This window comes from Jannaschia aquimarina (assembly GCF_000877395.1).
Taxonomy (GTDB): Bacteria; Pseudomonadota; Alphaproteobacteria; order Rhodobacterales; family Rhodobacteraceae; genus Jannaschia; species Jannaschia aquimarina.
The window spans coordinates 1-55,657 of sequence record NZ_JYFE01000027.1 but is presented as its reverse complement, the minus strand read 5'-3'; the positions used below and the strand labels follow the sequence as shown (position 1 = coordinate 55,657).

General features: G+C 66.8%; 55 protein-coding genes (1 of these 55 cut by a window edge). 35 read left to right on the top strand and 20 right to left on the bottom strand.

The genetic code is table 11. From position 1 onward, the window contains the following. Positions 1-176, bottom strand: the 5' portion of a protein-coding gene (locus tag jaqu_RS07485) for a DUF3576 domain-containing protein (protein ID WP_043918338.1). Its footprint begins 331 nt before the window's first position; only the first 176 of its 507 coding nucleotides appear in the window; its start codon is at positions 174-176; its stop codon lies off the left edge, out of view. 261 nt (positions 177-437) lie between these two features. On the opposite strand from jaqu_RS07485, the gene jaqu_RS07480 reads away from it, so the two are divergent. The 4 genes from jaqu_RS07480 (at position 438) to jaqu_RS07465 (ending at position 5,473) form a co-directional block, all read left to right on the top strand. Continuing rightward, a complete protein-coding gene (locus jaqu_RS07480) occupies positions 438-1,514 on the top strand; it encodes a porin (RefSeq protein ID WP_043918337.1) in 1,077 nt (358 codons plus the stop codon). Between the two features lie 134 nt (positions 1,515-1,648). Beyond that, the gene (locus jaqu_RS07475) at positions 1,649-2,302 is read left to right on the top strand and encodes a YggS family pyridoxal phosphate-dependent enzyme (protein WP_043918336.1); all 654 of its coding nucleotides are present in this window, start codon (positions 1,649-1,651) and stop codon (positions 2,300-2,302) included. A 304-nt stretch (positions 2,303-2,606) separates the two neighbouring features. Next, entirely contained in the window at positions 2,607-3,560 is a 954-nt protein-coding gene (locus tag jaqu_RS07470) for a glycosyltransferase family 2 protein (protein WP_043918335.1), read from the top strand. Beyond that, entirely contained in the window at positions 3,557-5,473 is a 1,917-nt protein-coding gene (locus tag jaqu_RS07465) for a hypothetical protein (RefSeq protein ID WP_043918334.1), read from the top strand. Before jaqu_RS07470 ends, jaqu_RS07465 begins: the two co-directional genes overlap by 4 nt. Here the strand turns inward: jaqu_RS07465 and jaqu_RS07460 are convergent. Together jaqu_RS07460 and ribA are read right to left on the bottom strand one after the other, a co-directional pair. Then, the gene (locus jaqu_RS07460; RefSeq protein ID WP_043918333.1) at positions 5,449-5,940 is read right to left on the bottom strand and encodes a L,D-transpeptidase family protein; all 492 of its coding nucleotides are present in this window, start codon (positions 5,938-5,940) and stop codon (positions 5,449-5,451) included. The genes jaqu_RS07465 and jaqu_RS07460 overlap by 25 nt on opposite strands. Then, a complete protein-coding gene (ribA, locus tag jaqu_RS07455) occupies positions 5,937-6,986 on the bottom strand; it encodes a GTP cyclohydrolase II (protein ID WP_043918411.1) in 1,050 nt (349 codons plus the stop codon). The genes jaqu_RS07460 and ribA overlap by 4 nt, the downstream gene beginning before the upstream one ends. A gap of 159 nt (positions 6,987-7,145) precedes the next feature. Between ribA and jaqu_RS07450 the strand changes: the two genes are divergently transcribed. The 6 genes from jaqu_RS07450 to jaqu_RS07425 all read left to right on the top strand — a co-directional run bounded on the left by jaqu_RS07450 (position 7,146) and on the right by jaqu_RS07425 (position 11,495). Further along, entirely contained in the window at positions 7,146-7,832 is a 687-nt protein-coding gene (locus jaqu_RS07450) for a response regulator transcription factor (RefSeq protein WP_043918332.1), read from the top strand. Positions 7,833-8,097: 265 nt separating this feature from the next. Continuing rightward, complete coding sequence (locus jaqu_RS07445; RefSeq protein ID WP_052500837.1) at positions 8,098-8,751, top strand: DUF2461 domain-containing protein; 654 nt, start codon at positions 8,098-8,100, stop codon at positions 8,749-8,751. Between the two features lie 91 nt (positions 8,752-8,842). Next, complete coding sequence (locus tag jaqu_RS07440) at positions 8,843-9,631, top strand: exodeoxyribonuclease III (protein WP_043918331.1); 789 nt, start codon at positions 8,843-8,845, stop codon at positions 9,629-9,631. Between the two features lie 61 nt (positions 9,632-9,692). Then, positions 9,693-10,607, top strand: coding sequence for a tetratricopeptide repeat protein (locus jaqu_RS07435; protein ID WP_043918330.1), 915 nt, complete (start codon positions 9,693-9,695; stop codon positions 10,605-10,607). A gap of 37 nt (positions 10,608-10,644) precedes the next feature. Beyond that, on the top strand, positions 10,645-11,289 hold the full coding sequence (locus tag jaqu_RS07430) for an LON peptidase substrate-binding domain-containing protein (RefSeq protein WP_043918409.1): 645 nt from the start codon (positions 10,645-10,647) through the stop codon (positions 11,287-11,289). A 53-nt stretch (positions 11,290-11,342) separates the two neighbouring features. After that, entirely contained in the window at positions 11,343-11,495 is a 153-nt protein-coding gene (locus jaqu_RS07425; protein ID WP_084629551.1) for a Trm112 family protein, read from the top strand. Between the two features lie 35 nt (positions 11,496-11,530). On the opposite strand, the gene jaqu_RS07420 is transcribed toward jaqu_RS07425, so the two are convergent. Beyond that, positions 11,531-12,742: a UbiH/UbiF/VisC/COQ6 family ubiquinone biosynthesis hydroxylase gene (locus jaqu_RS07420; RefSeq protein WP_043918328.1), complete on the bottom strand. Its 1,212-nt coding sequence runs from the start codon at positions 12,740-12,742 to the stop codon at positions 11,531-11,533. A gap of 82 nt (positions 12,743-12,824) precedes the next feature. On the opposite strand from jaqu_RS07420, the gene jaqu_RS07415 reads away from it, so the two are divergent. The 3 genes from jaqu_RS07415 (at position 12,825) to jaqu_RS07405 (ending at position 18,150) form a co-directional block, all read left to right on the top strand. Beyond that, positions 12,825-14,150, top strand: a complete 1,326-nt coding sequence (locus jaqu_RS07415; RefSeq protein WP_043918327.1) for an amidase — start codon at positions 12,825-12,827, stop codon at positions 14,148-14,150. Positions 14,151-14,259: 109 nt separating this feature from the next. Then, positions 14,260-15,447, top strand: coding sequence for an aminotransferase class I/II-fold pyridoxal phosphate-dependent enzyme (locus tag jaqu_RS07410; RefSeq protein WP_043918326.1), 1,188 nt, complete (start codon positions 14,260-14,262; stop codon positions 15,445-15,447). A 9-nt stretch (positions 15,448-15,456) separates the two neighbouring features. Beyond that, positions 15,457-18,150, top strand: coding sequence for a DNA translocase FtsK (locus jaqu_RS07405; RefSeq protein ID WP_043918325.1), 2,694 nt, complete (start codon positions 15,457-15,459; stop codon positions 18,148-18,150). Positions 18,151-18,590: 440 nt separating this feature from the next. Here the strand turns inward: jaqu_RS07405 and jaqu_RS20575 are convergent, their stop codons facing one another. Continuing rightward, complete coding sequence (locus tag jaqu_RS20575; RefSeq protein ID WP_052500836.1) at positions 18,591-19,628, bottom strand: Hint domain-containing protein; 1,038 nt, start codon at positions 19,626-19,628, stop codon at positions 18,591-18,593. Between the two features lie 87 nt (positions 19,629-19,715). Here jaqu_RS20575 and ppk2 point away from each other — a divergent pair, with 87 nt between their 5' ends. Further along, positions 19,716-20,648, top strand: coding sequence for a polyphosphate kinase 2 (gene ppk2 / locus jaqu_RS07395; protein WP_084629536.1), 933 nt, complete (start codon positions 19,716-19,718; stop codon positions 20,646-20,648). Between the two features lie 149 nt (positions 20,649-20,797). Then, complete coding sequence (locus jaqu_RS07390; protein ID WP_043918323.1) at positions 20,798-21,394, top strand: LolA family protein; 597 nt, start codon at positions 20,798-20,800, stop codon at positions 21,392-21,394. Between the two features lie 25 nt (positions 21,395-21,419). On the opposite strand, the gene jaqu_RS07385 is transcribed toward jaqu_RS07390, so the two are convergent. Further along, positions 21,420-22,007: an enoyl-CoA hydratase/isomerase family protein gene (locus tag jaqu_RS07385; protein ID WP_043918322.1), complete on the bottom strand. Its 588-nt coding sequence runs from the start codon at positions 22,005-22,007 to the stop codon at positions 21,420-21,422. Continuing rightward, positions 22,004-22,738 (bottom strand): SDR family oxidoreductase, encoded by a 735-nt coding sequence (locus tag jaqu_RS07380; protein ID WP_043918321.1) that lies wholly within the window; start codon positions 22,736-22,738, stop codon positions 22,004-22,006. Before jaqu_RS07380 ends, jaqu_RS07385 begins: the two co-directional genes overlap by 4 nt. A gap of 77 nt (positions 22,739-22,815) precedes the next feature. On the opposite strand from jaqu_RS07380, the gene jaqu_RS07375 reads away from it, so the two are divergent. After that, positions 22,816-24,291 carry a DUF2125 domain-containing protein gene (locus tag jaqu_RS07375; RefSeq protein ID WP_043918320.1) on the top strand — a complete coding sequence of 492 codons (1,476 nt, stop codon included), beginning with the start codon at positions 22,816-22,818 and terminating at the stop codon, positions 24,289-24,291. Positions 24,292-24,491: 200 nt separating this feature from the next. On the opposite strand, the gene jaqu_RS07370 is transcribed toward jaqu_RS07375, so the two are convergent. After that, positions 24,492-24,710 (bottom strand): hypothetical protein, encoded by a 219-nt coding sequence (locus jaqu_RS07370; protein ID WP_043918319.1) that lies wholly within the window; start codon positions 24,708-24,710, stop codon positions 24,492-24,494. Between the two features lie 310 nt (positions 24,711-25,020). Here jaqu_RS07370 and jaqu_RS07365 point away from each other — a divergent pair, with 310 nt between their 5' ends. The 7 genes from jaqu_RS07365 to jaqu_RS20570 all read left to right on the top strand — a co-directional run bounded on the left by jaqu_RS07365 (position 25,021) and on the right by jaqu_RS20570 (position 31,687). Next, positions 25,021-26,379 (top strand): TldD/PmbA family protein, encoded by a 1,359-nt coding sequence (locus tag jaqu_RS07365; RefSeq protein ID WP_043918318.1) that lies wholly within the window; start codon positions 25,021-25,023, stop codon positions 26,377-26,379. Continuing rightward, complete coding sequence (locus jaqu_RS07360) at positions 26,366-27,139, top strand: inositol monophosphatase family protein (RefSeq protein ID WP_043918317.1); 774 nt, start codon at positions 26,366-26,368, stop codon at positions 27,137-27,139. Before jaqu_RS07365 ends, jaqu_RS07360 begins: the two co-directional genes overlap by 14 nt. 30 nt (positions 27,140-27,169) lie before the next feature. After that, on the top strand, positions 27,170-27,415 hold the full coding sequence (locus jaqu_RS07355) for a DUF4170 domain-containing protein (RefSeq protein WP_043918316.1): 246 nt from the start codon (positions 27,170-27,172) through the stop codon (positions 27,413-27,415). After that, positions 27,412-28,704, top strand: coding sequence for a 3-deoxy-D-manno-octulosonic acid transferase (locus tag jaqu_RS07350; RefSeq protein ID WP_052500845.1), 1,293 nt, complete (start codon positions 27,412-27,414; stop codon positions 28,702-28,704). Before jaqu_RS07355 ends, jaqu_RS07350 begins: the two co-directional genes overlap by 4 nt. Then, positions 28,704-29,645, top strand: coding sequence for a tetraacyldisaccharide 4'-kinase (gene lpxK, locus jaqu_RS07345; protein WP_043918315.1), 942 nt, complete (start codon positions 28,704-28,706; stop codon positions 29,643-29,645). Before jaqu_RS07350 ends, lpxK begins: the two co-directional genes overlap by 1 nt. Before the next feature lie 97 nt (positions 29,646-29,742). Then, positions 29,743-30,528, top strand: a complete 786-nt coding sequence (locus tag jaqu_RS07340) for a DUF998 domain-containing protein (RefSeq protein ID WP_161793841.1) — start codon at positions 29,743-29,745, stop codon at positions 30,526-30,528. Between the two features lie 100 nt (positions 30,529-30,628). After that, on the top strand, positions 30,629-31,687 hold the full coding sequence (locus jaqu_RS20570) for a Hint domain-containing protein (RefSeq protein WP_052500834.1): 1,059 nt from the start codon (positions 30,629-30,631) through the stop codon (positions 31,685-31,687). A gap of 74 nt (positions 31,688-31,761) precedes the next feature. Here the strand turns inward: jaqu_RS20570 and jaqu_RS07330 are convergent, their stop codons facing one another. Together jaqu_RS07330 and jaqu_RS07325 are read right to left on the bottom strand one after the other, a co-directional pair. Then, the gene (locus jaqu_RS07330; protein WP_043918314.1) at positions 31,762-32,424 is read right to left on the bottom strand and encodes a DsbA family protein; all 663 of its coding nucleotides are present in this window, start codon (positions 32,422-32,424) and stop codon (positions 31,762-31,764) included. Then, complete coding sequence (locus tag jaqu_RS07325; protein ID WP_043918313.1) at positions 32,421-32,963, bottom strand: DUF721 domain-containing protein; 543 nt, start codon at positions 32,961-32,963, stop codon at positions 32,421-32,423. The genes jaqu_RS07330 and jaqu_RS07325 overlap by 4 nt, the downstream gene beginning before the upstream one ends. A 52-nt stretch (positions 32,964-33,015) precedes the next feature. On the opposite strand from jaqu_RS07325, the gene jaqu_RS07320 reads away from it, so the two are divergent. Next, complete coding sequence (locus jaqu_RS07320) at positions 33,016-34,032, top strand: A/G-specific adenine glycosylase (protein WP_043918312.1); 1,017 nt, start codon at positions 33,016-33,018, stop codon at positions 34,030-34,032. Positions 34,033-34,090: 58 nt separating this feature from the next. Continuing rightward, positions 34,091-35,236: an alkane 1-monooxygenase gene (locus jaqu_RS07315; protein WP_043918311.1), complete on the top strand. Its 1,146-nt coding sequence runs from the start codon at positions 34,091-34,093 to the stop codon at positions 35,234-35,236. A 128-nt stretch (positions 35,237-35,364) separates the two neighbouring features. Here the strand turns inward: jaqu_RS07315 and jaqu_RS07310 are convergent, their stop codons facing one another. From jaqu_RS07310 to jaqu_RS07285, 6 genes are all read right to left on the bottom strand, one after another. After that, positions 35,365-35,964, bottom strand: a complete 600-nt coding sequence (locus tag jaqu_RS07310) for a DedA family protein (RefSeq protein WP_043918310.1) — start codon at positions 35,962-35,964, stop codon at positions 35,365-35,367. A gap of 385 nt (positions 35,965-36,349) precedes the next feature. Further along, positions 36,350-37,186 (bottom strand): 3-deoxy-8-phosphooctulonate synthase, encoded by an 837-nt coding sequence (gene kdsA, locus jaqu_RS07305; RefSeq protein WP_043918309.1) that lies wholly within the window; start codon positions 37,184-37,186, stop codon positions 36,350-36,352. After that, positions 37,186-37,962, bottom strand: coding sequence for a 3-deoxy-manno-octulosonate cytidylyltransferase (locus tag jaqu_RS07300; protein ID WP_043918308.1), 777 nt, complete (start codon positions 37,960-37,962; stop codon positions 37,186-37,188). The genes kdsA and jaqu_RS07300 overlap by 1 nt, the downstream gene beginning before the upstream one ends. An 88-nt stretch (positions 37,963-38,050) precedes the next feature. Continuing rightward, positions 38,051-39,295, bottom strand: a complete 1,245-nt coding sequence (locus jaqu_RS07295; protein ID WP_043918307.1) for a glycosyltransferase family 4 protein — start codon at positions 39,293-39,295, stop codon at positions 38,051-38,053. Further along, positions 39,292-40,611 (bottom strand): UDP-glucose dehydrogenase family protein, encoded by a 1,320-nt coding sequence (locus tag jaqu_RS07290; protein WP_043918306.1) that lies wholly within the window; start codon positions 40,609-40,611, stop codon positions 39,292-39,294. The genes jaqu_RS07295 and jaqu_RS07290 overlap by 4 nt, the downstream gene beginning before the upstream one ends. Positions 40,612-40,693: 82 nt before the next feature. After that, the gene (locus jaqu_RS07285) at positions 40,694-42,613 is read right to left on the bottom strand and encodes a polysaccharide biosynthesis protein (RefSeq protein WP_236687809.1); all 1,920 of its coding nucleotides are present in this window, start codon (positions 42,611-42,613) and stop codon (positions 40,694-40,696) included. Positions 42,614-42,824: 211 nt separating this feature from the next. On the opposite strand from jaqu_RS07285, the gene jaqu_RS07280 reads away from it, so the two are divergent. Beyond that, the gene (locus jaqu_RS07280; RefSeq protein ID WP_043918305.1) at positions 42,825-43,928 is read left to right on the top strand and encodes a polysaccharide biosynthesis/export family protein; all 1,104 of its coding nucleotides are present in this window, start codon (positions 42,825-42,827) and stop codon (positions 43,926-43,928) included. Positions 43,929-43,935: 7 nt separating this feature from the next. Here jaqu_RS07280 and pip read toward each other — a convergent pair whose 3' ends face one another. After that, positions 43,936-44,916, bottom strand: a complete 981-nt coding sequence (gene pip / locus jaqu_RS07275) for a prolyl aminopeptidase (RefSeq protein ID WP_043918304.1) — start codon at positions 44,914-44,916, stop codon at positions 43,936-43,938. 67 nt (positions 44,917-44,983) lie between these two features. Between pip and ubiG the strand changes: the two genes are divergently transcribed. Next, complete coding sequence (gene ubiG / locus jaqu_RS07270; RefSeq protein WP_043918303.1) at positions 44,984-45,721, top strand: bifunctional 2-polyprenyl-6-hydroxyphenol methylase/3-demethylubiquinol 3-O-methyltransferase UbiG; 738 nt, start codon at positions 44,984-44,986, stop codon at positions 45,719-45,721. A gap of 3 nt (positions 45,722-45,724) precedes the next feature. On the opposite strand, the gene jaqu_RS07265 is transcribed toward ubiG, so the two are convergent. Next, positions 45,725-46,354, bottom strand: a complete 630-nt coding sequence (locus tag jaqu_RS07265; protein WP_043918302.1) for a TetR/AcrR family transcriptional regulator — start codon at positions 46,352-46,354, stop codon at positions 45,725-45,727. A gap of 100 nt (positions 46,355-46,454) precedes the next feature. Next, entirely contained in the window at positions 46,455-46,763 is a 309-nt protein-coding gene (locus jaqu_RS07260; RefSeq protein ID WP_043918301.1) for a hypothetical protein, read from the bottom strand. A 272-nt stretch (positions 46,764-47,035) separates the two neighbouring features. Between jaqu_RS07260 and jaqu_RS07255 the strand changes: the two genes are divergently transcribed. Genes jaqu_RS07255 through jaqu_RS07240 form a run of 4 tightly spaced genes read left to right on the top strand, consistent with a single transcriptional unit; the run spans position 47,036 to position 49,857 of the window. Further along, entirely contained in the window at positions 47,036-47,272 is a 237-nt protein-coding gene (locus jaqu_RS07255) for an Lrp/AsnC family transcriptional regulator (protein ID WP_043918300.1), read from the top strand. 58 nt (positions 47,273-47,330) lie between these two features. Beyond that, entirely contained in the window at positions 47,331-48,263 is a 933-nt protein-coding gene (locus jaqu_RS07250; protein WP_043918299.1) for an AEC family transporter, read from the top strand. Between the two features lie 52 nt (positions 48,264-48,315). Then, positions 48,316-48,939: an HAD family hydrolase gene (locus jaqu_RS07245; RefSeq protein WP_043918298.1), complete on the top strand. Its 624-nt coding sequence runs from the start codon at positions 48,316-48,318 to the stop codon at positions 48,937-48,939. Positions 48,940-48,957: 18 nt separating this feature from the next. After that, positions 48,958-49,857, top strand: coding sequence for an ornithine cyclodeaminase family protein (locus tag jaqu_RS07240; protein ID WP_043918297.1), 900 nt, complete (start codon positions 48,958-48,960; stop codon positions 49,855-49,857). A 9-nt stretch (positions 49,858-49,866) separates the two neighbouring features. Here the strand turns inward: jaqu_RS07240 and jaqu_RS07235 are convergent, their stop codons facing one another. Then, positions 49,867-50,826, bottom strand: coding sequence for a DNA topoisomerase IB (locus jaqu_RS07235; RefSeq protein WP_043918296.1), 960 nt, complete (start codon positions 50,824-50,826; stop codon positions 49,867-49,869). Between the two features lie 57 nt (positions 50,827-50,883). Between jaqu_RS07235 and jaqu_RS07230 the strand changes: the two genes are divergently transcribed. The 4 genes from jaqu_RS07230 to jaqu_RS07215 all read left to right on the top strand — a co-directional run bounded on the left by jaqu_RS07230 (position 50,884) and on the right by jaqu_RS07215 (position 55,499). Beyond that, positions 50,884-52,677, top strand: coding sequence for an adenine deaminase (locus tag jaqu_RS07230; protein WP_043918295.1), 1,794 nt, complete (start codon positions 50,884-50,886; stop codon positions 52,675-52,677). Beyond that, complete coding sequence (locus tag jaqu_RS07225) at positions 52,674-54,161, top strand: AMP nucleosidase (protein WP_043918294.1); 1,488 nt, start codon at positions 52,674-52,676, stop codon at positions 54,159-54,161. Before jaqu_RS07230 ends, jaqu_RS07225 begins: the two co-directional genes overlap by 4 nt. Positions 54,162-54,274: 113 nt before the next feature. Continuing rightward, a complete protein-coding gene (locus jaqu_RS07220) occupies positions 54,275-54,565 on the top strand; it encodes an HU family DNA-binding protein (RefSeq protein WP_043918293.1) in 291 nt (96 codons plus the stop codon). Between the two features lie 70 nt (positions 54,566-54,635). Further along, positions 54,636-55,499, top strand: a complete 864-nt coding sequence (locus tag jaqu_RS07215; RefSeq protein WP_043918292.1) for a DMT family transporter — start codon at positions 54,636-54,638, stop codon at positions 55,497-55,499. Positions 55,500-55,657 lie beyond the last annotated feature (158 nt).

Sequence of the window (55,657 nt, the reverse complement as noted above, 5' to 3'; positions counted from 1 at the left end):
AACACCGAGGAGGTGCGCCGGTTCGCCCGTGCCTCGCGCGCGATCGTGCGCGGATTCTCCTGATTGGCGATCCGCTCCTCGTTGGTTTGCCCGAAGAGGTCGCCCCCGCCGCAACCGGCCAGCAGCGCCGCGGCCGCGACCCATCCCGTCACCCTGAACATCGCGCCTGCCCGCATTCCGCTATCCCTCTTGGCTCGCGCCTGCGTAGCGCGCGCGCGCGCCGCTGCCAAGGGCGCGCCTGTGGCCGACCGGACGCAGCGTGGCGGGAGTTGGGCGGGCTTCGGAGGCACTGTGGCAAGACTGCACCAAGGACCGGGCGAAAACCGGAACCGCCGGGGGGCCTTGCTTGCGGGGGCCGCGCCGATGGTCGAAACGACGATCACGCCCAACGCGATTCCCGTGGTGGGGACGATCCTTGAGAAACACGAGGGAACAAAATGAAGAACGTACTCTTCGCCTCGACCGCGCTCGTCGCCTTCGCTGGCGCCGCGTCTGCGGACATCACCCTGTCCGGCTCCGCCGAGATGGGCATTTCGCGCGTCGACAACGTGGAAGCTGTCATTGACGAAACCGATCCGCTGAACCCGTTCGTTTCGGACTTCGACACCAGCGACTCGACCAGCTTCCACACCGACATCGACGTCACCTTCACCATGTCCGGTGAAACCGACGGCGGCCTGACCTTCGGTGCGTCGATCGACCTCGATGAATCCGATGACGGCGACGCCTTCTCGTCGACCGACCAGGGCGGCGAAGTCATCTTCCTGTCGGGCGCCTTCGGCACCATCACGATGGGCGACACCGACGGCGCGCTGGACTGGGCCCTGACCGAGACGCTGTTCTCGAACGGCTCGATCCAGGACGACGAAGAGACGCTGGGCTACAACGGCAATGCCGGCCTCGACGGTCTGTATGACGGCCAGATCCTGCGCTACGACTACTCGTTCGGCGCCTTCGGCGTCGCGGTTTCGGCCGAGCTTGACGATGATGACGGCGACGACAACGACGACGTCCTGGGCATCGGCTTCAAGTACGACCTCGACCTGGGCGGCACCACGGTTGCTCTCGGCGCTGGTTACCAGGCAGCCGAACTGGCCGACGTCTCCGTCGACACCTGGGGTCTGTCGGTTGCCGGCTCCTTCGGCGACTTCTCGGCTGGCATCAGCTACATGCGCTTCGGCAACCACATCCCGTCGATCAACCTGGGCGCCGCTCAGGCCATCGCCGGCGATCCCGAAGCCCAGTCGGGCCGCTTCCTGACGGACGGCGACGACACCGACCACGTCGGCATCGGCATCGGCTACTCCTCGGGTGCCATCTCGGTCTCGGCCAACTACGGCCAGTACGACCACGATGACATCGAAGTCGACGGCATCGGCCTGACCGCCGGTTACGATCTGGGCGGTGGCGCCGAGATCCAGTTCGGCTACGGCCGCTCGGATGTTGATGTTGCCGGCACCGCGCTGGACTTCGAAATCGACACCGTGTCGCTCGGCGTCGCGATGAGCTTCTGATCCTTCCAAGGATCTTCGTTCAAGGGAGAGCGGGCCTTGCGCCCGCTCTCTTCTTTTTTTGACCCACAAACATACGCGGCGTCCCGGCCGCCTTTGCGATTCACCTTCCCGGTCCGGCACGCTAGACCCGCGCCATGAGCCTGTCCGACATCACCGAGCGCCTGACCCGGGCCTGCGACCGCGCCAGGCGCGATCCCGCTTCGGTCAAGCTGATCGCCGTCTCCAAGGTCCAGCCCCCCGAACGGGTGGAGGCCGTCCTCGGGGAAGGCCATCGCATCTTCGGAGAAAACCGCGTTCAGGAGGCCCAGGACAAGTGGCCCGCCTGGAAAGACCGGTTCCCCGACACGGAACTGCACCTGATCGGCCCGCTCCAATCCAACAAGGTCCGCCCGGCCGTTCGGTTGTTCGACGCGATCCACACCGTCGACAGCATCAAGCTGGCCCGCCGCATCGCCGACATCGCCGCACAGGAGGGGCGCCGCCCCCGACTCTTCGTCCAGGTGAATACCGGTGAGGAACCCCAGAAGGCCGGGGTAGCTCCGGACGAGGCGGACGCGCTTGTTGCCGAAGTCCGGGAACTTGACTTGTCGCTGGACGGACTGATGTGCATTCCGCCCGAGCATGAGGCCCCCAGCCTCCATTTCGCGCTACTCGCCAAGATCGCCGAGAGGAACGGCCTCGACGGGCTCTCGATGGGCATGTCCGCGGATTTCCAAGAGGCCATCGCCTTCGGCGCCACCCATATCCGCGTCGGCTCGGCGATCTTCGGCGCACGCGTCAAGGGCTGACCGTCCGTCCCGGCGGGGTCGGTGCCATTCCCGAGACCCCCGCCCGAAGCTCACCTTCCAGCTCGACCATCGGCGGTCAGGGTCTGACGAACCTCGAATGAAAGTCGCGTGCCATTAAGTCCTCCAGACGGCGGCACGACCCCCAAATCCGCGTCCGACACCGCTGGCACAGGATCCCGGCGGGCCGCATCGAGGCGTTCGAGCTTCGCCGGTTGTCCTCGTTTCGTCACTGTTCCAGAGCCATCGGCCCAAGTGTCGCCAGATTAGGGATCTATCGGGGGTCCGAACGCGATCCGGGGCGCCCATGAAACTGATCATCCAGATCCCTTGCTACAACGAGGAAGCGACCCTTCCCGGCACATTGGCCGACCTCCCGCGAGAGGTGCAGGGCTTCGATTCCGTCGAATGGCTGATCATCGACGATGGCTCGACCGACCGCACCATCGAGGTCGCACGGGAGAACGGCGTGGACCACATCGTCCGCCTGTCCCACAATCACGGGCTTGCCTCGGCCTTCATGGCCGGTCTCGAAGCGGCGCTCCGTGCCGGCGCGGACGTGATCGTGAACACCGACGGGGACAACCAGTACAAGGCGTCCTGCATCGCCGACCTGACCGCCCCGATCCTGAGGGGAAAGGCGCAGATCGTGATTGGAGCGCGCCCCATCACCACCATCGCGCATTTCTCGATCTTCAAACGCGCGCTTCAACGGCTCGGAAGCTGGGTCGTCCGCATGGCCAGCCAGACCGACGTACAGGACGCACCCAGCGGGTTCCGCGCGATCCACAAGAACGCTGCGATGCAGCTCTATGTCTTCGACCGCTACACCTATACGCTCGAGACGATCATCCAGGCCGGTCGGATGGGGATGCCGGTCATGTCCGTCCCGGTCGAGGTCAACGACCCCACCCGGGAGTCCCGTCTCATCCGGTCGATCCCGCAATACGTGATGCGGTCCATGCAGACGATCCTGCGGATCGCCGTGCTCTACAGCCCGCTCCGGTTCTTCACGGTGATGGCGGTCTTCCTGTCGACACCCGGCATCTTCGCCTTCGTGCGCTTTCTCTATCTCTACAGCATCGGAGAGGGCGACGGCCACGTGCAGTCGCTCGTGATCGGGACCGCTCTGATCGCGGCTGCCGCCGTCACCTTCGTCGGAGGTCTGATCGCGGACCTCGTCGCTGCGAACCGGGTCCTGTCCGCCGAGATCCGCGGCCGTCTTCTGAAGGCCGAACTGGCGCGGGGCGGCAACGGATGACCCTGCCCGAGCGGCTGACAGGCCAGACGCCCCTGCTAGTCCTTTCCGTCGCCATTCTCGCAATCTCAGTGCTGGCCTCCCCGGGCTTCTTCAATGTCGATGAAGTGGTCTACTTCATCGGCGCCGATGCGCTTTGGCGGCTCGGGAGCCTGACCGTCGAGAACGGCGTCGCGGGCGTCACTTCGCCGGATCTGCGCATCATGCTGCTGATCGACGGGCCAGCTGGCCTTGCTCCGCAATACCCTGCCGGGACGGCGATCTTCGGCGCCCTCCTGACGCCGATCTTCGGCCAGTCGAGCCTGATCGCCCTCAACGTCGCCGCCGGGATCGGGACGCTCTTCGCGACACGCAGCCTGGCCCTGCGCCTCTTCGGGAGCGAGCCCGTCGCGACCGGCGCGGTGCTGCTGCTGGTCTTCGCGACCTTCTGGGCGGAATATGTCGTCGGCCACTGGCCGCATTCGGTCAGCGTATTTATGACGACGCTCGCCTTGGTGCTGTATCTCGACTCCGCACGTGCAGAGCATGGAGCCTGGCGCCTCGCCTTGCTTTCGGGCCTCGCGATCGGCCTGGGAATGCTGTTTCGTCTGGATGGCATCCTGATCCTGCCGGTCATCGCCGCCGCCGCGATCCTCTGGGCCGCGCGCCCGGTTCAGGTGCTCGCGGGCGGCGCGGCGGGCCTCGCCGCCCCGATCGCGCTTCTGTCCTACACAAACGCGATCAAGTTCGGGACGTGGAACCCGCTATCCTACGGATCCAGCGGGGGAGGGGGCACGGATTTCACCACCCATCTGACCGCCGGATCGCTGGTCCTGCTGATCCTCGGCGGTCTCGTCGTCCTGCGCATCGCGCGCCCGCTCAGCCGGAGGGCGGTCCAAGGGACGGCGCTTCTAGGCGTCCTGGCCATCGCAGCGGCGGGTCTGGTGGCCCCCCAGACCGTGATGAAGTTCTGGGCCGGGATCGACGGCTTGTTTCTCGATGCGACGGCCATTCCCGACCGACGAGCGGGGATCGTCCCGCAGCCGGACGGGACCCTGTCGTTCTGGGGCTTTCACAAGAAGGCGTTGCTTCAGAGCTTGCCGTGGCTGGGATGCGCGGCCCTTCTGCTGGTGACCCATGACACGGCTCATCGACGCAGCCTGATCTTCGTCCTGCTTCTGCTCCTTGTCTGGCTGGCCCCGTTCGTGATGCGGACCTGGCATGGCGGCCTCGGCTCCAACATGCGGTACTTCCTCCCGACAGTGCCCGCGATGGCCGCTCTCGGCGCCTATGCGATTTCCCGGCTGGCGAGCCATGTCCCGGGACGTGCGATCCCGCTCCTCCTGACCGGGGTCGTGCTAGGCGTCACAATGACGATCCTGCTCGGCTCCGCCCTGCCCTCGGGCGACGCCCGGCTGCACCAGATCGCGTCGACCCGCATCTTCGGGCTCATCGCGATCTGCGCGCTCGTGGCGGCGCTGCTGCCACGACGGGCCACGGCGATGGTCGCTCTGGCGGCGACCGGCATCGGGATCGGTACGGCCGCAAAGCTCGCCTACGACGATTTCGACAAGGCGCAAGACCACCGGAGCTTCACCGCTCAAGCGTCGGCGCGGCTCGACGACCTTTCGGAGCCCGTTCTCTACTTCGGCGCGCCCGAGACCTTCACGGGCGCCTTCAGCGACCCGATGATGGCCGTCGCCCATCCGGAACGCCCATCACATGGCCCGGACCCGACACTTGTCGAGGGCGCCTGCAAGGCCGGATACCGTGTCCTCATTTCAGAGTGGCTTGCCGGCGAAGGGGGACTGAACCTCGCAGAATTGAGACCGGCAGCCGATCTGCGACTCGAAGACCTCCCGCCGGTCCTTCATCTCCCGTGCCAACCCCGGACCGCCACGACCCTGCCGGCTCAGACGATCACCCGCGTCCCGTAGCCGATCCGCGGGGCGATCCAGCGCAGGTCTTCGGGTGCCATGGCGACGCAGCCTTCGGTCGGGCAGCCCGGACGGCGCCAGCGATGCAGGAAGATCGCGCTGCCCCGCCCCTTCTGCGCGAAGGGCCAGTTCCAATCCGTCAGGATGACCAGGTCGTAAAGCGGATCGGCCCGCCTCAGGCGCTCGGCCGACGCGTCGAACGGCGCACCGGTCATCAGGTTGTAATCGGGATGGGCCGGATCATCGCACCAGAGATCGCGCGGCCCGATGGGCAGGGCCCAGGGCGCGGGCCGCGCCATCCGGTCCGGCCGGTAGAGCATGCCCACGATCCGGTGCACCCCCCGGGGCGTGGCGCCGTCCCCCTCGCGCTTGTCGGCGCGGATGCCACCGCGCCCGATGGTGCAGGGGATGCGGCGGCCCCCGAAGCGCAGCCCCGTGGGCGTCACGACCAAATCGTCGGGCGTCACTCCAGATGCCCCGACTTGGTGCGCTTGACATCGAGATAACCGGCATTCTCTGGTCCGCGCCCGACATGCAGGGGCACGCGCTCCACAACGTCGATCCCCTGGTCCTGCATCATCTGAATCTTCCGGGGGTTGTTGGTCATCAGCTTGATTTTCCCGATCCCTAACTTCCGCAGCAACCCCGCGCCCAGCCGGAAGTCGCGCTCGTCATCCTCGAAGCCCAGCCGGTGGTTCGCCTCGACCGTGTCGAAGCCCTGGTCCTGCAGGTCGTAGGCCCGCATCTTGTTCGCCAGGCCGATCCCCCGGCCCTCCTGATTGAGGTAGAGCACGACACCCCCGTCGCGGATCGCCCCGAGCGCGGCATGAAGCTGGGGGCCGCAATCGCATTTCAGGCTGCCCAGTACGTCGCCGGTGAAGCAGGCCGAATGCAGGCGCACCAGCACCGGCGCGGCGCGGTCCACGGTGCCCGCCTCGACGGCGTAATGCTCCTCTCCGCCGCCCTCGCGGAAGACGTGCAACCGCCCGGCCCCCGCCAAGGCCATGGGAAGGCGCGCCGCGGCTACGCCCGCCAGCGGCCCCGCCCCGGCCGCGCGGTCCAGAACGGTGATCCCCTCGGGCAGGGTCGGCGTTTCCACCCCGACCATCGCGGGCAGCAGTTGCGCCGCCTTGGCCAGCGCGAGCCCGGTCCGCCACGGGCCGGCATCCCCGTCGCGCAGGGTGGCCAGCGGTCCCTTCATAGGCGCGCGCAGATCGTCCGCCGGGTCGGCCACCGCGCGCAGCCAGGCCACGTCGGCATCGCCGGGCACCACCACCCGCGCCAGATCGCCGTCATAGGCCCGCGCCTTCAGCGTCGCCGCCCGCCGGTCCGTGATCGCGAGCACCAGAGGCCCCAGATCACGCATCCCCGCCAGCCGCCCGGCCGAGACCGTCTCGGCGGCCGCCATCAGCATCCCACGCGTCGCGACGGGCAACCCGGAGCGCAGATCGGCGCGCGCGCGGGCGGCAAGTTCGGTCGGCGTGGGGGTCAGCACGGTGGGATCCTGAAACATGGACGGGGCATGACGGCCCCCGGCGCGACAGATATGAAACATTTCGCCCATTGGCGACACGTCCCCGTGAAGCGTCCGTGAGAGCGGCGGAAGACGCCTTGGCGCGCGCCCTCCGCTGCGTCACTTTCCGGGCCAAAGCATTTATCCGGAGTGGTGACGATGGCCAACCTCAAGAAAATCCTCCTGGTCGACGACGACGACGACCTGCGCGACGCCCTGGCCGAGCAACTGGTCATGACCGAGGAATTCGACGTCTTCGAGGCCGATTCGGGCGCCACCGGCATGTCCCGTGCCAAGGAACAGCTCTACGACCTGATCGTGCTCGACGTGGGCCTGCCCGACACCGATGGGCGCGAGCTTTGCCGCCTGATGCGCAAGCAGGGCGTCAAGTGCCCCATCGTGATGCTGACGGGTCACGATACCGATGCCGACACGATCCTGGGGCTGGATGCGGGCGCCAACGACTACATCGCCAAGCCCTTCAAGTTCCCGGTCCTGCTGGCCCGTATCCGCGCCCAGCTGCGCCAGCACGAGCAATCCGAGGATGCGGTCTTCACCCTCGGGCCGTACACCTTCAAGCCGGCTCAGAAGATGCTCCTGACCGAGGACGACAAGAAGATCCGCCTTACCGAGAAAGAGACGAACATCCTCAAGTTCCTCTATCGCGCCGGCGATGGGACGGTGGCGCGCGATGTGCTGCTGCACGAGGTCTGGGGCTACAATGCGGGCGTCACGACCCATACGCTGGAGACCCACATTTACCGCCTGCGCCAGAAGATCGAGCCCGAGCCGTCGAACGCGCGCCTGCTGGTCACCGAAAGCGGGGGCTACCGTCTGATGGCGTGATGCGGGTGCAACAGGCCGGAAATCTTCACGTCTCCGACCTTCGTTTACCTAACGGCAGCCACATTTTTCGGGTTAGAGTAAAGATACCCGCTGCGGTCGCGGGCAATCGACCGCACCTCCCTGTTGGACTCGGCCGGACCTCGCGTCCGGCCTTTTTTCTGTCCGGCACACGGCGTGCCCCTTTGCCGCTTGATCTTTGCCACACCTGTCCGCGACGATCCCGGCGGGGTCGCGACCACGGCACCGATCCGGGGGTGGAGGGTTCATGTCCGACGATGGGTTTACCAAGATGCTCGACCGGGCCCAGCGCTTCTACGCTGCCCTCGCGCAAAACAACTCCAGGGATTGGTTCGAACCGCGCAAGGCGGCTTGGAAACGCGATATCGAAGCCCCGGCCAAGCTGTTCGCCGATCTCGTGGCCGAGGATCTGGCCCGACTGACCCGCACGCCGCACCGCCCGAAGGTGTTCCGCATCAACCGCGACATTCGCTTCTCCAAGGACAAGTCCCCCTACAAGACGATGCTGGCGATGCTCTGGGCCCCGGTCGATCCCGGCCCCTCCTTCTATTTCGGGATCGAGCCGGCGGCGACCTTCGCGGGCCTCGGCTGGCCCGGCTTCGACAAAGACGGGCTCGCGCGGTTCAGGGCTCTGATCGACCGCCATGGCGACGATCTGACCGAGGCGATGGGAGCCTCTGGCGGGTCCCTGTCCGAGATCGGCCCCGACCCGCTCAAGCGGGTGCCCAAACCCTATGCGCCCGAGCACCCGCACGGCGACCTGCTGCGCCGCAAATCCTTCGCCCTGGGCGGCCCCCTGCCCGAGGGTTGGCGCGAGACCGGAGACGGCCTCGTCGCGGCCCTCACGGATCGGTTCGAGGCCTTGCTTCCCGTCCGGGAGGTGCTGATACGGGACTCCTGACTGAGCCCGCCATGTGCACATCGTCTGCACGGGGGGTGCACAGGGGGTGCACAGGGAGTGCATCCGCATTTTTGCACAGACCGGAGCCGTCATGCCCTTCACTCTCGCAACATGGAACATCAACTCGGTTCGCCTGCGGGAGGGTCTGGTCGCCCGGCTGATGGAGGAGGAAGCGCCCGACATCCTCTGCCTCCAGGAGTGCAAGTCCCCCGTGGACAAGATCCCCACCGAAGCGTTCGAGGCCCTCGGCTACCGCTGGCGCGTCGCCCGCGGGCAAAAGGGGTATAACGGCGTCGCTATCTTCTCGAAGCTGCCTCTGGAGGAAGCCGGCGCCGACGATCACGCGGATCTGGGCCATGCCCGCCACATCGCAGGCCGGCTCGAAAACGGGGTGACGATCCACAACTTCTACGTCCCCGCCGGGGGCGACGTGCCGGACCGGGAAGTCAATGACAAGTTTGGACAAAAGCTGGATTACCTGACCTCGATGCGCGACGCCTTCCATGCCGACCGGCCCGCGAAATCCATTCTGGTGGGCGATCTCAACATCGCCCCGCGCGAGGACGACGTCTGGTCCCACAAGCAGCTTCTGAAGGTCGTCAGCCACACGCCGGTCGAGGTCGAGACGCTGGGCCAGACGCAGGATGCCGGCGCCTGGGTCGACGTCACCCGCGCCGACATCCCCGAAGGCCAGCTCTATTCCTGGTGGTCCTACCGCTCGCCCGACTGGGACAAGGCCGACAAGGGCCGCCGCCTCGACCACGTCTGGGCCACGCCCGACATCGCGAGCGCCGCCCACTCGTCCCGCGTTCTCCGCCACGTCCGCGGCTGGGAAAAGCCCAGCGATCACGCCCCCGTCTTCGCGACGTTCGATCTCTGACGCCCGCTTGCCCCCGCGCCGCGCCCTGCCTAGATCGGAGCCAACCGCTCAGGAGGCCCCCATGCTCGAATTCGGCCAGCAATCCCAGCAGCCCGCCGCCGACGTCATCAAGGACGTGGACGAGGCAACCTTCATGATCGACGTCGTCGAGGCCTCGATGGAGGTCCCGGTCATCGTGGATTTCTGGGCCACCTGGTGCGGCCCCTGCAAGACACTGGGCCCCCAGCTCGAAGCGGCGGTGACCGCCAAGAAGGGCCGCGTGCGGATGGCCAAGGTCGACGTCGACCGCAACCAGCAGGTCGCCGCGCAACTGCGCATCCAGTCGATCCCGACGGTCTATGCCTTCTGGAAGGGGCAGCCGGTCGATGGCTTCCAGGGTGCGGTGCCGCAATCCGAGATCGACGCCTTCGTCACCCGCGTCGCCGACCTCGCCGGCGAGGGAGAGGGCGACGGCCTGGCCGAAGCGGTCACAGCGGCCGAAGAAATGCTGGAAGCCGGCGCCGCCGTGGACGCCGCGCAGACTTTCGCCGCCATCCTGGGCGAGGACAACGCCAACGCCGCGGCCTGCGGCGGACTGGCCCGCGCCCATATCGCCCTCGGAGAGTTGGACCACGCCGAGGGCATCCTCAACACCGCCCCCGATGCCATCATCGACGCCCCCGAACTGGAGGCCGCACGCGCCCAGCTTGCGCTCGCCCGGCAGGCGCAGGATGCCGGACCCGTCGCAGACCTGCGCGCTGCGGTCGAGGCCAACCCGGACGATCATCAGGCCCGCTACGATCTGGCCGCCGCGTTGCAGGCGAACGGAGAGACAGAGGCCGCCGTGGACGAGTTGCTCGAACTCTTCCGCCGCGACCGGGAGTGGAACGACGGCGCCGCGCGCGCGCAGCTTTTCACGATCTTCGATGCGCTGAAGCCCCAGGATCCGATCGTTCTGAAAGGCCGTCGGCGCCTGTCGTCGATGATCTTCGCCTGACCCTTTCATCTGGTCTTTCACGACCTAGCTGATGGTTATGATCCGCAAGGCCGACCTGCCCGAGACGATCCCCGTTTTCCCGCTGCCGGGGGCGTTGCTGTTGCCGCGCGCCCGCCTGCCGCTTCATATTTTCGAGCCGCGCTACCTGCAGATGATCGAGGATTGTCTCAAGACGCCCCATCGCCTGATCGGGATGGTCCAGCCACGCGAGAAGGCGGGAAAGGACGGGCGCACGCTCCAGACTATCGGCTGTGCCGGGCGCCTGACCCAGTTCTCCGAGACCGAAGACGGGCGCTACATGATAACGCTTTCCGGGGCATCCCGCTTCCGGATCGTGAACGAGGTTACGGGCTTCACGCCCTATCTGCGCGCCGATGTAGGCTGGAGCGACTTCGAGCGTGACTTGGGCAAGCCCGAGGTGGACCACGATTTCGACAGGCCAGCCTTTTTGAATCTGCTGCAGAAATACTTCGAATCGCAGTCCCTTTCGACCGACTGGGACAGTCTCCAGGACGCCGAAGAGGAACTGCTGGTCAACTCGCTCTCGATGCTCTGCCCCTTCGATCCCGAAGAGAAGCAGGCCCTTCTCGAAGCGCCCAGCCTGACCACGCGCCGCGAGACGTTGGTCACCCTGATGGAGTTCGGGATGCGCGAGACCGGTGACGGAGAGACGATCCAGTGACCGACGCGCCGACGATCGAGGACTCGCCCAAATCTCCGGACCACGAGCGCCGCATGCTGGAGGCCCTCGTCTGCCCTCAGACCCACGGCCCCCTGACCTACGATGCCGATCGACAGGAACTTGCGTCGAGATCCGCCGGGCTCGCCTATCCGATCCGCGGCGGCATCCCGATCATGCTGGTCGACGAGGCGCGCAAGCTGGACTGAGGGCCAGCCCGTCTCCGGGACGGACCATCGCGATGCTACAGCGGTTGCCCCTGTAGCAATCGAGGCAGGTCCCCGGACAGCCCCGCTGCCTCGCGGATGAAGCGTCGCTTCAGCCCGTCCAGATGGTCCACCGCACCCAGACCCAGCCGTCTGAGCCCGCGCAGGATCGGATCGTCGTTGGAGAACAGCGCGTTCACCGCGTCCGTGGCGACGCCCATCTGCGCGTTGTCGAACCGGCGCCAGCGGGCGTAGCGTTCCAGCACCGGCAGGCTGCCGATATCCTCGCCTCGGCGCCGGGCCTCGGTCAGGACTTCCGCCAGGGCTGCCACGTCCTTGATGCCGAGGTTCAGACCCTGTCCGGCAATCGGATGGATGCCGTGCCCTGCATCGCCTGCAAGCGCCACGCGGGGCGCGATCAGATCCTGCGTCAAAGTCAGGGTCAGCGGGTAGGTGCCGCGCGCGCCCGTCAGTTCGATCTCGCCCAGAAAGCTGCCGAAGCGCGGACGCAGGATGTCGAGATAGGCATCCTCGTCCATCGCTGCGATCTGGGCGGCGGTCTCGGCGGTCTCGGTCCAGACGAGAGAGGACCGGTTGTCCGCCAGCGGCAGGATCGCCAGCGGGCCGGGCGGCAGGAAGAGCTGGTGCGCCACCCCGTCATGGGGCCGCGCGTGGGCGACGGCGCAGGTGAGCGCGGTCTGTCGGTAATCCTTGACGTTGCGGCGCAGGCCCGCCCGCTCGGCCACACCGCTGCCGCGCCCGTCGCAGCCGACCAGCAAGGCGGCGGAAAGGGTCCCGCCATCCGCCAACGTGACCGTCGCCCGCGCATCCACATCCTGCGCCACGACCTGTTTGTCGAACCGGACCTCTACGCAGGGGTCGGCCACGCACGCCTGAAGCAGCGCATGGCGCAGGTGCCGGTCCTCGACCATGTGGCCCATCGACCGCTCGCCGATCATCGCCGCGTCGAAACGCAGATGCAGGGACGACGCCCCCTCGCCGACGCGGCCGTCGGAGGCGCGAATACCGGTTATCGGCTGCGCGTCCTCGATCGTCTCCCACAGATCCAACGCCTGCAACATGCGCACCCCGGCCAGCGCGATGGCGTAGGCCCGCCCGGTGAACGGCCCCGGCAGGTCGGGGCGCGGCGCGGCGTCCAGCACGACCGACGACATCCCGCCCCGTGCCAGGGCCAGGGCGGTCAGCGGGCCGCTCAGCCCGCCGCCGACGATGATCACGTCCGTATCCATGCCCCGCCACTTACGCCTGCGCGCACGGTTGTCCAAGGCGACCGGCGGCTCTAGCGTCACGCTGCGACGAAAGGGGGCGGAGATGGATGACTGGCTTCGGGCGAGCGCGGGCGATCTGGGACGCGGCATCGCCGCCGGAGATATCGACCCGGAGGCGCTGTGCGACACCTACCTGTCGGCCATCGCGGTGGGCGATCCCGATCGGCAGGTCTATGCGCGCACCACCGAAGTCCGCGCACGCGCCGAGGCGGAGGCCGCCGCGCGCCGCGCCCGCTCCGGCACCCGCAAGGGAGTGTTGGACGGCGTACCGATCAGCTGGAAAGACCTCTTCGACACCGCCGGTATCGCGACCGAGGCGGGGTCTGCCCTCCTGAAGGGGCGCACCCCCGATCTGGACGCGCCAGTCGTCGCCCGCGCAAGTCAGGGCGGATCGGTCTGTCTGGGCAAAACGCACATGTCCGAACTGGCCTTTGCCGGTCTGGGCCTGAACCCCGTGACCGCGACGCCGCCCGGGCGTCATGACCCGAAGGCGGTGCCGGGCGGATCGTCTTCCGGCGCGGCGGCGTCGGTGGCATTCGGGCTGGCGCCGCTTGCCATCGGATCGGATACCGGCGGCTCCGTCCGCACGCCGGCCGCCTGGAACGACCTGGTCGGCTTGAAGACCACCCATGGACGCCTGCCGAATGATGGCGTCGTCCCCCTTTGCGAGACCTTCGACACGATCGGCCCGCTGGCCCGGAACGTCGAGGATTGCGCCCTGGCACTGGCCTTGCTGGAAGGCACGCACCCCGCCGATCTTGCGGACGCGACGCTGGATGGCGCGCGCCTGCTGACGTTGGCCGATTATTCCGACAGTTCGCGCGACGGTCCGCGCAAGGCGTTCGAGGCGGCAGAGGCCCGTCTGCGCGACGCCGGCGCCTCGATCGAGCGCAAGGCCCTCGCCTGCGTGGACGAGGCGATGGCGCTCTCGCCGCTGCTCTACGCGCCCGAGGCCTACGCCATCTGGGGCGAGACGATCGAGGCGGATCCCGAGGCGATGTTCGCCCCCGTACGCGAACGCTTCCGCGCAGGCCGCCAGGCTTCGGCGGTCGACGTCCTGCGCGCCTGGCGCAAGCTGCGCGCCCTGCGCGCCGATTACGCGCGCGAGACGGCAGGCTACGACGCAGTGATCGTGCCCAGCGTCATGTCCACGCCGCCCGACCGCGACCGTCTGCTGTCGGACACGGAGTTCTACGTCGAGGAAAACCTCGCCTGCCTGCGCAACACCCGAATCGGCAATCTGATGGGGCTTTGTGCGCTGACGCTGCCGACCGGCGTGCCGTCCTGCGGGATCATGCTCATGGCCGCACCGATGGCCGAGGAGCGGCTGCTGCGCCTGGGCAGCGCCGCAGAGCGGGCGCTGGCCTGAATGCAACAGGGGGAAGGGCTTAGCGACACCGCCATCTAGGCACCGGCGCATCAGAGGCTTAGCCTTCCTTCAAGCGGCGCCGTCAGAGCATCCGCATCGAGGCCAGGCAATGAACGCACCAGAGCGGTTTTCCGCACTGCCGGATTATGCATTCCCGCGTCTGCGGACGCTCTTGGGCGATATGCCGCCCGGAGCGAACGATCCCGTGCAGATGACCATCGGCGATCCTCGCCACGCGCCTCCCGCTTTCATCGGAGAGGTGATCGCACGCCATCAGGCGGCCTTCATGTCCTATCCACCCAATGACGGCGCGCCCGAATTGCTGGAGGCCTGCGCCGCCTGGCTGTCGCGCCGCTACGGCTACGAGGCGTCACCCGACCACCTGCTGGCGCTGAACGGCACGCGTGAGGGGCTTTACAACGCCTGCATGGCGCTGGTCCCCGAGACGAAGAACGGCGAATGCCCCGTCATCCTGACGCCGAACCCGTTCTATCAGGTCTATGCCGTCGCCTCGCTGTCGGTGAATGCCACCCCGCACTACGTCAACGCGACGGAGGCAACGGGCAACCTTCCCGACATCGCGTCGCTGGATCCGGCTTTGCTGGACCGGGTCGCAGCCGCTTATATCTGCTCCCCCGCCAATCCGCAGGGCGCGGTGGCGGACATGGTCTACTGGTCCCGCCTTCTGGAACTGGCGGAGCGGCACGACTTCCTGATCTTCGCGGACGAGTGCTATTCCGAGATCTATCGCGGCACCCCGCCCACGGGCGTGCTGCAGGCCGTCGCCGCGACGGGCGCCGACCCGGACCGCGTGGTCGCCTTCCACTCGCTGTCCAAGCGGTCGAACCTCGCCGGACTCCGCTCCGGATTTGCGGTGACCGGGCCGGGCAATATCGCCCGGATGCGCCAGTTGCGCGCCTATGCGGGGGCCCCTCTGCCCCTCCCGTTGCAGATGGCCGCCGCCGCCGCCTGGGCCGACGAGGCCCATGTCGAAGAGAACCGCCGCCTTTACGCCGAGAAGTTCGAAGAGGCCGCGCGCATCCTGGGCAACGTGCCCGGCGTGACGATCCCGGAGGCGGGTTTCTTCCTGTGGCTGCCCGCGCCGGGCGGCAACGGCGAGGCGACGACCGTGAAATTGTGGCGCGAGGCGGGGGTAAAGGTCCTGCCCGGCGCCTATCTCGCCCGCGAGACCGAGGACGGCAATCCGGGCCAGGCTTTCATTCGGGCGGCATTGGTCGCCCCGCGCGACGAGGTGGCGCGCGGGCTGACCCGGCTGCGCGCCTGCATCTACGAATAAGGAAGAACAATGGCTTATCAGGTCAGGCAGCGCGATCCCCTTCTCGATAGCTCGGTGCAGATCACGCTCGCGCGGCGCGGGCGCGAAGGGCTGGGCGTCATCCTCGCCCTGCTGGGCCTCGTTCTGGCGGTGATGCTTCTGACGTATCACCCATCCGACCCGTCGCTCCTGTCGGCGACGGATGCGGCACCGCGCAACTGGCTGGGCGGCTTCGGCGCAACGCTTGCGGCGCCGCTGATGCTGATCGTGGGCAAGGGGGCGCTGGCCCTCGCGCTCGGTCTGATGGTGTGGGGCGCGCGCTACACGTTCCATTGGGGGTCCGAACGGGCCTTCCCGCGTGCGCTCTTCGTGGCCGCGTGGATCCCGGTCTGTGCCACCTGGTTCGCGACCTCGGTGCCGTCGCCCGCCTGGACGCATGATTTCGGGCAGGGCGGCCTGCTGGGAGACCAGGTACTGGGCATGCTGCTCGTCCTGTTGCCGATCACCGCGACGGCCGGGCTGAAGATCCTGACGCTGGTCCTGACGGCGGCGGTCTTCGTCAGCGGGGCCTGGGTTCTGGGCTTCACCCGCGACGAGATGAAGAAGGGCTGGGTCCTGTTCCTCGAAGGTTTCGGCAACGGGCTCTACCTGTTGCGCCTGGCCACCGGCGGCGCCGGGCGTGCCGCGGCCAGGGGAACGCGTCGCGCCGGCGCCGGGATCGCGGCCTCGCGCACAGCGCGCGGTGACGATGGGGACGAAATCCTGTTTGAAGACGATGACGAGGAAACGGACGCCCCGCGCAGCGGCTTCCTGTCGTTCCTGTCGCGCGACCCCGCCCCGGCCGCCGCGGATGACGATGCGCCCGCCGATGACGAGGACCGCATCCGCAATCGCATCGCCAGCGCCGTGCGGTCGCGCGTGCGCCGCGCCCATATCGCCGAAGCGCTCAGCGCACCGCCGTCCGAGGCCCCCCGGCAGGAGCCGCAGCTTTCGCGCATCCCGCCCGCCCCGGCCGTGACCGAGACGACGGGCATCCACGATCTGCCCGACCTGTCCGCCGACACGCCCGTGCCGGCCGCCGAGACCGTCCCGGTGACCGCGCAGCCCCACGCGCCACGCGTCGTCCAACCCGTCAAGAAGGCCGCCGCCCCCTCGCGGCAGGCCCGCGCCGAGGCGCAGCCCGCCCTCGCCTTCGAAGACAAGGCCGACGAATACGAAAAGCCGCCGCTGGCCCTGCTGGCCGATCCGTCCACGGTCGAACGCCACGTCCTCTCGGACGAGGCGCTGGAGCAGAACGCCCGCCTGCTGGAGAACGTGCTCGACGATTACGGCGTCAAGGGAGAGATCGTCAGCGTCCGTCCCGGCCCCGTCGTCACCATGTACGAGCTGGAGCCCGCGCCCGGCCTGAAGGCCAGCCGTGTGATCGGTCTGGCCGACGATATCGCGCGGTCCATGTCGGCGCTCTCGGCGCGCGTCTCGACCGTACCGGGCCGCAGCGTGATCGGGATCGAACTGCCGAACGAGCGGCGCGAGAAGGTCGTCCTGCGCGAAATCTTCTCGGCCCGCGATTTCGGCGACTCGAACCAGAAGCTCGCGCTCGCGCTCGGCAAGGATATCGGCGGCGCCCCCGTCGTGGCAGACCTCGCGCGGATGCCACACCTCTTGATCGCGGGGACGACCGGCTCGGGCAAGTCGGTGGCGATCAACACGATGATCCTGTCGCTGCTCTATCGGCTGACACCCGAGGAATGCCGCCTGATCATGATCGACCCCAAGATGCTGGAACTCAGCGTCTACGATGGCATCCCGCACCTGCTGTCCCCGGTCGTCACCGACCCCAAGAAGGCGGTCGTCGCACTCAAATGGGTCGTGGGCGAGATGGAGGAGCGCTATCGCAAGATGTCCCGCATGGGCGTGCGGAACATCGACGGCTACAACGGCCGCGTGGCCGACGCGCTGTCCAAGGGCGAGATGTTCAGCCGCACCGTCCAGACCGGCTTCGACGAAGAGACGGGCGATCCGATCTTCGAGACCGAAGAGACCGAACCCGTCAAGCTGCCCTACATCGTCGTCGTCGTGGACGAGATGGCCGACCTCATGATGGTCGCCGGCAAGGAGATCGAGGCCTGCATCCAGCGCCTCGCACAGATGGCGCGTGCCTCGGGCATCCACCTCGTCATGGCAACGCAGCGTCCCTCGGTCGATGTCATCACCGGTACGGTCAAGGCGAACTTCCCCACCCGGATCAGTTTCCACGTGACGTCGAAGATCGACAGCCGCACGATCCTGGGCGAAATGGGCGCCGAGCAACTTCTGGGCATGGGGGACATGCTCTACATGGCTGGCGGCTCCAAGATCACCCGCGTCCACGGTCCCTTCTGCTCGGACGAGGAGGTCGAGGAGATCGTGAACCACCTGAAATCCTTCGGCCCGCCGGAATACGCGTCCAGCGTGCTGGACGGACCGTCCGAGGACAGTGCCTCCGACATAGATGCGGTGCTCGGTCTGAATACGGGCGGGAATACCGGCGGCGAGGACGCGCTCTACGATCAGGCGGTGCAGATCGTGGCGAAGGACCGCAAGTGCTCTACCAGCTACATCCAGCGCAAGCTGGGCATCGGCTACAACAAGGCCGCCCGCCTCGTGGAGCAGATGGAGGATGAAGGCGTCGTCAGCGCCTCGAACCATGTCGGCAAGCGCGAGATCCTGATCCCGGAGGCGTAGGCGGACACGTACCGCGTTGCCGGATCAGGTGTCGCGCTCGCGATCCGGCGGACACCCTCCCGTAAATTCAGATCTGGATGCTTTTGCGACCGGCCGGTGGGGACGCCGGTGACGCGCGGCATGGTCGCGTGCGGGTCGTGCGGGAAGCTCTGGTCGACCTCTTCACTCTTCGCGCCCATGACTGCTCGCGGATGCAACCGGCTCCGAGGTATTTGCAACCATGGGATCGACTGCAAAATGGCGGGCTGCTACGGATTAGGCGCGTCCGGTGTCAGGCCATCCTGTCCATGTCATAAGGCCGCGATGGCTTGCTGTCTTCACGGGTCGGGGAGCTCCTGAACCGGCGGCGGCTCATCCAACCCGGGGGTGCAGTCCGTTTCGGTCGCTTGCTCGGCAGTTTTCATTGTGTCGGGAGCGAAGATCTGGCGGCGATCCCGCCCTCAAGCCAACGCCATCGCGCGCAGGTCCGACCTCCGCAGGATCGGCCGCGCGGGCGGGCCGTAAATGCGCCGGACCTCGGCGTGGCTGGCAGCCTCCCAGAGACCGGGCCATCGAAGCCGGGCCGTCAGGAGCGTCCCGCGACCCAAAGCGAGGCGGCACAGCGCGCGTGGCCCCGGATAAAGGCTTTCGACGGGTGCGCCGCCTGCGAAGATGACGTGATGCCGGTCAAGTAAAAGGTTGTGAAACGTCGTCGCCCGCAGGCCGGTCGCACGGCGGAATTGGCCGCCCAGTTCGTCTGCCAGCAGACCGGCTGCCACCAGCCCCCCGTCCCACAGGACACGATGCTGTGCCGAGACAATGAGATCGCGCGCGTTGCCCAGGGCCCCCGCACCGATCCGGACGGGGACGGCGTCGCGGCCCGGCCGATAGGTGTCTTGGACGGCCAGCACGAGTGTCGCCGGCGGCCCGTCGAGCACCGTGACCTTGCACCCAGTGCGCAGCGTCTGGACGGGTCGCTCGCCATTCTGGGTAGCGATCGGCGTCCCTCGGGCGAGGCACACCATTTCCGAGTATTGGATCGGCTGATCCCGGGTGTTCGTCGAGACCACCGTATAGGTCACCCCTTCCTGCAGGGGCGCGCTGAAGGCGTACATGTCGAGATCGTCGAAAACCTCGATCTCGTAGATCGTGATCGTGCTGCCATCGCTCCCCTCCAGTACGGCGGAGCGGTCGGCGGCGACGCGGCCATCAGGTGTTCCGACGACGTTCCCGTTCGGGTCGCGCACGGTCGCGGTTTCTCCGTCCGCCCCCTCGTTGTCGGTATTCGCCCCGCCATCCGAGTTCACCCCGTCCGTATCCGCGGACAAGGTCGTCTGATCCGCGCCGTTATCAGTGATCGTCACTGAATATGTCGGCATATCCGAAGCCGAGTAGGTGAACGTGCTGCCATTCGTGGCATAGGTTCCGTTCGATCCGACGGTGCCGCCGGCGGCGTGCATGTCCTGCTCCAACAGGACGGGAATCGTGAATGTCGCCATGCTTGCCTTTCGCGTCCGTCTGCTACGGATGCCCGAAATTGGTGGACGAAGAGTGAACGGAGCGGCCGCCTGATCTGGGTCAGGGAAATGGCCGCCGGGACCTGCCAATCGAGTGACCTGCCACAGGACGGAGGATGCACGATGAACGCGCCGCAGATCTCGACCACAGGGGCCAGGAAGGCCCTGAGCAAGGCCGCCGATGCCCGGAAATATCCCTATCCGCGCAAGATCGCGCGCGCGAAGTACGAGGCCGAGAAAGCCGCGCTTCAGGTCGAGTTGCTGAAGGCCCAACTCTGGTTACAGGACACGGGCCAGCGGGTCGTCATGCTGTTCGAAGGGCGCGATGCCGCCGGCAAGGGCGGCACGATCAAGCGCTTCACCGAACATCTCAATCCCCGGGCCGCGCGCGTCGTCGCCCTGAACAAGCCGACCGACGAGGAACGCGGCCAGTGGTACTTCCAGCGCTACGTCAAGCACCTGCCCACCTCCGGCGAGATCGTGCTCTATGACCGGTCCTGGTACAATCGCGCCGGCGTCGAACGGGTGATGAACTTCTGCGAGCCGACCGAGTACCTCGAATTCATGCGCCAGACGCCCGAGTTCGAGCGGATGCTGGTGCGGTCCGGGATCCACCTGTTCAAATATTGGTTTTCGGTCACCCAGCAGGAACAGCGCCGCCGATTCAAATCGCGCGAAACCGATCCGCTGAAACAATGGAAGCTGTCTCCGATCGACCGCGCCTCGCTGGACAAGTGGTCGGACTACACCGAGGCGAAAGAGGCTATGTTCTTCTATACCGACACTGCCGATGCGCCCTGGACGGTCATCCTGTCGGACGACAAGAAGCGCGCGCGCCTCAATTGCATGCGCCACTTCCTGTCCTCGCTGGACTATCCCGGAAAGGATCCCGAAGTCGCGACGATGCCCGACCCGCTGATCGTGCATCAGGCCCAGCGCATCATCCACCAGTCGGATCACATCCTCGCGTCGTCGCTGCATCCCGACACGCGCAAGGGCTGAGCCGGCATCGCCGGCTCCCCGCAGGGCTTCGCGCCCTTGTGGGACCGGCGGTGTTTCGTCATCTCGCGCGGCTGTCATCGCATATCTCTGGGTTTCCTGGCGGGTCTGCCCCATATCGACCTGACCATCGAAGACCACGGAGCATTCCGATGCGCATCCTTCTCGCCGCCGCCCTGGCCGCGCTGACCGCCCTGCCCGCGCAGGCCCAGATCCCGGTCAACGCGATCAGCCAGTATCTCAACGGCTTCCGCACGGCGCAGGCCGAATTCACGCAGATCAACGCGGATGGAACGATCTCTACCGGCGATCTGTCGCTCCGGCGGCCCGGCCGGGCGCGGTTCGACTACGATGCGCCGAACCGCGGCCTCGTCATCGCCGGGGGCGGGCAGGTGGCCGTCTTCGATCCGGTCTCGAATACCACGCCCGAACAATACCCTCTCAGCCAGACGCCCCTCAGCCTGATCCTGGAGGACAACGTGAATTTGGGCCGCTCGGGCATGCTGGTCCGGCATTCGGGGGATGCGAACCAGACGCAGGTGACGCTGCAGGATCCGGAGAATCCGCAATACGGAAACATCCAGCTCGTCTTCACGCCGAACCCGGTCACGTTGCGGCAATGGGTCATCACCGACGAGTCCGGTCAGCAGACCACCGTCGTTCTGGGCGACATGCGCACCGACGTGAACCTCGGGACCTCCCTCTTCAACATCCCGCTCGAGATGCGCCAGCGCGGCCTGACGGAGTAGCGAACGGGCCGGGCGATGGGCTCGCTCAGGGCACCATTGCCTTGATCGCGGCGACATGGCCCGGCTCACCGGCGGAAACGAGTTCCCGCGCAGCGGCGACCGGATCGGGGACGACCCGATCCACCAGCCCGAAGGTCAGCGCCTCGAAGGCATCCCATCGCGCCCCTCCGGCCAGCATCAGCTTGGCGCGGGACGAGCCGGTCAGGCCCGCCAGCCGCACCGGGTCGGACGGCTGGGGAAGAAAGCCCAGCTTCGCCACCGGGTAGAAGAACGTCGCCTCGGGCACCGACAGGCGGATGTCGCAGGCCAGAACCATGCCGAGTGCCCCGCCGGCGCAGGTTCCGTTCAGCGCGGCGACCGTCAGATGGGGATGCGCCGCGATCGTGCCCGACAGCCGCTCCCATAATGGCGAGGTGGCGAGCCCCGCCCGCGCGGCCTCCAGATCGGCCCCGGCGCTGAAGACACCTCCGGCCCCAGTCATAACGAGTGGCCCGGGCGCCGCCTCGACGCCAGCGATCAGGTCCTCCAGCATGCCGCCCGTGAGGGCATTCCGCTTGTTCGTCCGGTCCAGGGTCAGCGCGGTGACCGGCCCGTCCTGCTCGACCCGGATCACGCCAGACCGATGCGCTTGCGGATCTCGTCCTCGCGCAGGCTGATCTCCGTGCCGCGCAGGTCGTCCGCATCGGGCGAGCACATCCAGACGAGCGCCTTGGCAGGCCAGTCCGGCGGGATGTGGTCCCCCCAATCGAGTTGCGCCACGGGGCCGATCCCGCTCTGCTTGATGTCGCGCTGCATCTGCGTGGCGACCGTGCCCGGTGACAGGCCGAAGACCCGCAGGCGCCGCCCCAATTCGTGATGGGCCTGCCGGGTCAGCATCCAGGCCCCCGCCTTGGCGGCGCAGTATTGCGACCAGCCCTCGACAGGGCGATGCGCGGCTCCGGAAGACACCGTGATCAGCGTCCCGCCCTCGGGCAAAACCGGAATCGCGGCATGCATTCCGTTGTGGACGCCCTTCAGGTTCACGTCGATCCCGCGATCCCAGGCATCGGGATCGGCCCGGCCCAGGGGCGCGATGGGGTCGATAACGCCCGCATTCAGGATCATCACGTCCAGCCCGCCAAATCTGTCGCGCGCGGCGCCCACGGCCAGCGCCATCTCGTGATAGCGCGTGACGTCGCAGGGGATGGCCAATGCCGTCTCTCCGATCTCGCCGGCCAGATCGGCGATGGCCTCGGTCGAGCGAGCCAGAAGCGCGACATTCGCCCCTTCGGCGGCGAAGGCGCGGGCGGCGGCCGCGCCGATCCCGCGGCTGGCTCCGGTAATCATGACGGTGCGACCCTGCATGGCGCCCTCCTTCGGTTGACCCCAGCGGCGGGGTGCGAAATGCTTCGTCGACCGTCGTTTATCCCAGAGGCCTTCCGATGTCGAAATACTACGCCGCCCTGCCACTCGCCCTGCTGGCGGCAAGCCCCGCCTGGTCCCTGACCGCCCCCGAATTGTGGGAGGACTGGCAGGAGATGGGCGCCCGTCTCGGGATGGAGCTTCAGGTCGGCTCCGAGGACTATTCAGTCGGCAGGCTCGTCCTCGAAGACGTCCAGGCGGTGATGGATTTCGGCGGCGGCGCCTCGACCAGCAACTACGGCACTCTCACATTCGTCGAGCAGAATGACGGCTCGGTGCGGATCGAGATTCCGCCGGTATCCGACGCGAGTTCGACCAGCACGCTCGAAGGCGAAACCGTCACGATCAGCGCAGAAATACGCCACGAGGGCCTGTCCATCATCGCCCGCGACGAGGGCGATCAGCGCATCTACGACATTCGCGCCGACAGCCTGACTTACGAGATGGGCGACATCACCGGCGACGAGGTGGCGGAATCCTTTCCGGCGACGATGACCCTCCGCAATCTCGACTCGACCTATCAGTCGGATCTGGACGGCGAGGAGATCGGCTTTTCGCAGACCTACGCCGCGAGCGCGGTCGACTTTTCGGCCGCGGGCGCCTCCGCCACCGGGGAGACGTTCGATCTGTCCTACGCGATGTCCGGCCTCGGCGGCCGGATCGACGGCACATACCCATCCGAGGCCGCGCCGGACGGCTCGAACATCTTCGCGATGATGGGCATCACCTATGAGGGCGAAATTACCCATTCGGGCAGCACGCTGGCCCTGGTATCGGACACGCCCGAAGGACAATTGCAGGTCAACGGCCAGGCCGCATCCGGCGGGATCGAGCTCGGACTGGACGAGCAGAGCATCACCTACCTGCTGACTTCGAACGACGCGCAGATGACGGTCGTTCCGCCCGCGATGCCGTTACCGATCAACGTCACCATGGCCGAGGCACGGACGGGGGTTACCTTCCCCTACGCTGTCTCGGAGGGCGGCAGTCCCTGGGCGCTCGACCTCGCCTATCGCGATCTCGCCCTGGACGAGCAGCTCTGGGCGCTCTTCGACCCGACGGGCCAGTTGCCGCGCGATCCGGCGACGCTGGTCCTCACGATCACGGGCGAGGCCGAGGTCCTGGCCGACTTCCTGGGCGACCCCGAGGCCGTTACCGCTCTGGAGGGCCCCCCGATCCGTCCCGAAAGCCTTGATCTGAGTGAGCTGCGCTTCTCGGTCGCGGGGGCCGAACTGACCGGCACCGGTGCGCTGACTTTCCCGGAAACGCCCGCTCCGTTCCCCATGCCGGTCGGGCGCCTGAACCTCGCTCTCGACGGCGGCATGGCGCTTCTGGACAAGCTGGTCGCGATGGGCCTCGTCCCGGCGCAGCAGGCCACCTTCGTACGCGGCATGGCCGGCATGGTCGCCCGTCCGGTCGGCGAGAACCGCCTCGAGTCGGAGATCGAGTTCACCGAAGGCGGCGGCATCCTGGCCAACGGCCTTCCGCTGCAATGATCCGCGTGCCCGGACTGCGGACGGAACCGCGCGGCGGCGTCGGACCGAAGATGACTCGCTGACAGCGATACCATTGCTGCGGCCATTGCCCCCGAGTTCCGCTCGGGGGCCTTTTCGTTCTGCCTGCTTGGCCTGCCGAGCCCGGACATGCGAACGCCCGCCCCGTGACGGGGCGGGCGCTCAGATCCGAAACGGTCGGCTCAGCGGGCGCGCGAGCAGACGCCCACGTCGTCGCAGAAGATACCGGCCAAGCCGCCCGCGATGGCGCCGCGGTCCCCGTTGCCGTCCACGGCCCGCGCGGCGCCGTAGCCAACTGCCGCGCCGACAAGGCCACGCTCGACATCGCTGTCGATGACGCCGCCGGGTCCGCATGCGGTCAGGGTCGCGGCGATCAGGGCGAAGGGAAGGATGGACTTCATGGTCTTTCTCCAATGGCACCGGCACGGCGGCCGGCTCGAATGAATCTCGCACGCCTCGGCGCGCATCCTGCGTCGCGGATGAAAAGGCTCCATCCACGCCGTCACGGGGCATCTATGGGATCGTGTTGGCGTTATCCTATGACCGCTCGGCCCATTTGGCGGAAACCGGCCGCGTTTCGCCGAGTTATGCGATAGCCACCCCTACACCGACGGTTTATTCGAAGCGGCCCGCGCCGCCGGGACGCACCAGCTTGTGCCCGGCAGGCCGGCGCTCTACCTCCCCCTGAACCCGCAAGACCGAGGCCGCCCGATGTCCGACACGCCCCAAAGCGATCTTCCCCGCCTGTGCGACGCCCTGCTCGACGCCGCCCGAAAGGCCGGGGCCGAGGCGGCGGATGCGCTCGCGGTCGAGGGGACGTCGGTTTCGGTCGACGTGCTCAAGGGCAAGCTCGAACATGCCGAGCGCTCCGAAGGCGTCGAACTCGGCCTTCGAGTGCTGATCGGCAAGCGGCAGGCCTGCATCTCCGCGTCCGACATCCGGCCCGAGACGATGGCCACCATGGCCGAGCGTGCCGTCGCCATGGCCCGCGAGGCGCCCGAAGATCCGCATGTGGGCCTCGCCCCGGCCGACGCGCTGGCCGAAAGAACGGACGCGGCGTCCCTCGACCTCGTGGACACGGCTCCCGCCCCCAGCCCGGCGGACCTTCAGGACATGGCACTGGCGGCGGAAGCGGCCGCCCTCGCGGTGGACGGCGTCGCCCAGGTCAGCGCGGCGGGCGCCGGCTGGGGCGAGCGCCGCATCCATCTGGCGGCGACCAATGGCTTTTCCGGCGGCTATGCCCGCACCGGCACGTCCCTCTCCTGCGTCGCCATTTCGGGCGAGGGCCTGTCGATGGAACGCGACTATTACGGCGACAGCCGCACCCACGCCGCCGATCTGGACGACCCCGCAAAGGTCGGCCGCCTCGCCGGAGAGCGGGCCGTCGCCCGCGCCGGATCGCGCAAGCCGCCCACCGGCGCATTTCCCGTCGTCTATGACGAGCGCGTGGCATCGACCCTGATCGGCCATCTCCTCGGGGCGATCAACGGCAGCTCGGTCGCGCGTGGCTCCAGCTTCCTGCGCGACGCGATGGGACAAGACGTCCTGCCCGCAGGGCTTTCGGTCTGGGAGGATCCGCACCTGCCCCGCCTGGGTTCGTCCAAACCGTTCGACGCCGAGGGGCTGGCGACGGCGCGGCGCGATCTGGTGGCCGACGGCGTCCTGCAAGGCTGGGTGCTGGACTTGGCCACGGCACGTAAGCTCGGCCTCGACAGTACTGCGAACGCGACGCGGGGCACGTCGTCACCGCCTTCGCCGGGAGTGACGAACATCCGCATGACGGAAGGGGCGATCGGGCGCGACGCGCTGCTGGCCGAGATGGGGACCGGCCTCCTGATCACATCGCTGATCGGATCCTCCGTGAACGCGACCACGGGTGACTATTCTCGCGGCGCCTCCGGCTTCTGGGTCGAGAACGGTCAGATTTCCTATCCGGTCAACGAATGCACCGTCGCGGGCAATCTGCGGGACATGTTGCGGACGCTGACGCCCGCGAACGACGCGCGCCCGCACCTGTCGCGCGCCATCCCGTCCCTACGCGTCGAGGGCCTGACGGTTGCCGGAAGCTGATCGCGCGCTCCTCGAAAGCGCGGCGCGATCCGCCGGAGAGATCGCGCGGAGACATTTCAAGCGCGATCCGAAGGTCTGGCAGAAGGGCGATCAGGGTCCCGTGACCGAGGCCGATCTCGAAGTGGACGCCATGCTCCATGACCGACTTCTCGGGACGCGCCCCGACTACGGCTGGCTCAGCGAGGAAAGCTACCAGACCGACCGGCGGACCGGACAGCGCACCTTCGTGATCGACCCGATCGACGGCACCCGCGCCTTCATCGAAGGGAACGGCGCCTTCACCCACTCGCTCGCCGTGGTCGAGGACGGCCGGACGGTCGCCGCCGCGATCTACCAGCCGATGCGCGACCGTCTCTGGTCGGCCCATGCCGGCGGTGGGGCGAGCCTGAACGGGGTGCCCATCGCCCCCAGCGGGCGGGCTGGGCTGGAAGAGGCGACGGTTCTCGCCGCAAAGCCGACCTTCCGCGCACAGAACTGGGAACGGATGCCGGATGTCCGCCGCACGTTCCGCTCCTCGCTGGCCTACAGGTTGGCGCTGGTGGCGCAGGGCCGGTTCGACGCGATGGTCACGCTTCGGGATTGCTGGCACTGGGACATCGCGGCGGGGGATCTGATCTGCACCGAGGCCGGCGCGTCCTGCACGGACCGCTTCGGCAGTCCGCTGCATTACGGAACCGGCATCCCAAAAGTCGTCGGTGTCATCGCGGGCAGTCCCGCCGTCCATGCGGGCCTTCTGGACCGTGTCGCGACACCGGGTTAGGCGAGGGGCGAACACCAACCCGGAGGCCCCATGTCCCAGCAACGCCTGCACCTCGTCTTCGGCGGCGAGCTCGTGAACCCCCAATCGACGCAGTTCGCCGATATGGACGCGATCGACATCGTCGGCATGTATCCCGACTATGCCAGCGCCTACGACGCCTGGAAATCGGCCGCCCAGCGCACCGTGGACGACGCGCACATGCGCTACTTCATCGCGCACATTCACCGGCTTCGCGACGAGGAGCGCGAAGCCTCTCCGACCGAGGAACTGGGCTGACCCCGCCGCGCTCCAAGCTGCTGCAAGCCTATCTGGCGGCATCGGCGCAAGCCAAGCCGCTGGCGGAGCGCGCGCTGCGCCGACGTCTCCAGGAAGGCAAGGAGGATCCGCAGCGCATCGCGGAACGGCGCGGCCACCCCTCCGCCCCGCGCGAGGACGGGCCGCTGATCTGGCTCCATGGCGCCAGCGTCGGCGAGGGTCTCTCGTTGCTCGAGATGATCCGCAAGATGGGAGAGGAACGGCCGGACCTGTCGTTCCTGCTGACCACCGGCACCGTCACCTCCGCCGAGATCCTGTCGTCCCGCCTGCCGCCCCGCACCGTCCACCAATATGCGCCGCTGGACGTCCGCCCTTGGGTCAAACGGTTCATGGCCCACTGGCGTCCGGATCTCGCCGTCCTGGCCGAGTCGGAGCTCTGGCCCTCGCTCATCGTCGAATGCCACGAACGCGACACCAACATCGCGCTCATCAACGCCCGCATGACCGCCGCCAGCTTTCAGCGTTGGAGCAGGTGGGGTCGGGGGGCCGCCGCCGCCCTTTTGGCGCGGATCGATCAGGTTCAGGCCCAGGACCCGGCGACCGCCGAACGCCTGCGCGAACTGGGCCTTCCCTCCGCCCGCCTCGAAGTGACGGGCACCCTGAAGGAAGGCTCCTCGGCCTTGCCCGTCGACGAACGCGAACGCGCGCGGATGGCCGCCGCGATCCAGGGTCGGCCGCTCTGGCTCGCCGCCTCGACCCATGACGGGGAAGAGGCGGCCGCGATGGGCGCCCAGGCCCATGCCCTGCGCTCCTGGCAACGGCTTCTCTGTGTCCTCGTGCCCCGCCATCCGGACCGCGCGGACGGGATCGAGGCCGCCCTGCGCGAAGGCGGCTGGAAGGTCGCGCGGCGATCCAAGCAGGAGGAAATCCAGCCCTCCACCCAGGTCTACCTCGCCGATACGCTGGGCGAGATGGGGCTGTGGTTTCGCCTGTGTCCCGTCAGCTTCATGGGCGGCTCCCTCGTGAAAGTGGGCGGTCATAACCCGTTCGAGCCCGCCGCCCTGGGCAGCGCGATCCTGCACGGTCCCCACGTTTTCAACTTTGCCGACATCTACGACCGGCTGGCCAAGGCCGGTGGCGCGCGACTCGTCCCGGATGAAAGCGGCCTCGGTCAGGCCCTGACAGCCGCCCTGGAACCCGACGAGGCGGCACGCATGGCCCACGCAGCATGGGAAGTCTGCAGTCAGGGCGCCGAAGTGACCGACAAGGCGCTGGATCTGCTCTTCGCCATGCTCGACGGGGTGGATTGATGCGCGCGCCCGGTTTCTGGTCCGGGCGCGGCCCGATCTCCACCATGCTGACGCCGATCGGGTGGCTCTATGCGGCGGCGACCGCGCGGCGCGTGGCCCGGCCGGGGGTCAGGCTCGACGTGCCGGTGATCTGCGTCGGCAACCTGACGGCCGGTGGGGCGGGCAAGACGCCCACCGTCATCGCCCTGCTCGAACGGCTGGACGGCGCGCACGTGGTCAGCCGAGGCTATGGCGGCAAGCTCGAGGGCCCGGTCCGCGTCGACCCCGCCCGCCACGATGCCACAGCCGTGGGGGACGAGCCGCTCCTGCTTTCGGCCTTCGCGCCCACCTGGGTGGCGCGCGACCGCGCCGCCGGGGCCCGCGCCGCGGTCGAGGCAGGGGCTCGCGCGATCGTGCTGGATGACGGCTTCCAGAACCCGGCGCTGGAAAAGGACCTCTCCATCGTCGTCGTCGATGCCGGGGTGGGCTTCGGCAATGGCCGGGTCCTTCCCGCCGGCCCGCTGCGCGAACCTGTCGAAACAGGTCTCGCCCGCGCCGACCTGGTCCTGCTGATCGGCAAGGGAGACGTCACCTTGCCCGCCTCGGCGCCGCCGGTTCTGCGCGGCACCCTCGAACCACTTGAAACCGGCATGCCGTGGGAGGGCCTGCCCGTCTTCGCCTTCGCGGGGATCGGGCGGCCCGAGAAGTTCTTCCAGACCCTGCGCGACCTCGGCACGGATGTCCGGGGCACCGAGGCCCTCGGCGATCACCAGCCGCTGACGCCCACCCTTCTGCATCGCCTCGGCGAGCGGGCGGCCAAGCTCTCCGCCCAGCCGATCACGACCGAAAAGGACGCGGTCCGCCTGCCCCCGTCCCTGCGTGGCCGCGTTCTCGTCCTGCCGGTTCGCCTGCGCATCGAAGACCCCGCCCCCCTCGAATCGGCTCTGGCGGCGCTGACCTGACCCCGAGGGTCACGCACAAGGCAGGTTTCCATGCCCCGATACCGCGCGGGATCTATGTTAGGCTCACGCTACGTCAAGCTGCCCCGATCCGTAAATCGTGACGAGTGCCCCGATGCCCTTCAATGCCAAACCGGTCTCCAGCTCCGCCGATCACGACGAGCTGGTGTCGTCGTTCCTCGCCGTCCGCCGCGCCCTCGGGCTTGCGGGGCTCAGCCTTCCGATCCTGCTTTACGGACACGCGCGTTTCTGGCCCGGCGGCCAGATGCAGCCGTCGATCTCCGAATTCTACCACACGGTGATGGGCGACATCCTCGTGGGGGTGCTGGTGGCGATCGGCCTCTTTCTCATCGCCTATGTGGGCCACCGCCCGCAAAAGGGTGACAAGCTGACCGACTGGTGGGTCTCGACCGTCGCGGGCGTGGGCGCCATCGGCGTGGCGCTGATCCCCGCCCTGCCGGCGGGCACGGATTGCGACGCCTTTCCGCCGCCCGAGGTGGTTCAGGGCTTCGTGGGCCATTGGTGCACGCCCCTCGGCGCGCTCCACTTCATCAGCGCGGCGGTGTTCTTCCTGGCGATGGCACTCATCTGCCTGTTCCTGTTCCCGAAGAACGCGGCGGGCGAGGTGCGTTATTTCGACGAGCCGGGGAACGCGACCTATCTCGCCTGCGGCATTGCCCTGATCGCGTCCATCGTCGGTCTGGCGATATTCTTCTTCATCGCCGACACGGATCTGGGACAGGCATTGGCAGAGCGAAACATCGTCTTCTGGCTCGAGACGCTGGGTGTGCTGGCCTTTGCCATCGCCTGGCTGACAAAAGGCAACATACTGGCCGGCGTAGGCTCGCTGCTGTCGACACGCAGATCGCAGAACCCAGAGGGCTGACCCAGCCCAAGCCGCATCTCTTGCCGCGATCGCAGGACGGCGAAGGTTCGGACCGGTCGCGATTCACATATTCCTAAGCCATTTTGCGCATAGCGGGCGCATGGCGACGTATGATTTTCCTGGTTACGACGACGATCAACTGACATGGCCGGGGGGCAGTCCGACGGTCGGCGACACGATCTCGTTCGATTTCCCGGCGGATCACGTGATCTCAATCACGGACAACGACAGCCGCCTTCAGGACGGAACGGACGACCGCGACGACGAGGACAGTAGCCAGACCGCCATCGTCTACGACGAGTTCGGCAATGTGGAAACGTCGGGGCAAGTCCAGCCGAGAGACGAAATCACGCTGAGCGATGGCACGAACACCTATTACGTCACCGAGGTCTTCATCGCGTCCACGAATTCCACCTACTACATCTTCCACGAACCGGCCCCGCAGCTTGGCACGACCTACACGGTCACCAATGTCAGCAACCCGAACTCGACCAACTATTCCGAGTTGTCGCAGCAGGGGGTGACCTGTCTGGCGGCTGGAACCCGCATCCAGACACCAGCCGGCCCTGTTGCGATCGAACGTCTCCAACCGGGCGCCCTGATCGAGACGTTGGACGACGGCCCGCAGCCGATCCTCTGGATCGGACGGACGCGGGTTCCGTCCTGGCGGATGCGGCAGCAGAAAGGCTTCCGACCGATCTCCATCCGGGCGCACGCATTGGGAGAGGGTCGCCCCCGGGCAGACACGAGCCTCTCACGCCAGCATCGCATCCTTCTGAGGACATGCGGTCCCGGTCCATCCTTCACCAAGGCACGGGAGGTCCTGGTCCCCGCTCATACCCTGACCGCGCTTCCCGGCATCCGGGAGGTGTGTCCGGCGGCGGGACTCGACTACCTTCACATTCTGACCGAACGCCATGCCATCCTCATATCGAATGGGCTGCCCAGCGAAACGCTTCTGGTCACGCCCTACAGCCGCGAGGCCGCAGGTTTGGGCCCCTCCGCATTGCTACGGGCGACATGCGACCTGTCCCCGGCAGAGATGACGCCCGCGCGACCGATCCTCGATAACAGAACCGCCCGCGCGCTTGCCCGTTCGATTGCCGCAGGGCGGGCGGCGATCCTCGACGTCACGGTGGAAACGGCCAACGCTCGCTAAGGATCGGGACGGAGCCGATCTTCGATCGCCGCCGATCCGCCCGATGCGATCCAGCGGCGACGCTCCGCGCCTTTTCAGGAGGCGGCTTCGTCCACCAGACGGCCCAGTTGCGACAGGCTCATATTGCCCGCATGCATCTCGCCGTTGATCAGGAAGGACGGGGTCGACCGGACGCCGTCGGACGCGGCGTTCTGCTCGTACCAGGCGACGAGCGACTGCGCCTTCTCACCGTCCTGCAGGCAGGCATCCAGCGTCTCGCGATCCATCCCGGCTTGCGCGCCGATCCGCTTGAGACTCTCGGCGACCGCGGCGGGGTCCTCCTGCCGCGACCATTCCGACTGGCTGTCGTAAAGCAGTTCCACGATCCCGAAATAGCGCATCGGGTCGGCGCAACGCGCGATCATCGACGCCCACAGGCCGTAGCGGTCGAAATAGACCTCCCGGTAGGTGAAATGCACCCGGCCGGTGTCGATGTATTCCTCCCGGAACGCCTTGAACGTGTCGAGGTGGAAGTTCGCGCAATGGGGGCAAGTGAACGAGGCGTATTCTACCACCTTCACCGGCGCATCCGGATCGCCCAGCGTCATTTCCGCGATCGATCCCGCATCCTGCGCGCGGGCCGAGCCGTCGCCTCCCGGCAACAGGGGCAGACCGTCCCGCCCGCTGGGCCAGAATGCCCAGGCCGCGCCCAAGGCGGCCCCGCCGCCGATCATCATCAGGTTCCGTCGGTTGATCATCGTCTGCTCCTGTCGGGGCCGTCTTCGCGGCCCGCTTTCGATATGATGTTGGCCCCCAGCCGTTCAAGCGCGTCCTTCAACGCCGGATCGGCGATCCCGCCGACCTGAGCGCGCGCCTTTTCTCGCGTTTCCGGGCTCGGCGCAGGCTTTCGCCGGGGTGGCCCCGCGTCGAAGCTCGCCTGTCCTTCGGCAAATCCGGTTGGGGCGGTCTGGGTGATGTTGATCCCGGCAATGGCCCTGTAGCCGTAGCAGGCATTCACCCGATCGCGCAGCTGCGGCAGGCGCATCTGCAGCATCGGGGCCTGCGCGCCGGTGGTCAGCAGCGTCAGGACGGATCCCTGCTCCCGGCGCGACCAGCTTACCTTCACCGGCCGGCAGATCCGCGCTACGTCAGCGCCCGCCACTTCGGCCCAATGGGTCAGCAGCCGCGATTCGGAGAATCCGCGCGTCTCGCCCGAGCGGCGGATCTGCCGCTCGACCAGCGCACCAACGGTGCGGACGCCGCCCTTGCGCGTCCTGTTGGGCCCTTTCGCTGCCATGGCGAGACGATTACATGATCCCCCGCCGGAAGGGATAGGGGGCTCATCACCGATGCGTGATTCGCGACAGGCGGCCGACCGGCTGATGGGCTGGTATGACGCCCACGCGCGCGACCTGCCCTGGCGCGTGCCCCCCGGCGCGGCAGCACGTCCCGACCCCTACCGCGTGTGGCTATCAGAGGTGATGCTTCAGCAAACTACTGTGGCGGCCGTGCGCGAGTACTTCCACCGGTTCACGCGGATCTGGCCCGACGTGCATGCCCTCGCCGCGGCGGAGGATCCGGATGTCATGGCCGCCTGGGCGGGGCTCGGCTATTACGCCCGCGCCCGGAACCTGTTGGCCTGCGCCCGCGTCGTGAGCCGCGATCTGGACGGCACCTTCCCCGACACCGAAGACGGCCTGCGAGCCCTGCCCGGCATCGGGCCCTATACGGCCGCCGCCATTGCGGCCATCGCCTTCGACCGTCCCGCCGTGGTCGTCGACGGCAATGTAGAACGCGTGATGGCCCGCCTTTTCGCCATTCGGACGCCTCTGCCCGCCGCCAAACCCGCGATTCGCGATGCGGCCGCGGCTCTGACGCCCGAGCGGCGCCCCGGCGACCACGCTCAGGCGGTGATGGATCTGGGCGCGACGATCTGCACCGCGAAATCCCCGTCCTGCCTGCTCTGCCCGCTCAAGCCGGATTGCGCGGGCCACGCCGCCGGGATCGCCGCGACGCTGCCCGCCAAGGCCCCGAAGAAGGCCAAGCCCACGCGGAGGGGCTATGTCTATCTGGCGCGGCGCGGCTCCGACTGGCTGACCGAGCGGCGCCCGGACAAGGGCCTCTTGGGCGGCATGGCGGCCTTCCCGACCTCCGACTGGTCCGAGGCCCCGGCCGAGGCCCCGCCCTTCGACGCGCCCTGGCGCGATGCGGGCGAGGTGCGCCACACCTTCACGCATTTTCACCTGATTCTGACGGTGCGCGTGGCCGAGGCCACCGGAAACCCCGACCGGGGCCAATGGACGCCGCTGGATCCGGCCGCGCTCCCGACTCTTTTCCGCAAGGCGCACGCCCTTGCCGTGACGTAGCGTCGCGTTTTGCGTCGTCGGAAACGGGGCGTTAACATCCGGATGGGAGGACGAAAGAATGACCATCACCGCCGTCTCCGAGAGCCAGCTTCGAAATCCGCTGCGCGCCCTGCCCTTCTGGGCATCGCTGACCATGGTGCCGATCACCTGGGCGGCCGCCTATCTGGGCGGATGGTGGGTGCTGGCCGTGCCCGCCTATGCCTGGGGGGCCTATTCGCTTCTGGATGTTCTCGCCGGGCTGGAAGAGGGCAATGCCGATCCCATGACGGATCGCCGGGCCTTGGGCTGGTATCGCGCGATCACCCTGATCTGGGCGCCGGTGCAGTTCGTCACGCTCTTCGGCCTGATCTTCTACGCGACCCGGGCACCGCATCTGGGCGGCTGGGAACTGGCGGGCCTGTTCTTCGGGGTCGGCGTGATCGGCGGAACGATCGGGATCAATTACAGCCACGAACTGATGCACCAGCGTACGCGGCTGGAACGCTGGCTCGGGGATATCCTGCTGTCGATGGTGCTCTATTCGCATTTCCGGTCCGAACACCTGCTGGTCCACCATCGCTATGTCGCCACGCCCCGCGATCCGGTGACGGCCCGCTACAACGAAGGGTTCCACCGCTTCTATCCCCGCGTGCTGTGGCAATGCCTGACCTCCGCGTGGCAGGCCGAAGCGGCGATGCTGGCCCGCAAGGGCCTGCCGTGGTGGCACCGCTCCAACCCGTTCTGGCGATTTGCCGCGTTGCAGGCGGCGATGCTGACGCTGGCCGCGCTGATCGGCGGTTGGGCGGGGCTGGCGCTGTTCCTGCTGCAGGCAGGCGTCGCGATCTGGCAGCTCGAACTCGTCAACTACATCGAGCATTACGGCCTGACGCGTCGTCATCTGGGCGACGGCAAGTATGAACCGGTCAAGCCGCATCATTCCTGGAACAGCGCGCAGAAGGCGTCGAACTGGCTGCTGATCAACCTGCAACGCCATTCCGACCACCACTTCAAGCCCGACCGCCCCTTTCCGTTGTTGCAGACCTACGAGGCGGATGAGGCGCCGCAACTTCCCGCGGGCTATCCGGTGATGACGGCGGCGGCGATGTTCCCTCCACTCTGGCGACGGATGATGAACCCCCGCGTGCGCGAATGGCGCAGGCAGCATTATCCCGACATCGAGGATTGGTCCGCCTACAAGACCGCCTCGAACCCGATGCCGCGCTGAAGCGGACGGATCGGACGGGGCATCGAGCCCCGTCCGGATCCGGGCCTCCGGCGGGAGCATTTGAGCCGAGAAGAAGCAGGGAGCGCGCAGCGGCCGAACGTTTCACGTCGATCAGGCGGGCCGCCCGCTCAACGCCGCGACTCCTGCCTGAAGAGCCGCCAGAAATAGACACCCGCCACAGCGCCCACGACCACCCAGATCGCAGGGTCGAGCCAGGCGTGGATCCGATCGTATTGCGACTCGAGGATGTAGCCCAGGATCGCCAGCCCCCCGATCCAGATCAGGCTCCCGGCCGTCGTCGCCAGCAGAAACGGGCCCATCGGCATCCGCGCCATACCCGCAGGCACCGAGATCAGCGTGCGCAGCCCCGGCAGCATCCGCCCCGCGAAGACGGCCATCAGGCCGCGTTCCCGGAAGTAGATCTCGGCCTTTTCGACATCCGTCGGAGAGAGGGTCAGCCATCGGCCATGACGCTCCGTCACGCGCCTCAGCCGGGCGGTGCCGATCGCCATCCCGACCCAATACCAGAAGAGCGCGCCCAGCACCGTCCCGACCAGCCCGGCAAGGATCGCCCAAGGCAACCAGAAATCTCCGCGTGCCGACAGGAAGCCGGCCAGCGGCATGACGACCTCGGACGGGATCGGAGGGAAGACGTTCTCGGCCAGCATCAGGAAGGCGAGCCCCCCGTACCCGGCCCGCGCCATGACGGATAGGACCCATTCGAACATGGGAAGTATCTAGGGAGGCCGTGCGCGAATCCACCCCCGCATGGCAAGGCTTTAGACCGGGAGGGGGGAAGAAGAGTGCCCGTGCGAGCGACCAATGCAGAAGGCCGCGCCGATCCGCCCTCTGGCGTTCCTGACCGCGGTCACGCACTCGGCTACGCCGGCGACCGGACCCGGAGGCGCTCCGGCCGACCTGTTCCGGGCGCGGATCGGTGGGGCGGCAAAGTCACCCGACCATCACCCTGGTGAGATCGCAGCCGGACCCGATCCAGCGGTCCGGCCCTGCGCGGTGCACATTGTGCAGACGGGGGGTGCACAGATGGTGCACAGGGGGTGCATCGGCATTCTCGCACCGATATCCCGAGCGGATGCCAATTTCGTGCGTCTATCAGCGACCTTTGCGCAGATCGTCGAAGCGTCTCAGATCACCGATCAGGGCTTCCATCCGCTCGATGGGGATCATGTTGGGCCCATCCGACGGGGCATTGTCCGGATCCTGATGCGTCTCGATGAAGAGCGCCGAGACCCCCACCGAACAGGCTGCCCGGGCGAGCACCGGCGCAAACTCCCTCTGTCCCCCTGACGAGCCACCCAACCCCCCCGGCTGCTGCACCGAATGCGTTGCGTCGAACACCACTGGATATCCTGTCGCCTCCATCTGCGGCAGCCCACGGAAATCCGTCACCAAGGTATTGTAACCAAACGAGGTTCCTCGTTCACAGAGCAGGATTTTCTCGTTGCCGGTGCTGGCCACCTTGGCCGCGACATTTGGCATGTCCCACGGGGCGAGGAACTGCCCCTTCTTGATGTTGATCACGGCACCGGTCTCGCCCGCCGCAAGCAGGAGATCGGTCTGCCGCGACAGAAAGGCGGGGATCTGAAGGATGTCGCACACCTCCGCCGCGGGCGCGCAATGGCCGGTCTCATGCACGTCGGTGAGAACGGGACAGCCGAACTCCGCCTTGATTTTCCCAAGGATTTCCAGCCCCTTCTCCATTCCCAACCCACGGGTGCCCGAAAGCGAGGAGCGGTTCGCCTTGTCGTAGCTCGCCTTGAAGACGAACCGTGTGCCGGTCGGCGCGCAGGCGGCGGCGATGCGCTCCGCCATCATCCGCGCGTGGTCCAGGCTTTCGAGCTGGCACGGCCCGGTGATGAGCATGAACGGCTCGGACCCGCCGCAGGGAATACCGGAGACATCGACCACGCGGGACTGGATCGGATCCATCAGCCATTCTCCTTCAGGGCGGTCTCGATGCGGGCGACATCGGCAGGGTTGTTGAGTTCCCAGAACGTGCGGCCCCGCGCTTCGACCTCGACGCAGGCGACATGGGCGCCGTTCTCGAGAAAGCGAAGCTGTTCAAGGCCTTCCCGCCGCTCCAGCTCCCCCTCGGGCCAGCTGGCATAGGATCTCAGCGCGGCTGGCGTGTAGGCATAGGCGCCGACATGGTGGAAGACGGGGACCGGGTCCGGGACCTTGGTGGGGTCGATCCAGGGAATGACCTCCTTGGAAAAGTAGAGGCCCCGCATCGCCCGGTCGAAGACGGCTGTCGTTCCTCCGACCCGCCCGGCCCGGCGGTCCTCGACGAACATGTCGTAGGTCTTGCGATCGCAGCGCAGGACGGGCGTCGCGACGTCGGCTTGTCCGATCCCGTCTATCAGCGCCTCGACGAACCAGGGTGGCGTCAACGGCGCGTCGCCCTGAAGGTTCACAATGAGGTCCGCGCCAACGGCCTCGGCCGCCTCGGCGCACCGCTCGGTGCCGTTGCGCGCCGCCTCGGAGGTCATGACCACGGACGCTCCGAAGGCTTCGCAGTGGTCGCGGATGCGGTCATCGTCGGTGGCGACGTGAATATGATCGACGCCCCCGACCTGCTGCGCGGCGTCCCAGGTCATTCGGATCAGGGATTTCCTGCTGCCATCGGGCAGGGTCAATTCGACGAGCGGTTTTCCGGGATAGCGGGTCGAGGCGTAGCGCGCTGGAATGACGATCGCGACGCTCATGAGATGGACCCGGCCTGTGACATGCTCAGCATGTCACGGGAATAGGCGCGCCACCCGATGGACGCAACCGGCGGCAACGCGGGCCAGATCAAACGTGGATCTGCTTTTCGAGCGGAAGGAGCGCGTTCATCTCTTCGAGATGCCGCGGCAGGCAGACCTTGAGAAAATCGTACTCACGCTCGACATGCCGCCTCGCTGCCGGGCCGAGATGCGCGAAGTCCTGTGGCGCGGCCAGAACGTCCACGACCTGCTGGGCCAGCAGATCCGGACGGAAGAAATCGACCAGCAGGCCCGTCTTGCCGTGCGTGATCGCTTCGCGGACCGGCGCCGTGTCGGAGGCGACGATGGTCGCCTCCATCGACATGGATTCGAGCAGGGACCACGAGAGCACGAAAGGCATCGTCAGGTAGATGTGGCAGCGGCTGATCTGGATGACCTTCTGGAAGGCGTCATAGGGGACGCGGCCCAAGAAATGCACGCGATCCCAATCCACCAGATGGCCGACCTCGGCCTCCATCTCGGCGCGGAAGCCGCCCTCCACGTCCGAAGCCTTACCGTAGCTCGACGCGTTGCCGCCGACGATCAGGACCCGCGCCTCGGGACGCGCTTGGAGGATTTTGGGCAGGGCGCGCATGAAGACGTGGAAGCCCCGGGTCCGCTCCATGTTGCGGGCCATGTAGGTGAACACCTCGTCCTTGCGAGTGATCTTGCCGATGCGGCCCAGCGAAAGCGACACGTTCGGATCCGGTCGCAGGCGATCCGCTCGGATCCCGTCGTGGCAGACGTAGAGCTTGGGGTGGAACATCTTGGGGAATGTGTTCCGTTGCCACCAGGTCGGGCAGGTCCCCCGATCGACGGCATGGATGTTCGTGTTCGGAACGGCGTTGCGGGCCTGAAGCAGGTACGGCGCCGTTTCGGCTGGCGGATCCTCGGGGTCGAAATTCACTGGACCGCCATGGAGCAGGTAGTAGTATTCGAAGAAGCCCAGGATCGGGGCCGCGGGCCAGACATGCTTGAGGAACAGAAGCTCACCCCAACCGGTATGGCCCAGGATGATGTCCGGTTCGAAGCCGTCCGCCTTCAGCTTGTCGCAGGCAAGGGCGGCCCCGTACCCATTGCCCGTCGCCTCCTCCCAGATCTTGGACAGGCCATAGGATTCCTTGGTCGGGCGGTTGTGCGAGCGATACACGACCTTGCGCACGCCCTTCGGCTCGGGGAAGTCCTCTCGCTGGGTGAGAAAGACGATCTCATGCTCGCCGGTTTCCCGGAGCACTTCCAGCAACTCCCGGTATTGGCCGGGCATGTTCTGGTGCACGATCAGGAGCTTGGTCATGCCTCGAACCCCGCGCGTCCGACGAAGGTCGCCGACCGGAACCCGGCCGAGGCGGCATCCTCCGGGCTGTAGACGTTGCGCAGATCGGCTAGGCGCGGGGTCGCCATGGCCGACGCGATCCGCCCAAGGTCCAAGGCGCGGAACTCGTTCCATTCGGTGAGGACGACCAGCAGATCGGCGTCCTGCGCCGCCTCGTAGGGATCGTCGTGCCACGCCACACCGGGCAGCAGCGCCTCGCCCTCTCGCCTACCTTGGGGGTCCACCACCCGGACACGCGCGCCCCCGCCGACCAGCGCGGGCACGATCGTCAGGCTGGGCGCTTCGCGCATGTCGTCGGTATTAGGCTTGAAGGTCACGCCGAGGACCGCGACGGTTCGTCCATTGAAGCTGCCGTCACACAGGTCGCGCAACTTTTCAACCATACGGGCCTTGGTGCCCTCGTTGACCTGCATGACCGTCTCGGTGATCCGCATCGGCATGGCGTGATCCTGCCCGATCCGGGCGAGCGCAGACGTGTCCTTCGGAAAACACGAGCCGCCGTAGCCTGGCCCGGCATGCAGGAACTTGTTCCCGATACGCCCGTCCATGCCGATCCCCTTGGAGACCTGCTTGATATCGGCACCGACACGCTCGCACAGGGCGGCGATTTCGTTGATGAATGTGATCTTCGTCGCGAGAAAGGCGTTGGCCGCGTACTTGATCATCTCGGCCGACTCCAAATTGGTGGTCACGATCGGAAAGTCGCGCAGGTAGAGTGGGCGGTAGATCGCCTCCATCACTTCGGCCGCACGCGGAGTCTCGACGCCGACAACGACGCGATCCGGGCGCATGAAATCGTCTATCGCCGCCCCTTCGCGCAGGAATTCGGGGTTGGAGGCGACGTCGAACTCCGCTTCGGGGGCTGCGGCAGCGACCGCTTCGCGCACCTTCCTGTTCGTCCCGACGGGCACGGTACTCTTGGTGACGATGACCGCGTAGCCGGTCAGGGCGCGACCGATCTCTTCTGCGGCGGCCATCACATAGGTGAGGTCCGCATGGCCATCGCCGCGGCGAGTCGGGGTCCCGACTGCGATGAAGACCGCATCCGCACCGTCGACCGCGCCGGTCAGATCGGTCGTGAAGGAAAGGCGTCCGGCCTCGACGTTGCGCGTCAGCAGGAGGTCCAGGCCCGGCTCGTAAATGGGGATTTCTCCGCGCTCGAGCCGCGCGATCTTGCCCTCGGACTTGTCCACGCAGACGACGTCATGTCCGAAATCCGAAAAGCACACACCGGACACGAGGCCCACATAGCCCGTCCCAATCATCGCGATGCGCATCTGAGAACTTCCTTGTCACCCGAACCGTCGCGCCCCGCGCGCAACATTCCGACAATCGCCGCGAACCGCAAGCCGGAGCGCCTCACGCGCGCCCTTCGACCTCGATCGCGGTCAGTGGCGGGCGCGTCGCCTCTGCGGCTTCCTGCGGGAACCCCTCGAGCCCTGCCGCGAGAATGCTGCGCAGCTGTCCGATATCTCCTTCGTCCAGCGCCGCGAAGAGGTCGCGCTGCAAGGCCGCGAGCTGCAATTCAGGCATCCCGTCCTCGCGCGCGCAGCTGATCTTTGGATGCGCCGTCGCGATCAGGTTGCCGTCATAGGACAATTCCTCGAACAGCTTCTCGCCCCGGCGCAGACCGGTGAAGACGATCTCGATATCCCCCTCCGGGTTCGCGCGGTCGCGGACGGTGTATCCAGCGGCCTCGATGGATTGGCGGGCGAGCTGGGCGATCATGACCGGCCGCCCCATATCCAGAACGAACACCTCGCCACCAAGCGCCATGGCGCCGGCAGTCAAGACCAGGCGTCCGGCCTCTGGGATCGTCATGAAGTAACGGCAGACCTGGCTATGTGTCACGGTGACCGGTCCGCCCCGTCGGATTTGGTCCTGGAACAGCGGCACCACCGAACCCGAAGAGCCCAGCACGTTACCGAAGCGCACCATGGCGAAGATCGTCCCGCCCGGCTGCGCGCGGGCCGCCAGGTCCAACAGGATCAATTCGGCGAGACGCTTGGACGCCCCCATTACGCTGCGCGGCCGCACGGCTTTGTCGGAGGAGACAAGGATGAACCGCTCGACCCCGGCATCCCGCGCGGCCCGCGCGGCGATCCGTGTTCCCTGCACGTTGTTCCAGAGGCCCGCCTCGACATTGGTCTCGACGAGGTGAACGTGTTTGTAGGCAGCCGCATGCATCACGATCTGCACGCCGTTCCGCTTGATCGCCCGCGAGACGAGGCGCGCATCGCAGACAGAGCCGAGAACCGGGACCAGATCGACGCCGGCCCGGCGCGCGATACCACCGAGTTCACCGGCGATGGTGAACAGGGCGAACTCGCTCACATCCATGAGGATCAGCTTCGCGGGGCGGCACGACAGCACCTGACGGCAGAGCTCGGACCCGATCGAGCCGCCCGCCCCGGTCACCATCACGACCCGGCCCTCATAGGTTTCTTCCGTCCCGTCTGGGGAATGGTCGATCTCGTCCCGCGCCAGGAACGCCATCGGGTCGAGGGGACGCAGCCGATCCTCCAGCCGGCCTTCACCGACGAGTTGCGAGAAGGACGGCACCGACTGGACTTCAAGCCCCAGCGCAACGAGGCGGCGCGCCATCTGCGCCTGCTTCGGCGGGCTGACCGAAGGCATCGCAAGACAGACCCGGTCGATGCTGTACCGGTTCACCAGGTCGGCGATCCGCGCAGGCGGATAGACGGACAGGCCCGCGACGGTAACCTTCTGGAGGGTAGTGTTGTCGTCGATCATCGCGACGACCTCGATCTCCGGATCGGTCTGGAGCGCCTGAGCCAGTTGGCGCCCCGTCGTCCCCGCCCCGTAGATCAGAACGCGAGCGCGGTCGCCCGAATGGGCGTTCAGGGTCTTCACGGTCCTCAGCAACCCTGCGCGAACCAGCGAAATCAGCGTGAACATCGCCGCGCCGACGGCGATGTGGAACAGCGGCGTGACCACGAGACCGGCCAGTGGCGCCACGAGCCCGGACGCCAAGGCGACCCCGCCGACCATCGCGGCGCGGCGCACCTGCGACGCTGCGTGATGTTCGAACAGCGAGAGCCACGGCAGGCGCAGCACGAGGCTCAGGAAACCCGCGGACACGGCGAGCGCGGCGAGCCATGGAAACAGCGAGATTCCGAGGGACTTGTAGAGCGGCAGGATCGGAAGCATCGCGAGGCCGCCCAGCGGCGCGGCGACCGTGTCGATCGTCCAGAAGATGACCGCCTTGCGGCCACGGCTCAGGCTGCGGATCCAACGCGCCAGATCATCAGACTTCAAGTCGTCGCCCCATTCCCAAACCCGATGCGACCCGCCCGGACGCTCGCGTTTTTCTTTTGTTCAAGGGCACATCGCATAGGATACGCCCCCCGCGCAAAGAGCCTTCGCACCGCTCCGCACGCGATGCAACCTTGGCGAGACGACTTGTTGCAATTGCGCAGATGTCCCCCCAAAAGGGATGCGATTCTGCCGCTTGGGGGAGTGCGCGAACATGAATGGCTCGCTTCGGGCGGCATGTCTTGTCGTCGCCTGCCTCTTGTCCGCCTGCGCTCTTCCGCGCGGCGCGGCGATCGAATCGGAGGTCGTGAACGCCGCCGATGCGGAATCCGCGGACTTCTCCGTCTATCCCGTGACGCGCGCCCTGCTGCCCACGATTGCGCATTGGCCCGTCACCGGCGCGAAGCATTACGGCTGGATCACCGCGAGCGCCGGATCGAGCAGCCGGATCATCCGCGCGGGCGACGTGATCGACATCATCGTCTGGGACGCGAGCGAGAACTCGCTGCTGGTCGCGCCCGAGCAGCGCCAGCTTTCGCTGCCGCAGATGCGCGTCTCTCCGGCCGGTTCGGTCTTCCTCCCTTATGTGGGCAACGTCCAGGTCGCCGGGAATACCCCCGAGACGGCGCGGGAACGCGTTCAGGACGCGATGAGCGCCGTCGCCCCGTCCGCGCAGGTCCAGCTTGCCCTGACCGAAGGACGGGGGAATTCCGTCGATCTCGTCGGGGGCGTGGGCGCTCCGGGAAGTTATCCCATGCCCGACCGCAACTATACCGTTCTCTCCCTGATCGCGCAGGGCGGAGGTGTGGCGGCCGGCTTGGCGAACCCTCAGATCCGGTTGGTCAGAGGCGGAAGCATCTACGGCACATCGGTGAACCGTCTATTCGAGGAACCGCGCCTCGACACCCGGCTTCAGGGTGGCGACAAGGTCATCGTCGAGGCCGATGAGCGATATTTCCTGTCGGTCGGAGCCGCAGGCCGTGAGAGCCTGCATCCGTTTACCAAGGATACCGTCAGCGCGATGGACGCAGTCGCGATCATCGGCGGCGTGAACGACGCAAGTGCCGATCCCGCCGGTGTCCTGATTTTGCGCGAATACCCGCGCGCGGCCTTGAGCGCGGGCCAACGCGGGCCTCTCAAGCAACGTGTGGTCTTCACCCTCGACCTGACCGAAGCGGACGGCCTGTTCTCGGCGCGGAACTTCCCGATCTATTCCGGCGACGTGATCTATGTCACCGAAAGCCCGATTGGCGGAGTGCGCACCGTGTTCGGCCTGATTGGCACGACGTTCGGTCTGGCACGGCAGGTCTCACAGTAGACCTGCCTCAGGCGACGCCGATCTCTCGCAACGCGGCATCGGTGCCCTTGACCAACTGCTCGGCGATGCCTGGCTCTGACAAGGCGTGTCCCGCGAACGGCACGAGATGAAGTTTGGCCGACGGCCAGGCATCGGACAGCAACCGGGCAGAGAGCGGCGGGCAGATCATGTCGTAGCGGCCCTGCACGATCAGCCCCGGGATAGGCGCAAGCGCCTCGGCATTGCGCCGGATCCAGCAATCCCCGTCGAGAAAGCCGAGGTTCGTGAAGTAATGGTTCTCGAGGCGGGCGAAGGCGCGGGCATATTCGGCATTCGCCTCGCCTCCGCGCCCTTGGCTGCCCATCGAAGCGAGGGCGTTTTCCCACGCAGCCCAGGCGCGGGCAAAGCGGACCTGGTCATGCGGGGTCGAGTCGAACAGGCGGGCGTTATACGCCGCGATCATGTCGCCCCGTTCGGAGCTTGGAACCATGGCGCAGAACTTCCGCCATTGATCCGGCCAGAACTGCCCCGCGCCGCCGCCGTAGAACCAGTCGAGTTCGCGCTGCTCCATCAGGAAGACGCCGCGCAGCGAAAGATGCAGCGCGCGGTCCGGGTGGGTGATCGCGTAGATCAAGGCCAGCGTCGCGCCCCAAGAGCCGCCGAACAGCGCCCAACGGTCGATCCCGAGCACGGTGCGGATCGTCTCCATGTCTCGCACCAGGTGCCAGGTCGTATTCGCGCGGACCGATGCGTGGGGACGAGAGCGTCCGCAGCCCCTTTGGTCGAAGAGGATCACGCGCCATTTCGCAGGGTCGAAGAAGCGGCGCATCATCGGGCTGCAGCCGCCGCCAGGCCCGCCATGCAGAACGATGACCGGGACTCCGTCGGGATTGCCGCATTGCTCGACATAGATCTGGTGCCCGTCGCCGACATCCATCATCCGCTGGTCGAACGGGTCGATCGGCGGGTAGAGAGCGGCGGCGCTGGATTGTCCGATGCTTCGATCCATACCGCGCCTATATAGACCGGTGCGGATCAGTCACCATGGCCCGCGGAAGAATAAGTAGGAGGACCCGATGAGCACCGTGGACGCCAGCGAAGTCGGGAAGTTCGAGGCGATGGCCGCGGAGTGGTGGGATCCGAACGGCAAGTTCAAGCCGCTGCACATGCTCAACCCCTGCCGACTGGATTATATCGTCGCCCAAATCGCCTCCCAGTTCGGTCGGGATCTAAGCGCGGCACGCCCCTTCGAAGGCCTGCGCATCCTGGATATCGGCTGCGGCGGCGGTCTCCTCTGCGAACCGATGGCCCGCCTCGGCGCCAGCGTCGTCGGCGTGGATGCCTCGGGCAGCAGCATTCCGGTCGCCCGACAGCATGCCGAAACGTCCGGCCTGCGGATCGACTTCCGGCAGGCCAGCGCAGAGGATCTGGTCGCCGCTGGCGAAGCGCCCTTCGACGCGATCCTGAACATGGAAGTCGTCGAGCATGTCGCCGATCCACAAAGCTTCCTGACAGCCTGTGCCGACCTGCTGCGCCCCGGCGGGGTGATGATCTGCTCGACGATCAACCGGAACCCGAAATCGTATCTCGTTGCCATCGTGGGCGCCGAACGGGTGATGCGCTGGCTGCCCGCAGGGACGCATGACTGGTCGAAGTTCCTCACCCCGGACGAGCTTTACGGTCTTCTGTCGAAAGCTGGCCTGGAGCCGGTCGACCGTACCGGATTCGTCTTCAATCCGGTTTCGTGGACGTGGTCGCTTTCCAACCGGGACTTGTCGGTCAACTACGTGACGACGAGCATTCGGCCGGGCTGATCTTCACGGCCCGTAGCGGGCCATGAACGTCTCGACCGCTCCGTCGATCACACGGTCGATTTCGGCTTGCGTGGCGGATGTCCGGACATTGAAGACCATCTCGACGAAAAGCGTGGCGTGGCACAGTTCGACGAACTGGTCACCGGCAAGGTCGATGTCGTCGATCTTGAGTTCGCCACGCTCTACGGCGCGGGTCAGGTACTCGGCCATCTGGGCGCGGAAGCGCGCCGGACCCGTCCTGAAGAACTCTCGTCCGAGTTCGGGAAAGCGCTCGCTTTCGGCGACGCACATCCGGAAGATGCTCTGACCGAATTCCGAGATGACGAAGCCCACGATCTGGCGGGCCGCCCGTCCAAGCGCGACCCGAGGCGCGCATTCCATGAACAGGAGCTCTCCGGCCTGATCGATCTGAGCGCCGCACTCGGATTTCGCCACCTCCATGAAGAGGTGCTGCTTGTCGGGGAAATAACTGTAAAGGGTCGCTTTCGAGACACCTGCGGCACGCGCGATGGCATCCACACTCGCTCCTTCGAACCCGTCGGCCAGGAAGACTGCTCTCGCACCTTCGAGGACCTGATCGAACTTGCGGCCGCGTTTCACCACGCCCGTATCGATCGGCGTCGCCTCGTTCATGACCCCTCCCAATTACACCAACGGTTATAAACCGTTCGGTTCAGCGCACAAGCAAAAGCGGGGGCCGACGGCCCCCGCTTCCGAAGCGTCACATGGGATCTCAGCAGTTCGGAACAACCGTTCCGTCAGCGATAACTGTCGTTCCGACGCAGTCGGGGGCATTCTGCGTCCGATCCACCTGGACGCCGTCGACGCGGCTCCAGCCATCGTCGTCGATGTCGATCATCATGCCGTCCGCGCGGCCGAGTTCCTCTCTGGACCAACCATCGTCGTCGATATCGACCGTGAAGCCGACCGAGCTGGGATCGGGCTGCATCGACCAACCGTCATCGTCGATATCCACGCGGTCGGCCATCGCTGCCTGCGCTGTCAGAAGGCCAGCACCAAGTGCGGTGATAAAGCGGATCATGGGGAGCTCCTCAAATCTGAAAGTCACTGCTAACAGAACCGAACAGTTCAGTTCATAATTCCATCCCTAGAGATCGGTTGACATCGGATACAAGGGGAAAAGTGAACCGTTCAGTTCACCTGCGCACAACCGCCTATGCGGCGGTGTGGGATGGGCGGCCGGCTGAAGGGAGTTACAACATCTGTGTCTGCGGGGTAGGGCTCCAACGATAGACAGGCGAACGACCTGTCGATAGCTCTGCGGGGAAATCGTCGGAACGTCAGGCCCCAACCATGCAATGCGTCTTCGTGCAGATCCGCTGCCGCCCTGGAACCACCTACGCAGTCGCCGATGCGATCGCCCTGCGCGAAGTCCACTCCGAACTCTACTCGACCTCGGGTGAATACGACCTGCTGGTAAAGCTCTACATCCCCCGGGACGAGGATATCGGTCACTGGATCAACGAGCATCTGCTCGACATCGACGGGATCGAGCGCACGCTGACGACGCTGACGTTCAAGGCATTCTGATCCGCGCGCGGCCCGCTTGGTGATAGACACACGGCGACGCCGCCGCTAGCGGTTCGGCGTGCTCGCGATTTTTCTGAAGACGCTGCCCTTCTTCGCCCTGATCGGGTTGGGCTACTTGGCGGGGCGAACCCGCTTCTTCACAGCCGAAGCGACGGCCTATCTGACCAAGTTCGTCTTCTTCTTCGCCCTGTCGGCGATGCTGTTCGACTTTGCGGCCAATCTGACATTGGCGGAGATCCTCGATCTGCGCTTCATCGCCGCTTATCTCTGGGGAACGACATTCGTCTACCTGATCGCGACAGCGGTCGGGTTCCTGCGCGGCCTGTCCGTGGCCGAGTCGGCGGTCGAGGCGCAGTGCGCGGTGATCGGCAATGTCGGCTTCATGGGCATTCCGATGCTCGCCCTGCTGCTCGGACCGCAATCGGCGGGTCCGATGCTGATGATCCTGGCCACGGACCTGATCGTGTTCTCGTCCCTGATCGTGATCCTGATCACCGGATCGCGGGGCGAGGCCGGATGGGCGACCCTACGGACGGTGGGGCTGGGCCTTCTGAAGAACCCCATGATCGTATCGATCGCCCTCGGGATCGCGTGGTCGGCGACCGGCCGCGACCTCTGGGTCCCCGTCGCCGAGTTCGTCGACATATTGGGGGCCGCCGCCACGCCGGGCGCCTTGTTCGCCATTGGCGCCAGCCTAGCCGGAAAATCGGCGGAACGCCTTTCGGTCGCCGGCTGGCTGAGCTTTGCGAAACTCGTGCTTCACCCGCTCGCGGTAGCGGTGTCGGCATTTTACTTCTTTCCGGTTTCCGATCCCTACGCCGCGACCGTGATGATCTCGGCGGCAGCGATGCCGGTTGCCGGTAACGTCTACATGCTCGCACAACACTATGGGGTAGCTCCACAACGCGTTTCCGCGGCTATCTTGGTCTCGACTGCCATTTCGATTCTCACGGTCTCTGCCGTGGTCGGCATCCTCACGGGGGGTACATGAAGGAAAGACCCGGAAGTCTCTGCCAAGTCCCGCATCGCGGCAGACAAACGACATGACGGACGAGACGGTCGTCGTGCTGGACGTAGGCAATGTCCTCATCGAGTGGCAACCCGAGCGCTACTACGACGCCCGGATCGGACCGGTCCGCCGCCGCGCGTTGTTCGCGGCGGTGGACCTGCCTGAAATGAATCTTCGGCTCGATCGCGGCGAAGGGTTCCGCGACGTGATCTACGAGACCGCCGACGCGCATCCCGAATGGCGCGACGAGATCCGGCTCTGGCACGATGACTGGCTCGCCCTCGCCAGCCCTGCGATCGACAGATCCGTGCGCCTGATGCGCGCGCTGCGCGCCAAGGGCATTCCCGTCCATGCCTTGACCAATTTCAGCGACGAGAGTTTCGAACTCGCCAAGCGGCACTACGAATTCCTCGATGAATTCGACGCGGCCCATGTCTCCGGACGGCTGGGCGTCATCAAGCCGGCGCCCGAGATCTACGCGGCCGTCGAAGCCGCGACGGGACGGCCCGGCCCCGCGCATCTCTTCGCGGATGACAGGCCGGATAACATCACCGTCGCGGAAGGGCGAGGATGGCGCACGCATCTCTTCGAGGGTGCGGACGGCTGGGCGGACCGGCTGGTGCGCGAAGGCCTACTGACCGAGGCAGAAGCTGCCTGACATATTCGGGATGGAGACATGATGCCGCCTTTCATCGACGCCTCCGCCGAACGCCATCTGGACTGGATCGCGCTGACCGATGCCCTCGCAGCAGGGCACTCGCTCCCGCGCGCCGAGATCGGGGACACGTTCCTCTACCGCGATCCCGACACGCTCCTCAGCCGGGCAGCCTGGATCGACGGATTGGGAAGTCTGGTGAAGACGGCGACGATCTTCCCCGAAAACGTGGGCCCCACGATCAACGGGGCGGTCAGCCTGTTCTCCGATACCGACGGCACGTTGGCCGCGATGCTGGACTTTCACCTGCTGACGAAATGGAAGACGGCAGGGGACAGCCTTCTCGCCGCGCGGCGTCTGGCACGGCGGGATGCGCGGACGATCCTGATCGTCGGCTCCGGCACCGTCGCGGCCTCGTTGCGGGCGGCCTATGGCGCCGCCTTCCCCGAGGCGCGCTTCCTCGTCTGGTCGCGAGCAACAGAGAATGCCCGCGCCTTTGCGGATGGCCGGAATTGTGAAGCTGTCACGGATCTGGCGGGGGCCGTTGGCGCAGCCGATATCGTGACCTGCGCCACCATGGCGACCGAACCGGTGATCGAAGGCGAGTGGCTCAAACCGGGCCAACACCTCGATCTGATCGGAGCATACCGCCCAGACATGCGAGAGGCGGACGATGCCGCCCTCCGCCGTGGCCGCATTTTCGTGGATAGCCGAGAGACAACATTCGATCATATCGGGGAACTCAAGATCCCGCTTTCGACCGGAGCCATAGACCGCGATGACGTCATCGCCGATTTCTACGACCTCGACCGCTTTGATCGAAGCGACGACGATATCACGGTCTTCAAGAACGGTGGCGGCGCCCATCTCGACCTGATCTGCGCACGCTACATCCTCGATGCGGTCGAAGGCGCCAAGTAACGCTGCCATTCAGAGGATCAGCCCCAGCAGCGCGCGTTCGTCCATCTTCAGGCCGGTAGGCGCGTCCGGGACTTCTATCTCGCTCCAGTCGGAGGCGAGGTCGATGACCGCGGGATGAATGTAGGAATTCCGGGCGATGGTCGGCGTGTTGTGCAGCCGCTCCGCGGCGGCCTCGGACATTTCCTTGATCGTGACGCCCTCGCCCGCCTTCCGCGCCGCCGCGAGGGCCGCAACGGAGCCGTTCCAGGTTCGAAACGTCTTGGCGGTCGACCCGTCCGGCGCGCCCGCCTCGGCCAGCCAGTCGTTCACCTGCACGGCCTGCACGCGGTATCTTTCGTCCCCGTCGATCCATTCGAAAAGCGGCGCGCCCGGCAATTCAGACAATCTGTCGAGCGCGCGCGCGAGGGTCCGATCCGAGACCTGCTTGCGAACCCGCTGGCCGCCTTTCGCCCGCCAGGCGACCCGGACCCCATTTCCGTCGAGCCGAATGTTCCCGGCCCGAAGCGTCGTGGCGCCCTCTGTCCCGTTTTCGGCGCGGTAGGCTTCCGACCCGATCCGGATGCTGGAGCGGTCGATCAACCGCAACACGGCGGCGATTGCGAAATCGCGCTCGCCCGCTTCACCCTTGAGCGCATCGGCGACACGGCGGCGCAGGCGCGGCAGCGCCTCTCCGAAGGCGGGAAGCTGGTCGAACTTGCGCCGCTCCTGCCAGGCCCGGAACTCGGGATGGTAGCGATATTGCTTCCGCGTTCGCGCATCCTTGCCGGTCGCCTGGAGGTGTCCAAGCGGCTTGGGGCTGATCCACACGTCGCTATAGGCGGGAGGAACGGCGAGCGCGTCGATCCGCGCACGCTCCCGCGCGTCGTCTATGGTCGTGCCATCGGGGGCCCGATAGGACCAGCCGCGCCCCGCGCGCCGGCGGGTGATGCCGGGCTGATCGTCCGGGTAGTAGATGAGATCGGGCGTCATGCACAGGCAACGCGCAGGGTGCCTTGCGGTTGCGTGTGCCCCGTGACACCGTGCGCCATGTCGCCCGAGACCCTTCCTTCCTGGCCCGACGCCGCTCCTGATCTCATCGCCATCGCAGCCGGACGCGCCCCGGCGGACACCGTCATAAGGGGCGCGAAGGTCGTGCTCGTACAGACGCGCGAAACCGTTGAGTGGGACGTCGCGATCGCCCGTGGACGTTTTGCCTATGTCGGCCCCGATGCGTCCCATTGCATCGGTCCGGATACGCGTGTGGAAGAGGTCGAGGGCTATCTGGTCCCGGGCTTGTGCGACGCGCATATGCATGTCGAGTCGGGCATGCTGACGCCAGCGGAATTCGCGGCCGCCGTGATCCCCCATGGCACCACCGCCATGTTCACCGACCCGCACGAGATCGCCAACGTGCTCGGATTGCGCGGGGTGCGCTTGATGCACGACGAGGCGCGAGGCCTGCCCTGCAGCATGTTCGTCCAGATGCCGTCCTGCGCCCCGAGCGCGCCGGGACTGGAAACGACGGGCCACGAGATCGGTCCGGACGACGTGGCCGAGGCGATGACCTGGCCGGGCGTGATCGGCTTGGGCGAGATGATGAACTTCCCCGGCGTGATCGCGGGCGACGCCAAGATGCTGGCCGAGATGGCAGCGACCGCGGAGGCGCGCAAGACGATCGGCGGGCATTATGCCTCGCCCGATCTGGGGCCCGCCTTCCACGCCTATGCCGCCGGCGGCCCCGCCGACGACCACGAAGGCACCAGCGAGGAGGATGCGATCGCGCGGATGCGGCAGGGGATGCGCGCGATGATGCGGCTAGGCAGCGCCTGGTATGACGTCGAAAGCCAGATCACCGCGATCACCGACAAGGGGCTCGATCCGCGCGGCGCGATCCTCTGCACCGACGATTGCATGGCGGCGACCCTTGTCCACGAGGGGCACATGGACCGCGTGGTCCGCCATGCCATCGCCTGCGGCTGCGATCCGCTGATCGCCCTGCAGATGGCCACGATCAACACAGCCGAGCATTTCGGTCTGGGTCGCGATTTGGGCAGCATCGCGCCGGGCCGGCGGGCGGATTGCATCCTGACCTCATCGCTGACCGACCTACCCATCGAGAGGGTCTGGGCTCTGGGCCAAGAGGTCGCGCGCGACGGCGAGCTTCTGGTCGAGTGTCCCCATCTGGACTGGCCCGAGGAAGCGCGCGCGACCGTTCGCCTGAAACACACGCTCGACGCGTCCGCCTTCGAAATTCCCGCGCCGAGCGGGGCCAATACCGTCACCACGCGTGTCATCGGGGTGGTCGAGAACCAGGCGCCGACCAAGGCGCTGAGCCGCGATCTCCCTGTCCGGGACGGGTTGGTCGAGGGGGAGGGCGACACGTGTCAGATCGCGCTGGTCGAGCGGCACCGTGCGACCGGCGGCGTCACCAACGGGTTCGTCGCGGGGTTTGGCTATCGCGGCCCGATGGCGATGGCGTCGACCGTTGCACACGACAGTCACCACATGATCGTCGTCGGCACCGATCGGGCGATGATGGCCGCCGCCGCGAACCGGCTGGCCGAAGTAGGGGGCGGCGTGACGCTCTGGGCAGACGGATCCGAGCGTGCGCTCGTCGAACTGCCGATCGCGGGTCTCATGTCGGACCGTCCCGCCGCCGAGGTCGCCGCGAAGGCGGGGAACCTGATGGCCGCGATGCGCGAGGCGGGCTGCACTCTGAACAATGCCTACATGCAGCACTCGCTGCTTGCACTCGTGGTGATTCCAGAACTTCGGATCAGTGATCTGGGGCTGGTGGACGTCACGAAATTCGAACTGACCGACCTTATCGAGACCGCATGACCGACCCAAGGCTGATCCCCGTCTGCTCGCCCGACGACACCGATCCGAAATCCTTTACCGACGCCGCAGAGGCGGTGGCCGAGTTGCAGCGTCTCTATGAGCAGGCCATCGACTACCTGCGCAGCAACTTCGCGCAGGCCGTCGAGGAAGGCCGCCCGGAATGTCGCTACCGGGCGTTCTACCCCGAGGTCCGTTTCTTCACCGCGACCTTCGGGCGGACCGACAGCCGGTTGAGCTTCGGCCACGTCGCCGAACCAGGTTACTACGCGGCGACGATCACCCGGCCAGACCTTTTCGCCGGGTATCTGACCCAGCAGATCGGCCTGCTCCTGAAGTCTCACGACGAGCCGGTGACCGTGGGGTGGTCACGTACGCCGATCCCGATCCATTTCGCGATGCTTGGCGACAGCGACCTGACGGTGCCGCAGGACGGAGTGCTGCCGTTCCTGATGCGCGACGTCTTCGACGTGCCCGACCTCGAGACGACGAACGACGACATCGTCAACGGCACTGGCTTCACGTTCGAAGACGGCTCCCGCGCGCTGGCGCCGTTCACGGCACAGCGGGTCGACTACTCTCTCGCCCGGTTGGCGCATTACACGGCGACGGATCCGGCGCATTTCCAGAACCACGTCCTCTTCACGAACTACCAATTCTACATCGACGAATTCATCGCCTATGCGCGGGACGCATTGCGTGATCCGGACTCGGGCTACGAAGCCCTGGTCGGGCCGCTGAACCAGATGGTGACGTCGGCCAATCCGGATGCACCGATCACAGAGCCGGCCAAGATGCCCCAGATGCCGACCTATCACCTGACCCGAAAGGACAACCAGGGGATCTCGCTGGTCAATATCGGCGTCGGCCCGTCGAACGCCAAGACGGCCACGGACCATATCGCGGTGCTTCGCCCCCATGTCTGGCTGATGGTCGGCCATTGCGCGGGCCTGCGGAACAGCCAGTCGCTGGGCGATTTCGTCCTCGCTCATGCCTATCTGCGCGAGGATCACGTGCTGGACGACGACCTGCCGGTCTGGGTCCCGATCCCGGCCCTGGCGGAAGTGCAGGTCAGCCTCGAGCAGGCGGTGGCCGAGGTCACCGCCCTCGAAGGATACGAGCTCAAGCGGATCATGCGCACCGGAACCGTGGCGACCATCGACAACCGCAACTGGGAGTTGCGGGAGCAGGCCGGTCCCGTTCAACGCCTGTCGCAGAGCCGCGCCATCGCCCTGGACATGGAATCCGCGACGATCGCCGCCAACGGGTTTCGCTTTCGCGTCCCCTACGGAACCCTCCTGTGCGTGAGCGACAAGCCGCTGCATGGCGAACTCAAGCTGCCGGGCATGGCAAGCGAGTTCTACAAGACACAGGTCGCCCGCCATCTCCTGATCGGGGTCCGCGCGATGGAGCGTCTCAGGGACATGCCGTTGGAGCGACTCCACAGCCGGAAGCTGCGTTCCTTCGAGGAAACCGCCTTCCTGTGAGTGAAAATAAGGCGCTTTGAGCGGGTTCTGGCCCATTCAAACTGTTGTGAACGCGGAAACGCGTGTCTAGTGTCCCGCCAATCAGAACACCCTGGGGGAGAGGAGAGACCCGCATGGCTACCAAACCGATGACCAAGACGCAGCTTGTCGCCGCACTGGCCGAGAAGATGGATTCGGACAAGAAGACGGCGACGTCCGCGCTCGACGCGATCGTTGAGGTCATCACCGAGGAGGTATCCAACGGCGGCGCCGTCACCCTCCCGGGCGTGGGCAAGATCGCCTGCCGTGAACGGCCCGAGCGGATGGTCCGCAATCCCGCCACGGGCGAGCAGTTCAAGAAAGAGGCCGACAAGGTGGTCAAGATGACCATCGCGAAGGCCCTGAAGGAAAGCGTCAACTCGTAAGGGCGCCGGATCCGGACAAGAACCGGCCGTCCTTCGGGGCGGCCTTTTCTTTTGACCGGACGGCATCGCGATGGATCTCCGCGCCCTCGTGCTGGGGCTTCTCTTCGCCCTGATGTGGTCGTCGGCCTTTACGTCGGCGCGCATCATCGTCGCCGAGGCCCCGCCCATCCTGTCGCTGTCGCTGCGTTTCGCGATATCGGGCGTGCTGGGGCTGATGCTGGCCTTGGCGACCGGAGAGCGGCTGCGACTCGACAAGGCGCAATGGCGGGCGGTGATTGCGTTCGGGATTTGCCAGAACGCCTTGTATCTGGGGCTGAACTTCGTCGCGATGCAGGAGGTGGAGGCATCGCTGGCGGCGATCATCGCGTCGGCGCTGCCGCTCTGCGTCGCATTGGCGAACTGGATCCTCTTCTCGGAACCCACGAAACCCATTGGCGTCATTGGCCTTTTCGCCGGAACGCTTGGGGTGGTCCTGATCATGGGGACGCGGGTGTCCGGGGGGGCGCCGGTCTGGGGGATCGCGTTGTGCCTGATCGGGGTGGTCGCTTTGACGGTTGCCACCCTGTCCGTTCGGGGCGCCTCGGGCGGGGGCAACCTGTTGACGGTGGTGGGGTTGCAGATGCTGGTCGGCGCACTCGCCCTCTTGCCAGTCGGGCTGGCGACGGAGGTCTGGGACGTGACCTGGAGCCTGCGGCTGACAGCGGCTTTCGCCTATACTACGTTGGTTCCAGGGCTGTTGGCGACCTGGGTCTGGTTCCTGCTTGTGGCGCGGATCGGAGCGACGCCCGCGGCGACCTTCCACTTCCTGAACCCGTTCTTCGGCGTGGTGATCGCCTGGGCCCTGCTGGGCGAGAAGCTGGGTCCGGTGGACGTGGTCGGCGTCGCGATCGTGGCCGGGGGAATCCTCGCCGTGCAGGTTTCACGACTGCGCTGAAGGGGCCGATCGGCGGAAATCCGCTGTGCACCCCCTGTGCACCCCCTGTGCACCCCCCGTCTGCACAAGCGGCACCGGTCCGGTGCCCAGGGCTCCGCCCGCTCGCAGGCGGATCGCTCCACCGGAGCGATCCCGGGGAGCCTGCTCGCCCCCCCCCG

Excerpts from the sequence above, each read along its gene's own strand:
- jaqu_RS07480 (WP_043918337.1), top strand. The coding sequence starts at position 438 with ATGAAGAACGTACTCTTCGCCTCGACCGCGCTCGTCGCCTTCGCTGGC.
- jaqu_RS07475 (WP_043918336.1), top strand. The coding sequence starts at position 1,649 with ATGAGCCTGTCCGACATCACCGAGCGCCTGACCCGGGCCTGCGACCGC.
- jaqu_RS07470 (WP_043918335.1), top strand. The coding sequence starts at position 2,607 with ATGAAACTGATCATCCAGATCCCTTGCTACAACGAGGAAGCGACCCTT.
- jaqu_RS07465 (WP_043918334.1), top strand. The coding sequence starts at position 3,557 with ATGACCCTGCCCGAGCGGCTGACAGGCCAGACGCCCCTGCTAGTCCTT.
- ribA (WP_043918411.1), bottom strand. The coding sequence starts at position 6,986 with ATGTTTCAGGATCCCACCGTGCTGACCCCCACGCCGACCGAACTTGCC.
- jaqu_RS07450 (WP_043918332.1), top strand. The coding sequence starts at position 7,146 with ATGGCCAACCTCAAGAAAATCCTCCTGGTCGACGACGACGACGACCTG.
- jaqu_RS07445 (WP_052500837.1), top strand. The coding sequence starts at position 8,098 with ATGTCCGACGATGGGTTTACCAAGATGCTCGACCGGGCCCAGCGCTTC.
- jaqu_RS07440 (WP_043918331.1), top strand. The coding sequence starts at position 8,843 with ATGCCCTTCACTCTCGCAACATGGAACATCAACTCGGTTCGCCTGCGG.
- jaqu_RS07435 (WP_043918330.1), top strand. The coding sequence starts at position 9,693 with ATGCTCGAATTCGGCCAGCAATCCCAGCAGCCCGCCGCCGACGTCATC.
- jaqu_RS07430 (WP_043918409.1), top strand. The coding sequence starts at position 10,645 with ATGATCCGCAAGGCCGACCTGCCCGAGACGATCCCCGTTTTCCCGCTG.
- jaqu_RS07425 (WP_084629551.1), top strand. The coding sequence starts at position 11,343 with ATGCTGGAGGCCCTCGTCTGCCCTCAGACCCACGGCCCCCTGACCTAC.
- jaqu_RS07420 (WP_043918328.1), bottom strand. The coding sequence starts at position 12,742 with ATGGATACGGACGTGATCATCGTCGGCGGCGGGCTGAGCGGCCCGCTG.
- jaqu_RS07415 (WP_043918327.1), top strand. The coding sequence starts at position 12,825 with ATGGATGACTGGCTTCGGGCGAGCGCGGGCGATCTGGGACGCGGCATC.
- jaqu_RS07410 (WP_043918326.1), top strand. The coding sequence starts at position 14,260 with ATGAACGCACCAGAGCGGTTTTCCGCACTGCCGGATTATGCATTCCCG.
- jaqu_RS07405 (WP_043918325.1), top strand. The coding sequence starts at position 15,457 with ATGGCTTATCAGGTCAGGCAGCGCGATCCCCTTCTCGATAGCTCGGTG.
- jaqu_RS20575 (WP_052500836.1), bottom strand. The coding sequence starts at position 19,628 with ATGGCGACATTCACGATTCCCGTCCTGTTGGAGCAGGACATGCACGCC.
- ppk2 (WP_084629536.1), top strand. The coding sequence starts at position 19,716 with ATGGCCGCCGGGACCTGCCAATCGAGTGACCTGCCACAGGACGGAGGA.
- jaqu_RS07390 (WP_043918323.1), top strand. The coding sequence starts at position 20,798 with ATGCGCATCCTTCTCGCCGCCGCCCTGGCCGCGCTGACCGCCCTGCCC.
- jaqu_RS07380 (WP_043918321.1), bottom strand. The coding sequence starts at position 22,738 with ATGCAGGGTCGCACCGTCATGATTACCGGAGCCAGCCGCGGGATCGGC.
- jaqu_RS07375 (WP_043918320.1), top strand. The coding sequence starts at position 22,816 with ATGTCGAAATACTACGCCGCCCTGCCACTCGCCCTGCTGGCGGCAAGC.
- jaqu_RS07370 (WP_043918319.1), bottom strand. The coding sequence starts at position 24,710 with ATGAAGTCCATCCTTCCCTTCGCCCTGATCGCCGCGACCCTGACCGCA.
- jaqu_RS07365 (WP_043918318.1), top strand. The coding sequence starts at position 25,021 with ATGTCCGACACGCCCCAAAGCGATCTTCCCCGCCTGTGCGACGCCCTG.
- jaqu_RS07355 (WP_043918316.1), top strand. The coding sequence starts at position 27,170 with ATGTCCCAGCAACGCCTGCACCTCGTCTTCGGCGGCGAGCTCGTGAAC.
- lpxK (WP_043918315.1), top strand. The coding sequence starts at position 28,704 with ATGCGCGCGCCCGGTTTCTGGTCCGGGCGCGGCCCGATCTCCACCATG.
- jaqu_RS20570 (WP_052500834.1), top strand. The coding sequence starts at position 30,629 with ATGGCGACGTATGATTTTCCTGGTTACGACGACGATCAACTGACATGG.
- jaqu_RS07330 (WP_043918314.1), bottom strand. The coding sequence starts at position 32,424 with ATGATCAACCGACGGAACCTGATGATGATCGGCGGCGGGGCCGCCTTG.
- jaqu_RS07325 (WP_043918313.1), bottom strand. The coding sequence starts at position 32,963 with ATGGCAGCGAAAGGGCCCAACAGGACGCGCAAGGGCGGCGTCCGCACC.
- jaqu_RS07320 (WP_043918312.1), top strand. The coding sequence starts at position 33,016 with ATGCGTGATTCGCGACAGGCGGCCGACCGGCTGATGGGCTGGTATGAC.
- jaqu_RS07315 (WP_043918311.1), top strand. The coding sequence starts at position 34,091 with ATGACCATCACCGCCGTCTCCGAGAGCCAGCTTCGAAATCCGCTGCGC.
- jaqu_RS07310 (WP_043918310.1), bottom strand. The coding sequence starts at position 35,964 with ATGTTCGAATGGGTCCTATCCGTCATGGCGCGGGCCGGGTACGGGGGG.
- kdsA (WP_043918309.1), bottom strand. The coding sequence starts at position 37,186 with ATGGATCCGATCCAGTCCCGCGTGGTCGATGTCTCCGGTATTCCCTGC.
- jaqu_RS07300 (WP_043918308.1), bottom strand. The coding sequence starts at position 37,962 with ATGAGCGTCGCGATCGTCATTCCAGCGCGCTACGCCTCGACCCGCTAT.
- jaqu_RS07295 (WP_043918307.1), bottom strand. The coding sequence starts at position 39,295 with ATGACCAAGCTCCTGATCGTGCACCAGAACATGCCCGGCCAATACCGG.
- jaqu_RS07290 (WP_043918306.1), bottom strand. The coding sequence starts at position 40,611 with ATGCGCATCGCGATGATTGGGACGGGCTATGTGGGCCTCGTGTCCGGT.
- jaqu_RS07280 (WP_043918305.1), top strand. The coding sequence starts at position 42,825 with ATGAATGGCTCGCTTCGGGCGGCATGTCTTGTCGTCGCCTGCCTCTTG.
- pip (WP_043918304.1), bottom strand. The coding sequence starts at position 44,916 with ATGGATCGAAGCATCGGACAATCCAGCGCCGCCGCTCTCTACCCGCCG.
- ubiG (WP_043918303.1), top strand. The coding sequence starts at position 44,984 with ATGAGCACCGTGGACGCCAGCGAAGTCGGGAAGTTCGAGGCGATGGCC.
- jaqu_RS07265 (WP_043918302.1), bottom strand. The coding sequence starts at position 46,354 with ATGAACGAGGCGACGCCGATCGATACGGGCGTGGTGAAACGCGGCCGC.
- jaqu_RS07260 (WP_043918301.1), bottom strand. The coding sequence starts at position 46,763 with ATGATCCGCTTTATCACCGCACTTGGTGCTGGCCTTCTGACAGCGCAG.
- jaqu_RS07255 (WP_043918300.1), top strand. The coding sequence starts at position 47,036 with ATGCAATGCGTCTTCGTGCAGATCCGCTGCCGCCCTGGAACCACCTAC.
- jaqu_RS07245 (WP_043918298.1), top strand. The coding sequence starts at position 48,316 with ATGACGGACGAGACGGTCGTCGTGCTGGACGTAGGCAATGTCCTCATC.
- jaqu_RS07240 (WP_043918297.1), top strand. The coding sequence starts at position 48,958 with ATGATGCCGCCTTTCATCGACGCCTCCGCCGAACGCCATCTGGACTGG.
- jaqu_RS07235 (WP_043918296.1), bottom strand. The coding sequence starts at position 50,826 with ATGACGCCCGATCTCATCTACTACCCGGACGATCAGCCCGGCATCACC.
- jaqu_RS07230 (WP_043918295.1), top strand. The coding sequence starts at position 50,884 with ATGTCGCCCGAGACCCTTCCTTCCTGGCCCGACGCCGCTCCTGATCTC.
- jaqu_RS07225 (WP_043918294.1), top strand. The coding sequence starts at position 52,674 with ATGACCGACCCAAGGCTGATCCCCGTCTGCTCGCCCGACGACACCGAT.
- jaqu_RS07220 (WP_043918293.1), top strand. The coding sequence starts at position 54,275 with ATGGCTACCAAACCGATGACCAAGACGCAGCTTGTCGCCGCACTGGCC.
- jaqu_RS07215 (WP_043918292.1), top strand. The coding sequence starts at position 54,636 with ATGGATCTCCGCGCCCTCGTGCTGGGGCTTCTCTTCGCCCTGATGTGG.